The following is a 57,671-nucleotide window of genomic DNA, read 5'->3' on the forward strand; positions in this document are numbered from 1 at the left end:
GATTTCGCGTTTGCGAAGGGCGTTCGTTGCTGCAGCAAACTGCCACAACATCCTCTTCGGTCAAATCGGGTCCGCATGAAGTGCATTCGTGCAGGACTTTGCCGCTTTGGAGGCGGAGCCGGTCCTCCGGAGGGTTTTGGAGGCCGTGCGGGAGGGTGGGTGCCGGGGGGACCCGATGGCCGGCGCTGCCCCGTTTGGGGGCGCTGCGGGATTCCGGCCAGGTTGCAGTCGGGGTCTTGTCAAGCCCGGCCGCCTGTGCTAGACAAGAAGCGGACCGCGGGTGTGGTTCAATGGTAGAACGCGGGCTTCCCAAGCCTGAGACGAGGGTTCGATTCCCTTCACCCGCTCCAATTTTTTTGTCCTGATTTCCGGGTGTGAGGCGCCGGGTTCGCGCCAGAGGGGATACGTCCTGTCCTAGAACCCGGCCAGGTTGGTGCGCGCGGCCTCGGTGACGGCCCAGAGGTTGACCGGTGTCAGGCTCCGGCCGAACCGCAGGAACCGCACGCTCCCGTCGATGAAGGCGAAGTTCGAACCCCCGGAGCGTGTGCCGGCACCTGCGCCGGAATGTCGGCTCTGCTCAACCTCGTCGACGTCGTTGCCGTTGCCCTCGTAGAAATCCATGTAGTAGTGGGGCGAACGGGTTTCCTTTTCGCCGAAGAGGATGGTGTCGGAGGGGTGCCGGACCATGATCTCTTTCATCCCCTGGAGATAGCGCCCTTGCACGTAGGCCTGCCAGTCGTCGGCTGACAGAGCGCTCTGGAAGTAGTCGTTGAAAGCATTGATGAGGTAGCTGCGCGGCGCGCCGTCCGCGGGGTACAGGTTGGTGTTGGCCGGTTGGGTGGCCGGGTTGGGGCCATCGCTGGGACAGACCAACAGGCGCAGTTCCCGGTAGTAGGTGTGGAGGCGGTGCGGCCACCGGCCGTTGACCAGCCGTGGTGGGAAGAACCCCTCGGAATCGTCCACGTACAGTCGGGCCGCGAGTGTCAACTGGCGCAGGTTGTTGTTGCAGGAGATGCGGCGGGCGGTCTCCTTGGCGCGGCCGAGGGCCGGCAACAACATGCTCGCCAGGATCGCGATGATCGCGATGACCACCAGCAACTCGATCAGCGTGAAACCGGCGCGGACCTTCCCGGTCGGACAGCCGGGCTGAATAGTTCGCGCCGACCGGCGTCCATTCGTTTGGATCATGTCAACCAGGAACATCGTTCTCCTCGTCGTGGCGGTGGGGTTGCTGGGTTTCAGTCTCTACCGGATCATGGACTGGTTCCGGCCCGCCGATATTCAAATGGTCCACACCATCCGGCCCAACCCGAGGTACGACCCGGCGCGGCCGGCGCGCTGGGGCCTTGCACGCCTCCCCTACCTGCTGACCTTCTCCCTCGATCGGAGTGTCCGGCTCACGGAGCTGCGGGTCGTGCCCTCTACGTGGCTCGCCACCAACAAATACGCCTCCGGCGTCTGGCACCTGGTGTCCGACTCCAATTCGGTGCCGGTTCGCGCCATCGTGTACGGCCAGCCCATCCGCGGCATGCGACCCAAGGTCCGTGGGGCTTGGGCGGACCCGCTGGAACCCGACACCGACTACACGCTGCTTTTGGAAACGGAAGCGGGTCCCGCCCGGTATGAATTCCACACACCGCCCCACCTGCCGGTGCGCCGGTGAAGGGCAGGGGGCGGAGCGGTCTGCCCTGGATGCGCAGGCCGGATTGCGTCGGCCGCCCCACCGTCCTTCAGCCCAGCTCCTCCACCGGGCCCACTGTGCCGGCCATCTGGCGCAGGGTGGTTTTGAGGATTTTGCCAGTGGCGTTGCGGGGCAGGGTTTCCATGAAGACGATGCGCCGGGGCAGCTTGTAATCCGCCAGCCGCTGGCGCAGGAACTGGAGCATCGGCCGTTCCTCCAGGTGCGCGCCCTCGGCCGGGGCGACAAAGGCCAACGGTTGTTCCCCCCGCCGCGCATCCGGCACGCCAATGACCGCCGCTTCTTTCACACCGGGATACTGGTACAGCACCTCCTCGATTTCGCGGGGATAGACATTGATGCCGTTGACGAGGATCATGTCCTTTTTGCGGTCGGTGATGTAAAAGTAGCCCTCGGCGTCCTGATAACCGATGTCGCCGGTGAGCAGCCATCCGTTGCGGATGGCCTGGGCGGTCTCTTCCGGCCGGTTCCAGTAACCGAGCATGACGTTGCCTCCGCGGACGCAGATCTCGCCCACCGTATGGTGGGGCAGCATGTTGCCCTGGTCATCCTTCACCGAGACCTCCACGTTCGGAATCGGGAGTCCGATCGAGCCCGGTTTGCGGCGATGAATCGGGTTTTTGGTGACCACCGGGCTGGCTTCGCTCAGGCCGTACCCTTCCAGGAGCGGGATGCCGAACTTGGCCTCGAAATCCTTCAGCACCTGCACCGGCAACGGCGCCGCCCCGCTGATGCAGAGCCTGAGCGGCAGCGGTGGCTTCAAGGGTGCCCCGACCATGGCCCGGTAGAACGGCGGGATGGCCGGTAACACGGTGGCCTGGCGCTGGAGGATCTCGGCCAGTGCGCTCCGTGGCGGGTGAAGCGACCGGACCAGGACCATGCTGCCCCCCACCAACAACGGCAGCAACATCCCCACCGTGATCATGTAGCTGTGAAAGAGGGGCAGGAGCACGGCGAACCGGTCGGCCTGCACGGTTTGCAGAACCTGCCGGCAGCTCTCCACGTTGTGAAGCAGGTTCCCGTGCGAGAGCATGGCTCCCTTGGGTCGCCCGGTCGTTCCCGAGGTGTAGATCAGCACGGCCAGATCGTTGGTGGCCCGGTCGAAGCCCGGAGGCTCCCAGCCCGATGGGGCAGGGGCCAGCCAGGTGAATGATTCGACCGGCAACAAGCGTAGTTGCGGATGCGCGGCCTGCAACGCGGGAGCCTGTTGGGCCAGCTCCTCATCGGTGATCAGTACCCGGATGCCGGCGTCGCCCATTATGTAGTTCACCTCGTCCGGTTTCAGGAAGTTGTTGATCGGCACCACGACGGAGCCGCTCATCAGGGTGCCGAAGAAGGCGGGGATGAATTCGGGACGATTCCGGAGCCAGAGCCCCACACGATCCCCGGGTTGAACGCCCATCTGCTGGACCAGGTGCCGGGCCACCACCTGGCTTTGCCGGAGCAGGGCCTGGTAGGGAATCTCCTCCAAGCCCCAGAAAATCGCTGTCTTCTCGGGCCAGGTGTCTGCGGACCGGGCAAACGCAAGTGGCAGGTTCATGCGATCCTGATGTAGGGGGCGGCCGTTCCAACGGCAAGCAGATCCGGCAACGCCCGGGGGCGGGGGGCGGCCGGGAGGGTCAACCGCCCGGCTGGGCCGGGGAGCCTCCCGTGGCACTGCCCGCGCCGGGTGCGTCCAAGTCAATCAGGATGTCGCGGGGCTCGGCCCCCTTGCTGGGACCCACGATGCCGCGACGTTCCAGTTCGTCCATGATCCGGGCGGCGCGGGTGTACCCGAGCCGCAGCCGCCGCTGCAACAGGGAGACACTGGCCTTTTGTTCGCTTCGGATCACCTCGATGCACTGCTGGATGAGTTCCTCGTCCTCGTTGATCCCGTTGTTTTCCTCCAGGGCGGAGCAGGGCCGGGAGAGTTGCTCGTGGATCTCGAGGTCGTAGTTGGGTTTGCCCTGTTTGGCGATGAACTCGACCAGCCGCTGGATTTCGTCGTCGGTGATGAGCGCGCCTTGGGCGCGGATGAGCTTGGCCGATCCGGGCGGCAGATAGAGCATGTCACCCTTGCCCAGGAGTTTTTCCGCGCCCATTGCGTCCAGTATGGTGCGCGAATCCACGCGGGAGGCGCACTGGAAGGCGATGCGGGCGGCGATGTTGGCCTTGATGACCCCGGTGATGACGTCCACGCTGGGCCGTTGCGTGGCCACAATGACGTGAATGCCGGCCGCACGGGCCATCTGGGTGATGCGGGCGATGGCCATCTCCACGTCGGCCGGCGCCACCAACATGAGATCGGCCAGCTCGTCAATGATGACCACGATGTAGCTGAGCTTGTCCGGAATGACGATGTCCTCCTCGCGCGGCACCACGATCTCCTCGTCCACCTCCACGGCGAAGCCGTCTGCGGCCGGTTCGATCCTTTCCTTGCGCGCCTTCAGGGGCAGCTCCGGTTCGCGTTCGGGCAGGGGCTTGTTCCGCGGCCGGCTGTTGAAGGAAGTGATGTTGCGGACTCCCACGCGGGCGAAGATCTGGTAGCGCTTTTCCATCTCGTTGACCACCCAGCGCAGGGCCAGGATGACCTTTTTGGGATCGGTGACCACCGGGACCACCAGATGAGGCAGGCTGTTGTACTGCTGAAGTTCCACCACCTTGGGGTCAATCATCACGAAGCGCAGTTGATCCGGCGTGAACCGGTAGAGCAACGAAGCGATGATCGCGTTGATGCAGACCGACTTGCCCGAGCCCGTGCTGCCGGCGATCAACAGATGGGGCATTTCGGCCAGGTCGGCGATGATGGGATGTCCGTACACGTCCTTGCCCAGAGCCAGGGGGATCCGCGCCCGCGTGTGGCGCCACTCCTCCGACTCCAGAAGATCTCGGATGACCACCTTGGTCTTGACCCGGTTGGGAACCTCGATGCCCACGGAACTTTTGCCCGGGACGGGCGCCAGGACGTGGATGCGCTCGGCCTTCAGAGCGGCGGTGAGGTTGTTGGTCAACGCGGTGATCCGTTCGAGTTTGACCCCGGGCGCCGGATGCAGTTCGTACCGCGTGATCGTGGGGCCCTTGGTGATGTCGCCCAGCTCGACTTCGATGCCGAACTGGGCAAGCGTCTGTTGAATGAGCCGGGCGTTGGCCAGCAGTTCCTCCTTGGACTCGCTCGGCCGCGTTGGCACCTCCGGCGGGTTCAAGAGTTCCACGCCCGGCAACTGATAGTTGCCGATCACCGGAGGCACCGCCACGGCGATGGGTTTGGGCCTCCGGGGCCTGGCGGCCGGGGTGCCGCTGGGAACAGGGGAGGGCCGGGCAACCGCGGCAGCCGGCCGGGGGCTTTCGGACGTCGCCGCCGGTGGGGTCACCGGCTCCTCCTCGGCCGCGGCGGGTGCCGGTCTGTCCCCGGCACCTTCCTCCTCCGGTGCCGCAGGTGAGGTCGGGAGGGCGGCCGGCGCGCCGGAGCGAGCCGTTTCCGGTGCCGCTCTGCCTTCAGCCGGCTCCGCAACCAAACCGGGGTCGCTCGCGGTGGTCGGGGGAGAAGCGCCTTCAGCAGTTGGGTTCCGCGGGAGGCTGAGATCCCGAATGCGCGGTTCGGGCACCGGCCTCCTCCCGGCTTCCTCGGCGAGCGGACCGAGAGGCTGCTGCTTGAGGGCCTTTTTGCGGGCTTCCAACTCCCGGACCTTTTCCTCAAGAACCTGCAGGCCCGGCCGGCGGGCCTCTCTCCAGTCCCGGATCCGTTCCGGCAGCCCGCGCAGCCATGCCAGGAGCTGGAAGTTGGACAGGTAACTCAGGCTCGTGACATAAAGCGCCCCGTAGAGGATGACCGCCCCCACGGTGCCGAGCATCCAAAAGAACCAATCGTAGCTGAAGGCACCCAGAAAACCGCCCACGCTGGGCGCGCCCAGCAGCCGCCCCCAGCTGCGGAGCACCGGCCACTCGTTGGCCATGTGCAACAGGCCGGATCCGGACAAGAACCAGATCAGCAACCAGGGCCAGCGCCGGCGCAAATGTTCCAGCACGCTCCACCAGCACGAGGCAGCCAGGAGGAAAAGTGCCGGCGGCAGAAAAAAGGCCATCAAACCGAACAGAAAAAACGTGGTGTTGGCCAAGTGAGCTCCCACCGGGCCCGCCAGATTGTGCACCGGTTGATTGGGAGGGTTCCGATGCAAGGGAAGGTCGTACCGATCAAACGACCACTGGGCCACCAGCAGAAAGAGTCCCAAGGCCGCCAAACCGATTCCCACCAATTCCCGGGGCACGCGGCTGTGATTGGACTGCGCCATCCTCCGCGCCATGCCGCCACCGTAGCACCACCGTTCAAACGTGGGAAGCACGAAGGGGCAATACGCATGCCGACCTCAGATCAACCGGCAAACCAGACGGCCACACCTCCTTCGACCGGTTCTGGCTCACCCAAGCACCCGTCGTGTGTTGGTGTCGCGATATGACACACAACCAGCCGATGTTCACATTTCAAAGTGTCATAGTGACTCATGCGGAGTGTGCGGACAATGGCCGGTTGGTGAATTGCATGTTGTTGTGATCGATTGTGTTGTGTCCGATATGGGTGGTTGGCACAGTTTTCGCTGTTCGACTGATGGAATACAGCAGAGGTGATGTGGCTTATGAGCACGCAGGTTCGAAGGTACGAACGGCGGAACGCCTCCTTGTGGGATCAGTTGGAAAGTTTGCAGGAGGAGGTGGATCGGTTGCTGGACACGGCCTTTGCCGCTGCGGGAAGCGCGTCCACTCTCTGGGGCGAACACGCCCCGGCGGTGGACTTGGTGGAGGAGCCGGACCGACTGGTGTTGAGGGTGGACCTGCCCGGCATGCGCCGGGAGGACATCCAAGTGACCCTGCACGATGGCTGCTTGACGGTGGCGGGGGAGATGCGACCGGACGACCGGTATGCCCGGGCGCAGGTCCATCGGGCCGAACGGGTGTCGGGTCGGTTCCAACGGACGATTTCCCTGCCGGTGGCGGTGGCGGTTGACCAGATTACCGCGCGTTACCGGGACGGGGTGTTGGAAGTGGTGCTGCCGAAGGCCGAAGAGGCCCGGCCCAAACAGATCCAGGTGCAGGCCGACTGAAAGGAGGTGGAACATGCAAAAGGATCCGGTTGTCCAACAAAATCAGGAGGTGAAGGCCGCGACCCCTGCGGAAGGCCGGGTCACCCGCATGCCTTCGCGGCGTCGCTGGTTGGTGCCGGCGGTGAACATTTATGAGACGCCGCAGGAGTTCGTGATCGAGGCGGAGATGCCCGGCGTGACGCGTGACGGGCTGGAGGTCACGGTGGAAGGCAACCAACTGACGATTGTGGGGCGGCGTACGGCGGAAACCGTCGAGGGCCGGTTCCTGTTGCGCGAACGAGGTTCGGGCATGGAGTACCGGCGGGTGTTCGAGCTGGATCCGGCGTTGGACACCAACCGGGTGACGGCCCGTTTGGAGCAGGGTCTTTTGACATTGGTGCTCCCGAAGGCGCAGGAGCTGCAACCACGCCGGATTCCGGTGACGGATTGAGCCCCGGGCGAGTCGGGCGATGGGCCGTGGGAGGTGAGCCCGGTTGTGGCGGGTGGCAGACCCGCGAGGGGATCATCTGGACCCTGGCCAATCGCGGGTCACCACTTGGAAGCGCATCGGTGTGTTGCTCCGGAGCACGTCCACGAGAACGGTTTCGCCGGGCCGGCGCGTGAGCATTTCGGCTTGGAGGGTGCCGGCGTCCGGCACCGGCTTGCCGTCCAGGGCATAAATGAGGTCACCCGGCCGGAGACCGGACCGGGCGGCCGGTGCGCCGGGGTCGATGCCTGCCACCAGCACACCGGTTTGTCCGGGAGGGGCCGGCCGGATGTAGACTCCCAGGATGGCGCCCTGGCGCCGCGCTGCGGTGACCTCCGCCATCTGGGTGGGAGAAAGTCCCGGGGTGTTCTGCAGCGCCTGGAGCAGGCGCGCGTTGGCTTCCTTCAGCTTCTCGAGTTCTTCCAGTTGCTTGCGGAGCTGGGTGACCTCGTTGCGAAGACGCAGCAGCTCGCGCGTGCCTTCTGAGGAAAGCCCGGTCGAGGCCAGTTCCCGGTTGGAGGCGCGCAACTGTTCGTTTTCGAGCCTGAGCGTTTCCAGCTCCAGGCGGAGTTCGTTCATGGTTTGCAAACGGCTTCGGAGGTCGCGTGCCTGGCGGTGCTGTTGCCAGGCCAGCGCGGCCAGGGCGGCCAGCCCCAGGCTCAACAGCCCGGCCAGCAGCCACGGTGTTCGGGGGGCGGATCTCACGGTTGCGACCTCGTCCATTGCGCGCAAACGCCTGGTTTCCTGTTTCAACATGCGGGCCGGGCGGCTCGCGGGCAAGCCTCCGGGAACCGATCCGACCGCCCGGAGCCGGAGTGGGTCCTGCGGTGAGGTTCGGCGTGTTTGTGGATCCGGCCGGGCGCCGGTTGGGGAAAAGCGCGATTGACCTTGTGACGGATGTTTCGATAGCTGGCGAAACGTAAAAACGTTGCCCGGATGCCCGGCCGTGGCGAGAGCGCTGCCGGATCCTCAGCGCCTCCGGGCGTCGGCGGCCTTGCAGCACGGAGAGCTGTGAGTCTGCGAGTTGATGGAGCTGTTGGGATGGGCGGTCTCGACCGTCTGGCAGCACCCGGCCCTCCTGCAGCAGGCCGGCCCGGTGCAATCGCGCCGGCAGGGCCGCTGGGACAGGCTGATGCGATGGTTCCGCGTGCCGCATTCGGTGGCGGCCCCGGTGCGTGGATCGGCGCCGGCAACTTCTTTGAGCTGGCCGTCGCGGCGGCCATCTCATGGTTCGGCCCCGGATTCCCGGCGGCTCCGGCCTGCGTGGTGGGCGTGCTGGTGGAAGTACCGGTCATGCTCTCGGCTTGCCGCTTTTGCAACGCGAGGCGCTCGTGGTATCAGCGGGTTCTGGAAGAGCCTTCTGTGGGCGCTGCCGCGGAGCCCTCGTGAACCCGTCGGGTCCGGGTCGCCGGGGTCGAAATGCGCGGGGTGCATCCGGAGGGCACGTGGTCCGGAGCGGAGGATCCGGCCTGCTCTACGCGGACCGATGAATGCGCGTCAGGTAAACCAGCGCCAGAAAGTCGTGGAGTGCATGAACGAGGATGGGTGCCACGAGGGAACCCGTCAGTTCGTAGAGTCCGCCCAGATAGAGTCCGAGCACCAGCGCAAGCAGGACATAGGGAAGGTTCACAAAGTGCAGCAGGCCGAACAGGAGGGCTGCCAGCACGCACGCGCCTGACGGATTCCACAGCAGGCGGATCCAACCCTGGAGCGCCCCGCGAAAGAGCAGTTCCTCGCCCAGGCCGGCCAGGATGGAGATGAGGGCCAGTTGCCCGACCGTCCAGGGCGAGAACCATGGTTTTGCATTCTGTTCGAGGAACCGGCGGACGGGTGCGAAAAGGCCGCCCGGGGTGCGCAGCAGGAGCACAAAAAGGGCGAACGGTGGCAGCGCACCGGCAAGGCCGATCCACACATCGCGGGGCCTGTACTGGAGGGAGTCAGTGAGCGGTCCCGGCTGGCTGGCCATCCCCAACAGGCCAAGCAGACCAAGGCCGGTCTCCACCAGACAACCCAGGGTGAAGAACCAGCGACTGCCCGGCCCATTCTGCCACACCGGTGCGGATTGGGTTTGCGTCACGGTGCCATCGTGCGCCAGGGGCAAACTCTTGACCAGCACGGAACACCGTCCTGGCGGAGTCGAACATGGTCGGAGCCTGGGCCTCGGGGCATGCCGGGAACGGTTCGGGGCCGGTCGAGGCGCGGTGCGCGCCGGCCACGAGATGCTTGTTCAGCAGCCCGAGGCGATGAGGCTTGACGGACCGGGGTGCGAGGGTAGTTTGCGGGCTCTGAATTTGCGCATCAGAGACCTGCAACGATGAAGAAGGGGGCCAAGGTAGGTCGGAACCGACGCCGCCGGGGGTGCGAAGGGCTTCCGATGGGTGGGGTGGCCCGTGGTTGGTGCTGGACGGTTCTGGCAGTGGCGGCCGGTGCTGTGACTGCATCCGGGCAGGAGGCCTTGCGTTCGTCCCTGACGGGGCAGATGGCCCTGGAGGCCAAGCGCCGCCAGATCGCGGCCGGTTGGGGGGACGTGCGGTTGGGGGCCTGGCGGTTTGACCTCAACGCTTCGCTGGCCCTCGAGGTCAATGACAACGTGCGCTACGAGGAGGTGGATCCCCGGTCGGATTTCGTGATCCGGCCCGGGTTCAGCATCCGCGCCCTCTACCCGGTGACGGACAAGAACGTGCTGACGCTCAACAGCGGCGTCACGTACAACGCGTTTTTGACCCATTCCGACCTGAACTACTTCCACGTCTCGCCGGATTCGAACCTCTCGTTCGATGTTTTTGTGGGCAACCTGCTGCTGAACTTTCACAACCGGTTCCATTACACCCAGGAGGTGGCCGACCAGCCGGACATCCGGGGCAGTTTCAACTACGGCCGATTGGACAACCAGTTGGGTGTGCTGGCGGTCTGGGACATGAACAAGCTGGTGCTCGCCTTCAACTACGATCACCAGATCTACCAGGCAACCGACGAACGCTACCGTTTCACCGATCGCACCGCCGAGTTGTTCGGGTTCCGGCTCGGTTGGTTGGTCACGCCCCTGACGCCGGTGGGCCTGGAGGCCGGGGTGGGTCTGACGGACTTCAACAACGAAGACCCGGGTCTGGCCCTGCGGTTGAATGACATGCTGCATTACAGCGTCGGCCTGTTTTACGAGATGCCGGCCGGCCGGTTCATCCGGTTGCGTGCAGGCGCGGGCTATGTGGTGTATGATCCCACGACGGACGTGATGCCCGGCGGCCGGGGCGGCGATCCGGTCGACGCCGTGTACGCGGACTTGTCGGTCCAGCACCAGATCACGCGGCACATCCGCTACGTCCTGTCGGCCGGACACCGGATGCAGTCGGGCTGGTACGCCGAGGCACTGCGGTCATGGTACGGGAATCTGACGGTGAGCTGGAACATTTTGCGGGGTTATTCGCTGGCCACCAGTGCGAGCTACGAGCGCGCGCAGGAGGAGGGTGGTTCGTGGTTTTCCGATCCGGAGGTTTACGACCGTTACTCGGCGGGGCTGGCGATCGGGAAACGGCTGGGACCGAACCTGGGGGCGAGTCTGGGCTACAGTCACATCGTGCGGGATTCCAACGTGTTCCGTCGCAGCTACACTCAGAATCGCCTTGTCCTGACCGGGACCTACACATTTTAATGAGGAATCTGATGAAAAAGGTGGGTGGTATCGTTCTGGGACTGGCGCTCGGACTGCACGTGCTGATTGCGGCCGAGGGGGGCGAATCGTCAGCGCCGGCGGCTGTTCCGGCGGGGACTGAGACCGGCACGGCGGCTCCGGCAGGTGCGGTCGGCCCAGGAGCGGAGGCCGCCGCTGCCGCGGCCGATGCCGGCACGGCTCGCGCCGTCCTGCCGACGGTGCCGGTGGTCATTGATGACCGGCATCGTCTGGGCCCGGGCGACAAGTTGAGCTTCCAGATCCTCGAAGATCGGGACCCGCCGAAGCAGCTGATGGTGACCGATTCCGGGGAACTGGACGTTCCCTACGTGGGGCGGGTGCTGGTCGCCGGCAAGACCTGCAAGCAGGTGGCTGAGGAGCTGAAAAAGCTGTTGGAGAAGGACTACTACTACCGGGCCACGGTGGTCCTGGGGCTGGACCAGATCAGCAAGACGGCCGGGCGCGTGTACATTTGGGGGCAGGTGCGCAACCAGGGCGCCATCGAGATCCCCACGGGCGAGAATTTCACCGCCGGCAAGGCGATCCTGCGGGCCGGGGGATTCACCGATTTTGCGAACAAGAAGAAGGTGCGGCTGGTCCGGACCCAACCCGACGGGACCAAGCAGACCTTCGAGCTGAACATGGAGGACATTTTGGAGAAGGGCAAAATCGAGGAGGACGTGACCCTGCAGCCGGACGATTTCATCATCGTGCCGGCGCGGCTGATCAACTGGTGAGAGGCTCATGAACGAGTATCCACAACCGGATCCGGAGAACCGGTCGGTTCGCAGTGCACGGTTTTTCACGGTGCTGCAGCGCTGGCGCACCTTGCTGCGCCGGTACTGGTGGGTGTTGCCGGGGTGTGCCCTGCTGGCGATGGCCATTCATCTGATCATCGTGTGGAATTCTCCGCCGGCCTACGCCAGCAAAGGCAAGATGATTGTCAACGTCCGGATCCAGGTTCAGACGGGTGCCAACTACATCGAGGAGCTGAGCAACTTTCTCGGCACCCAGGTGGCGCTGATGCAGAGCGACACGGTCTTGAACCGTGCCGCCGAACGGGTGCACGCGAGCCGTCCGGATCTGGTGCCGGTTCCCGTCAAGGTGACGGTGGGCGTCACGCCCAAGACCACCGTCTTCAACCTTCGCGCCGTGGGATCGGACCCCGCGTACGTGCAGGCCTACCTCGACGCGGTGATGGACGAGTTCATCAACCTCAAGAAGGAGATGCGCACCCGCAGTTCGGACGTGACGCTGGCGGGGATCACCGAGGAGGTGGCCCGGCTGGAGAAGGAGCTCAAACAGTACGAGGAGGAACTCCTGCAGTTCCAGGCGACGAACAGCATCGTGTTCCTCCAGGAGCAGGGCAACCTGGCGGGCAATTACCTGGCGCAATTGAACCAGCAACTGGCTGTGCTGCAGAGCGAGTTGAACCTGCTGAACATGCTCAACCTGGAGCAGAACCTGGAGCGGCAGCAGTCGGCCGGAGTGATCACCGGGGTGCGCCCGGTGCCGGCGGGCCAGCAGCGGAGTCCGGTGGACGTGCTGCGGGCGGATTCGGAGTACCTGAAGGTCAAGCAGGAGATCCAGGTGTTGAAGGCCGAGGAACAGCAACTGTCGGAGTTTCTGCGGCCGAAACACCCGAAGATGATTGCGTTGCGGGAGGAGATCCAGCGCAAGGAGAAGCTGCTGGACATCGTGCGCGAACAGAGCGTCGAGCAGATCGAGAACCGCAAGAAGTCGCTGCAACTGCAGATCGAGAACCTGCAGAAGGAGATCAAGGAATGGGAGGCACGCGCGCTGGAAGCCAGCAGCAAGATGGCGCAGTACCAGAAGATCCGGGGCAACATCACCCGGGTGCAGAATCTGTACGACCGGCTGCTGCAGACCATGCAGGCCGTGGGGGTGGACAAGGACATCATCCCCGAGTCGGTGACCATCCTCGAACGTGCCTCGGTGGCCGAGCCGGACCGGCTGAGTCTGTCCATCAGCCTCACCCTGGCGGGACTGGTGGGTTTGATGTTGGGGATGGGGCTGCTGTTGATCGTGGAACGGCTCGACGACCGGATGAACACCTTCGTCGAGTTGCAGGATCATTTCGAGGAACCCGTGCTGGGCCAGATCCCGCGGGAGCGGTCGGGTCGGAATGGCGAACTGGCGTTGTTGAAGCCGCAGGATGACCGACACGCATTCGCCGAGGCCTATCGGAACGTGCGTTCCTCGCTGCTGTTCATGCCCTCGAGCAACGGCAACGAGAAACCGCGGCTTTTGCTGGTGACCAGCTCGATCCCGAACGATGGCAAGTCGCTGACCACCGCCAACCTTGCCATCACGCTGGCGCTTGGCGGCGCACGGGTGCTGTTGGTGGACGCGGACCTGCGCAAGGGGGTGGTGCACCGCCGGTTCGGCGTGGACAACTCGGCCGGGTTCTCCGAAGTGCTGCAGCAAAAGGCGGCCTGGAAGGACGTGGTCCGGTCCACCTCGGTGCCGAATCTCTGGGTGATTCCGTGCGGCTCCCCGACGCAGAATTCCAGTGAGTTGTTTTTGCAACCGCTGACGCGGCAGGTGCTGCAGGAGATGGCCGCACAGTACGATTACGTGGTGTTGGACACGCCGCCGGTGATGGCGGCCGACGACGTCACCACGCTGGCTCCCCTGGCGCACGGGGTGATCTTCGTGATCCGGGCGCAGCACACCTCGGCGCGGGTGGCACGGGCGGCTCTGGACCTGTTGTACCAGCGAAACGTGAAGGTGCTGGGCCTGGTCTTCAACGCGGTGAACCCGCGGACGGGCGAGTACTACTACTACTCGCGTTACAAGGATTACTACCACCGCTCGAGCCGAGACAAGGCCTGACATGCACAAGAGCGGGACGTCTTCCCTCCCGCAGGTGCAGATCGTGCCCGCGCAATCCGGGGGCCCGTCCGTGCCGGCCTGGTTCTGTGTTCGCGCCCAGCCGAAGCGCGAGCATGTGGCCGCCGGTCATCTGCGATTGCTTCCGGAGTTGGAGGTGTTCCTGCCCCGGATCCGCTTCCGGCGTCCCACCCGTCGCGGCAACGTCTGGGTGACGGAGGCCTTGTTTCCCGGCTATCTGTTTGCCCGGTTCGATTGGAGTCGGTGCCTGCGGGCGGTCCATCACACGCCCGGGGTGGCCTGTGTGGTGCATTTTGGCCGGCGCTGGCCCACGGTGCCGTCGGAGGTGGTGGAGGAGTTGCGGCGGCGGCTGGGCGAGGAAGAGCTGCGGGTGATCCCCGATCCGTTCCGGCCCGGGGACCGCGCCCGCGTGGCGGGCGGCGTGTTGCAGGGATTGGAGGGGGTGGTGAGCCGGGTCCTGCCGGCGCGGCGCAGGGTGCAAATCCTGTTGGAGTTTCTGGGGCGCCAGGTGAGCGTGGAGATTCCCGAGGACCAGCTGACGCCTTGTGTGGACCTGCGACTGCGTTGGGATGAGGCCGGGTGACGGGAACGCCCGCCGGGGGCGGGGCGGCTCAGCCGCCTGCATCCGAAGGCGGTGCCGGCGCCCCCTGGCTTCCGAGGTGGCGAAGGAGTTCCTCCACGGCCGCTCGGATGCGATCGGTGTCGCCCAGGGATTCGTTGTGGGAACCGCGGAGTTCGCGGAGCCATTTGGGCGGGTGGGCTGTGGCGTAGTTGGCCTCGGCGTGATGAAACCGCACGAGATCGTCCTGCCGGCTGTGGAGGATGAGGACCGGGACGCGCACGCGGCCGAGAGACTCGCGGGTGTCGTAGCGGATGCGCGCGAGCCAGCGCACGGGCAGCCAGGGGAAGAGTTCGCTGCCGATGTCGGGGATGCTGGTGAAGGCGCCCATCAGGATCAGGGCGCCCACCGGTTGATGAGCAGCCAGGTGGGCGGCGACGGCTCCACCGAGTGATTCACCCACGGCCAGCACGTGCCCGGGACGATGGCCCCGGGCCAGCAGCCACCGGTATGCGGCGCGGGCGTCCGCGTAGGTGCCGGCCTCGTGGGGTCGGCCCTCGCTGCGGCCGTAGCCGCGGTAGTCGAACAGGAGCACGGCGATGCCGGTGTCCAACAGGGCCCCGGCCAGAGGGAGGCGGTGACTGATGTTGCCGCCGTTCCCATGACAGACCAGTGCCACGAAGCGGGCCCGTGCGGAGTCGGGTTCGGCCGGGAAATACCAGCCGTGGATGCGCAGGCCGTCCTCCGTGGTCAAGGTCAGGTCCTCGAACGGCCGGCCCAGCCCGGTGGGTGAGGCATCATGGGTGCGGGTCGGCGCGTAGACCTGGTGATGTTCAAACCAGCGGAGCATCAGCCCGAGAATCAGGATGGCCGCCAACAGCCGTGCGGTCCGATGCAGGGCCGACCGGAGCGGACGTTTGCAACCGGCCGGGAGGGGTGGGGGAACCTCGGCCATGGAAGCGTGAACAAGGGGCGACCGTCACGGTGCAGGGGAGCAGTGGACGGGTCCGGTCAGGCGGGTGCAGGGGCTTCGTTCCGACACTGGGCCAGGCGTTCCTCGAACTCGACGATTTCGCGGATCTGGCTGAGGAACCAGGGGTCGATGTGGGTGAGCTGGTGGATTTCCTCGACGGTGAATCCGGCACGGAAGGCGTGCCGAATGAAAAAGATCCGTTCCGCGTTGGGGATGGAGAGCTTGCGAATGAGCAGTTCGCGCGGGAACAGGTCGCGATCGCCGTAGAGCTGGCCGTCCACACGCCAGGGCTTGCCGTCGCCGCCCAGGCCGTACCGTCCGATTTCGAGCGAGCGCAGGCACTTCTGGAGCGCCTCCTTGAAGGTTCGGCCGATGGCCATGGCCTCGCCCACGCTTTTCATCTGGGTGGTGAGCGTGGGGTCGGCATCGGGAAACTTTTCGAAGGCAAAACGCGGGACCTTGACGACCACGTAGTCAATGGTGGGCTCGAACGACGCGGGGGTTTCGCGCGTGATGTCGTTGGGGATTTCGTCGAGGCGATAGCCCACGGCCAGTTTGGCGGCGATTTTGGCGATGGGGAAACCGGTGGCCTTGGAGGCCAGTGCGGAGCTGCGGCTGACCCGGGGGTTCATTTCGATCACCACCATGCGGCCGGTTTTCGGGTTGACGGCGAACTGGATGTTGGAACCGCCGGTCTCGACCCCCACCGCCCGGATGACGGCGAAGCTGGCGTCGCGCATGGCCTGGTACTCCCTGTCTGTGAGAGTCTGGATGGGCGCCACGGTGATGGAATCGCCGGTGTGGATCCCCATGGGATCGAAGTTCTCGATGGAACAGATGACCACGCAGTTGTCGGCGTGATCGCGCATGACCTCCATTTCGAACTCCTTCCAACCCAGGAGTGATTCTTCGATGAGGATTTCGGAGACCGGGGAGAGATCGAGTCCGCGGCGGGCCATCTCTTCGAATTCGTCACGGTTGTAGGCGATGCCGCCGCCGGTGCCGCCGAGGGTGAAGGCGGGGCGGATGACGAGGGGGAACCGGCCGATGGAGGCCGCCACGGCGCGGGCCTCCTCGAGAGTGTGCGCCGTGCCGCTGATGGGCACGTCCAGCCCGATGCTGAGCATGAGGTCTTTGAAGACCTGGCGATCTTCTCCGCGTTCGATGGCCTCGGGTTTGGCCCCGATGAGCTCGACGCCCAGCCGGCGCAGCACGCCGGAGCGATGGAGGGCCATGGCGGTGTTCAGCGCCGTCTGGCCGCCGAGGGTGGGCAGCAGGACCAATTTGTGCGGGACGTCCGGTGGCGCACCTTCCAAGGGCACGCCCATCCGCCGGAGTTCCTCCAGCTCGCGGACCAGGATTTTCTCCACGCAGTCCGGGGTGATGGGCTCGATGTAGGTGCGGTCGGCGAACTCGGGGTCGGTCATGATGGTGGCCGGATTGGAGTTCACCAGGATGACCCGGTAGCCCTCCTCCTTGAGGGCTTTGCAGGCCTGCGTGCCCGAATAGTCGAATTCGCAGGCCTGACCAATGATGATCGGGCCCGCGCCGATGATCAGCACCGAATGGATGTCCTTGCGCTTCGGCATAGGCGAGGGAGAGTTAAACGGATGTGCCGGGCTTTGTCAGTGCCAGAATCGCGGCGGTTGGCATCGCGGGAGGCGGGGTCTGCGGACCGGTGCGGAGCACGGCCGGGCGGGGGCCGGCCGTCACGGGGGGGCGCAGTGGGGGACTTGCACGTCAGCGCGACTGGTTCCACGATGCGCTCGTGCACGGCTGCGGTGCGGTCAGACGCCCGGCTCAGCGGAGCAGGAAGGTCGGGCCTGCCAGCGACGGCGGGAGGCGGGCGGGTCAGGTGTGTGCGCGGGCTCAGGCCATGATGGTTGCCCGGTCACAGGAGATGCGTGGCCACGCGGCACGCCCACGCGACGGGGCGGCGGGGTTCACCCTGGTGGAGCTGCTGGCCGTCATTGCGGTGGTGGCAGTGCTTGCGGGGTTGATGCTTCCGGCGTTGAGCAGGGGCAAACAGAAAGCGCAGGGCCTGCAGTGTCTCAACAATCACCGGCAGTTGGCACTGGCCTGGCGGATGTACGCCGAAGACAACCAGGACCGGCTGCCCTATGCGAGCGAGGATCCCAGCCGGCCGGAGACGCTGGCTGCTGCGTGGGTGACGGGCACGCTGGATTTCAACCCGGACAATCCGACCAACTGGAATCCCGCGCTTTCCATCGAGCGGAGTCCGCTCTGGCCGTATTGCGGCGGGCAACACGGCATCTGGAAGTGTCCGGCGGACCGTTCCTTTGTCGTGGTCAACGGCGAGGCGCGGCCACGGGTCCGGTCCATGTCCATGAACGTGTACCTGGGCGGGTGGGGCGGAACGGACGGCGGCTGGGGCCCGCAAATCTCGAATTACCGGATCTACCTGAAGATGGCGGATCTGGCGAATCCGGGTCCCTCGAAGGTTTTCGTCTTTCTGGACATGCGGGAGGACAGCATCGACATGGGGAACTTTGCCACGCGGATGATCGGATGGCCGGACCGGCCGGAGATGTACGGCTTTTACGATCTGCCCGGTTTTTATCACCATCGTGCGTGTGGTTTTTCCTTTGCCGACGGGCACTCGGAGATCCGGCGCTGGCGGGACGAACGGACCATGCCGCCGTTGGTGACCGGTGGGTTGGTCAACGACAGCTTCGCTTCGCCCCACAATCCGGACGTGGCCTGGTTGCAGGAACATTCGACCCGGCCGCTTTCGAACCCACGCTGATTCTGCGTGTGGGCACCGTGCGGTTTGATTGGCGCCTGCCGTCGGGCGTTACCGGAAAGTACCCGGGGCGACGCGGGCGTTGGCGTTGCGGAGGTGGCGCGAACCGGCGTCAGGGCGCCGCTGGCGGGATCGGATCGGTGGTGAGGCTGGTGGGATTTGTCTCCTTGCTGACGGCTTGCTTGATGCGCCACAGCAGTTCCTGGGCGGTGAAGGGTTTGCGGAGACAACCATTTGGCTCGGCGGGCTCCAGCGCCGGCAACACGTAGCCGGTGGTGGGCACGATGGGCAGGGAGGGGCGGAGTTTGCGCAGATGTTCGATCAGTTCCCGGCCGCCCATGCGCGGCATCACCAGGTCCACCAGGGCCACGTCCACCTGCACGCCGTTTCGGCGGACCTGGTCGAGCGCTTCCTCGCCTCCCGGTACGCTCACGACCTTGTATCCGAACTGTTTCAGCACGGCTTCGACCGTGCGCCGGACCCGCTCGTCATCGTCCACCACCAGGACCGTGCCTTCACCGCGAAGGAGGGGTTCGGTGGTGGCCACGGTCCGGGCCACGACCGGCTGCGCCGGGAAATAGAGCCGGACGGTGGTTCCGCGGCCCGGTTCGCTGACCATGGTGATGCCGCCCCCGTGACTGGTGACGACGCCGTAGACCCAGGCCAGACCGAGCCCGCGGTGTCCCTGCTCGGCCTTGGTGGTGAAGAACGGCTCGAACACGCGGGGCAGGTGGGCGGGCGGGATGCCGCAACCGGTGTCGGTCACCTCCACGCAGACGTGGCAGCCCGGCGCCAGTTCGATGTTCCGGTCCTGCAGGGGCCGGTCGAGTTCGAGGTTGCGGGTGCGGATCCGCACGAGACCCTGGCGGGCGATGGCTTCTGCGGCGTTGTCCAGCACGTGCACCAAGGCGGGAAGCAGTTTGGCCTCGAAAAAGTGGACCGTGTAGAGGCGTCGTTCAGGTTCGAACGACCACTCGATGCGTGCGCCGGTGGGCTTGGCCCGAACGACCTCGATGGCGCGCTGGATCAATTCGTTGAGGTTGCCGCCGGGGGCGGTCTCGGTCTCGGACCCGGCCCGGCTGAAGGTGCCCAGTTCGTGGGCGATCTCCGCCGCGCGGGCGGTCGCCTGTTCGATCTCGAGCAGGGCAGGCCGGGCCGGATCATCCGGGGCCAGCCGGCTCAAAAGCAGGGAGGTCCGGCTCAGGACAGGGGTGAGGGCGTTGTTGAAGTCGAGCGCGATCGTGCGCGCGAACTGCTGGAGGCATTCCAGTCTTTGTTTCAGGGCTGCGTTTTCTGCGTCCTCGTCCGGCGTTATGGGAGAGGGCTGACGCGGGGCGGGGAACAGTTGGAACAGGAAGAACCGTTGCTGATCGCGCACCCAGCTGGTGATGTGTGCCGTGGTTTCCAGGAGCTGTCCGCCGCGGGCGCGGAGCCTGAGGGTCACGGTGGGCGCCGGGGCGCGGGTCCATTGGAGGAGGAACCGATCGGCCGGCATCGGATTGTCGGGCCACCAGAACGCGGTCAGCCGGGTGGAACCCGAGGTGACTCCGGGGCCGAGGCATTGTCCGGCGGCGTCGTTGGCGCGTAAGACGGTGCCGGCCGCGTCCAACCAGAGGACCGGCCAGCCGGCATTTTCGAATGCTGCGAAAAACTCGTTGCGCATCGGACCGATCAAGACCCGTTGCCTTCCTCATCGGCGGGAACGGGAGGAGACTTAAAAGCGAAGAAAGGCCTCCGGCAGCAGGGCGCGGACGGGGAAGGCACGATACCGCCGGGGAGAGCGGCTGTCGGCCAGGAAGACCCAGGCCGTGGAGGCATACTCGGCCAGCAACTGGCGGCAGGCGCCGCAGGGTGTGGGGCCGCCGGGCAGCCGCGCCACCACCGCCACTGCAACGATGGACTCGTTGCATTCGGTAAGCGTTTTGAAGAGGGCGACCCGTTCGGCGCAGCAGGTCAGGCCGAAGCTGGCGCTTTCGACGTTGGCACCGGTGAAGATGCGGCCGGACCGGGTCAGGACAGCGGCACCGACGCGAAACCGTGACCAGGGTGCGCGTGCCCGGTGGCGGGCCTCCAGGGCGGCGCGAAGGAGTGGCTGCACCTTCGCCGGGGGCGGTTCCGGGGCGGTCCGGGATCGGTTCCGCGGGCCGGGTGTGGGGGAGGATCGGGCCTTACTCATGGCGTGCTGCGTACCAGCGGAGAAACTCGGAGAACCAGGCCACGGCCGTGCGCGTGATGCGGTCCGCCTGGTCGAGGATCTCCTGGTGGCTCAGCGGATTGCGGTTCCGTCCGGCTGCGAGGTTGGTGATGCAGGAAACGGCGGCGACGCGCAGGCCGCACTGTCGCGCCACAATCACCTCCGGCACGGTGCTCATGCCCACGGCGTCGGCTCCCAGCCGGGCGAAGGCCCGGATTTCGGCCGGGGTCTCAAAACTGGGGCCACTGACGGCGAGGTACACACCCCGGTGAAGGCGCACACGCCGGGCGCGTGCGGCGTGCACCAGGCCCCGGGCCAGTGTGGGATCGTAGGCCCGGGTGAGGTCCACGAACCGTGTCAGACCGGGCCACTCGGGCCCGCGCAGCGGGTTGTCGCCCATGAGATTGATGTGGTCGCGGAGGAGCATGAAGTCGCCGGGGCGAAAGCTACGCCGGATCCCGCCGGCCGCATTGGTGAGGACCAGGTCGCGCACGCCCCATGCGGCAAGGACGCGGACGGGGAAGGTGATCCTGGCCCATGAATGGCCCTCGTAGAAATGCGCGCGGCCCTGAAGAAGGGCCACGGGCACACCGTGGCAGGTGCCGATGCAGAGTCGGCCCCCGTGCCCCGGCACGGTGGGCCGGGGAAACCCCGGAAGCTGGGCGTAGCTCAACGTGACGGGCTGTGCGAGCAACCCGGTCAGTCCGCCGAATCCGCTGCCCAGCACGATTGCCAGGCGCGGTTGGAGCGGGCTGCGGCGGCGCAACCGGCGGAGGGCGGCCTCCAGGTGGGCCGGCGTGGGTTCGGCCGGGTCGGCTGACTGGTGTGCTGCAAGCTTTCTCATAGGTTGGAGCGGCCGGCTTGCTGCGGGGTCCGATCGTCCGTAGTTTGCCCATCGGAAAGAGACCGAGTATGGACCGGACAATCGAGACCTGGCAGCGGTACGCGCGGCACGTGATCTTGCCGGAGATCGGGCCGGCGGGCCAAAAGAAAATTCGGCAGGCGCGCGTGTTGTGCGTGGGGGCGGGCGGACTGGGCTCGCCGGTGCTGTTGTATCTGGCGGCGGCCGGGGTGGGGCGGCTGGGGATCGTGGATCACGACCGCGTGGATGTCACGAACCTCCAGCGGCAGGTGGTGCACAGCACGCCGGACGCGGGCCGGCCCAAGACGGCCTCGGCTGCGGAGAAGCTGCGTGCGCTCAACCCGGACGTGGAGGTGGTGGAGCATCCGGAGCGGCTGACCCGCGACAACGCCATGACCATTCTGCGCGAGTACGACGTGGTGGTGGATGGATCGGACAACTTCCCGACGCGCTACCTGGTCAACGACGCGTGTGTGTTGCTAGGCAGGCCGAACGTGTACGGGTCCATCTACCGGTTCGAGGGCCAGGCCAGCCTGTTTGCGCCGCACCTGGGTGCGCCCTGCTACCGGTGTTTGTATCCGGAGCCTCCCCCGCCGGGGACGGTTCCTTCCTGTGCGGAAGCGGGTGTTCTGGGGGTGCTGCCCGGGGTGATTGGGTGCATCCAGGCCACGGAGACGCTGAAGCTGATCACGGGCATCGGCACGACGCTGATGGGCCGGCTGCTGTTGTACGACGCGCTGGCCATGCGCTTCCGGGAAATCCGTGTGGTGCGCGACCCGGATTGTCCGGTCTGCGGGCGGAACCCCACCATCCGCGAGCTGGGCACGTACGAGGAGGTTTGTCCGGTGGCGCGTGCCGAATCTGAGCCCGGTGAGGACGAGGTGACGGTCCAGGACCTGCAGGACGCCCTGACCCATCCGGAACGCGGGATCGAGGTGGTGGACGTGCGCGAGCCGCACGAGTACGCCCTGGCCCATCTGCCGGGTGCGCGCCTGCTGCCCTTGAGCGAGCTTCCCCGGCGGTGGCGGGAGTTGGATTCGCAGAAGACCCTCTACCTGCACTGCAAGGCCGGGGCACGTTCGTTGCAGGCGGTTGCGTTTCTGAAGCAGCTCGGGTTCCGGTCGGTCAAAAGTGTGCGCGGCGGGTTGATGGCCTGGGTGCGCGAGATCGATCCGGGATTCCCGTTGTTCTGAGGACAAGCCCGCCCGGGTACACGTCACCGGAGTCTGCGCCTGCAGGTGGCGGTCGCCAGGGGGCAGACGGGGGGTCGGGTCGTCAAGGTTGCGCGAGTGCCTGCTCGGTTTCCCTCCGCCAGGTCTCGGCCAGTTCTTCCAGTGTGTGCCCCGTGCGTTCCTTCCAGAAGGAAGGATCGTAACGGCCGAGGCGCAGGGCGGCGTTGAGGTGACGGACGAGGTCCGGGTCGTGACGCCGGACGACCCAGTCCAAGAAGTTGGCGCTGATGCGATAGCCGGCGTCGTGCTGCAACCGCGGACTGCGCTGACGCCGGAGCCAGACCAGGTCGGCACCGTGGCTCTGCGGCTCGAAGACGAACCACCGCAGGTAGTCAGGGATGCCTTCCACGAGCCAATCCGGCGGCGGCGCGGAGCTGCGAGGTCTGCGGCCGTATTGTTGGATGACATGGACGAGTTCGTGAACAATGGCGCCCACGGCCTCGCCGTCGCGTTCGCGCTCGATCCACCTGGAGTTGGCCACGATTCTGGTGCCACTGGTGGCGGCCACTCCACGCCCGGGTCGGAAAACGAGCCGGACATGGTCCGGTGGTTCGACCCCCTCGACGGCCAGCATCTCGGTCAGTTTGGGGTACCACTCGAGGATGACGGGGACCAACGTTTGGCGGATCCAGGGTTCCAGTTCGGGGGCGCGGCTCAGATCGAGCGTGAAGGCAAAGCGGCCGTCGGGAGTGCGGACGGTGAACGGCTCGGGGCCGGCCGGTTCGGCAGGCGGGGTGGGAACGAACCCGGGATCCACGCTCACCGCATCCACCTCGCTGAAGAAGGTGTTTCCAAACGGGTCATCCTGTTCGGTGGCGCGGATGTCGAACAGCAGATAACGGAACGGGCCGATGGCGCCCTCGACGTTGGTGATCAACACACCGAACCGCCCGCCGGGCGGACCGGTGCGGGGACGGGTGTCCACGGTGGCGATGAGTGTCCACCCTTCGTGCTCGGAGGGGTTGCGGCCGTCTGCCGGCTGGCGGAATCCCGGTTCGTCGCCGCGCGCGCCGTGGAGGGTGTAAACCTGCGGGCCACGCGTGTTGGGGTGGCGCGAGTAGGTGCTGATGTAGCGGAGCGGTGTGGGCCGTCCGAAATCCACAAGAATCCGACCTCCTTCAGTGCCGGCCGCGAAGAAGAAATTGGCCTGCGGTTCGTCGGGCCCGGTCGGGATGCGGCCGTCGTGGAGAACGGTCAGGGGTCCGCTGTTGTCGTCGGCCTCACCCTGGAGGAGACGAAAGGCGGCCCTGGTGGCCGTGTCGGTGGCGGAGGGGGCGGGCACCCTTCGGAATGCGAAGGGTGGGAGGTTTGGGTCCTCGGGCTGATGTTCCACGATGACCTGTGCGGCCCGGCCGGTGAGGAGTGTGGCGGCGACAAGCCCCCAGGCCAGGGCACGCGTGACCCGGGCGCGGGTTCGGTGATCTGCACGAGAGCTGCGGTATGTTTTCATGGTCCGATGCGGATGCGATAAAACTTCTGGGGTGCGGCGAGGGAAACAGGATAGGGCGGGCTCACGGTCAGATCGCGCCACGGACCGGTGACGGCGTCGGCCTCCTGCAAAACACCTTCGGTCCAGTGCAGTTCCCATGCGCCTGCGCGATGGCGGATTTCCAGAACCGGGCGCGGCCGGACGGTGACGCGGAATCGGATCGAATCGCGGAGCGGGGGTTCACCGCTGTCGGTGACGATCACCTCGAACTCCGCCTCTGCCGGTGCGAGGGCGGGAGTCCATGTGAGGTGGCCGGTTTGCGGATGGATGGACGCACCGGCCGGGCTGGCGGGGCCGAGCTGGAACGTGAGGGATTGAGACGGCAGATCGTCGTCCGATGCCGTGACGGTGAGATGCAGGGTCTGGCCGAGGTAGAGGACCTGGTCGGCCACGGGCTGCAGATGCGGCGGGCTGTTGGGGACGCGGTTGGGTGCGCCCGGGGTGGGCTCGGCCAGATCCCGAACGAAGGCCGCGCCGTCTGGATGGCGGCCCTGGCTGACATCGGCCTGTTGCGGGCCGAAGACGAGGGTATCCACGGGTGTGAGATCGGGGGCGTAGAGACCGATGGCCTCGCCGTTGCGGCTCAGGGCAAAGTTGGCGTGCAGGTCCGGTCGGTCGGGGCTGTTTTGTTGCGGCTCGTTGTCGGCCCAAACGAGGAGGAAGCCCCGCGGAGGAATGACAAACCGGCCGGTGTCGGGGATTCTGTACCGGTTGGGTTGTCTGAGGTCGTCAGTGAGGTAATAACCACCGACGTCGGCGGGTTCATCACCGGCATTGTAGAGCTCGAACCAGTCTTCGAAGTCGCCGTCGGCCGGGTCGGCGAAGGCTCGGGTGTTGTCGGCCATCCATTCGTTGATGAAGATCTGGACGGGGAGTGCAGCGGGGTTGTTCGGCGCGGCCGGTGTCACAATGTGGAAGCCACGACGGTAAAAGGGTTGTGCATCCGGCCAGTTGCCCCACGAACGGTTGGCGGGCAGGTTGGTGTAGGTCAGGTAATCCAGAATGCGGATCATGTCGTTTGCGCGTTGGGCGAGGACCACGGTCCCGGCTTGCGGCGTGAGACGGAAGGATGTGTGCCACTCGGTGGCGGTCGATTGTTCGGGTTGTCCGTCGCACCAGACCAGGACGAACCCGCCGGGAGGCAGCTGCGCATCGGGCGGGAAGGCCCAACGGGTGGGATCGTCGAGCCGGTCGCTCAGGTAACAGTTGCCCAATGGGACGGTCTGGATGCCCGGGTTGTAAATCTCGAGCCAGGGCTCGTGCTGGCCGGCCGCATCGGCGGGGCCGGCAAGGTTCTCCGGTTGCAGTTCGTTGATCCAGAGGGTGGGAAAATCCGGGATGCGGGCGGCCACGGCATTGGGCGAGCCGGGCGTGGCCTCCGCCGATGCCGTGGGATTCCGCTCGGCGACCAGTTTGAGGCCGAAGACGATGTCCGAACTGGAGGGCCCGAGCTGGTGAACCTCCACGGCCAGCAGATTCGTGCCGGGCTGGAGGAGTGAAATCGGAACCGGGACCGACTCCGGCGTGGTGGCGTCGCCGCCGGGGGGTTGCGCGGTGGCGTAGGTGTCGTTGAGGATGGGAGCGGTCGCGGGCATGCGGAGGCGGTGGAATTCGCGGCCGTTGAGGTGGAACACCGCGCCGTCGTCCACGTATACCCGCGCGGTGACGGTGTATCCGGCGAGCGAGTCGGTGAGCACCAGGGTGGTGCGGAAATAGTAGGCGTGTCCGGCGGTCAGACCGGCCGGGGGCTGGCGCGGATCCTCGAGGGGCGTGCGGATCAGCGGCGTGAGGGACGGATTGCTCTCGAATGCCAGCAGGCCGGGACCGACCGGCCACGAATCGTCTCCATACTCCGGTGTCGTCCAGGGTTGGCCGTCGAGGTTGGTCCTTTGTTCGTAGCGCCACGGGGCGTCGAAATCGAGCAACACAAGCGTGGCCGGTCCGGGCGGCGGTGCATCCGCCACGGCCCAGTTGGCCACGCGACTGTTGTCGGCGTCCGGGTCAATCAACTGCAGGGACTGACCGGGCTGCGGTGCGGGCCAGGGAGGCGAGGATTCGTAGCGGACGCGGTCCACCACGATCCATTCCTCCGGCCCTGTGCCCGGGCGGAGCAGCGTGAGGGTCTCGCCGTCGTCCTGGAGCCGGCCGTTGAACACGTCGAAAAGGAGGACACCCGGGCCGTGCTCGGTCATGAAGGCCGGGCGCTCGGCTGCAAGGACCAGGTAACCGCGCGGCGGAAGAACCGACCCGCCGGGGAACGTGTAATCCAGTCCGTTGATCCGCCAACCGGACAGATCGAAGGCCCAATCCGGCGAACGATTGAAGATCTCGACAAACGCAGCGCCGGGCAGGCGGGGCCGGTACAGGATCTCGTGAAAGAGCACCCATCCTGCCGGGTCGGGCGGGCTTTGATTGGAGAGGTGCGTGACGGTTTGGGCGGGCAGGGGGAGCGGGGTGCCGGAACGCCCCAGCGCGGTGAGGGTCCACGTGTGGGAACCGCTTTCGAGCGGGACCCGTACGGTCCAGTTGGTGACGGTGGTCCATTGGACCTGCCAGGGCCGGCCGTTGACCGCGAGAGTGACGACTTCGATGGGGGCCGTGCCGTTGAGCACGGCCAGGCCGTTGCTGACGGTCACCGTGGGGGAGGCGGCAAACGGGGCCGCCACCGTGGCCAGTTGAGCCTCCAAGAATGCGCGTCGCACGTTGAACCAGGTCTTCAACGCGGACGGGTCCGTGAGCGGCTGGCCGTCGCACCAGCGGACGCCGTTGTCGCGAAGGGCCTGGTATTTGGCGTCCATGACGGGGAAGGCGCGTGCCGGGTCCAGCGGGCCCAGGACGGCGTCCCGGACGGCGCGCCAGTAGGCGCGTTGGAAGGGCGGATGGGCGTACATGCGGGCCACGGTGGGATCCTCGGAGGTGAACAGTGCGGCCTGATCGGGCGCGAACCGCCCGGACAGCCGGGGCGAGACCAGCATCAGCCAGTCCAGGTCGAACGCGTAGAGCCCCCAACGGCCGCCGCGCGGCAGAAACATGTACATGTTCTTGCCGATCTCATGGCCCCAGGAGTCGAAGTTCACGATGATGTGCTCGAAGGCGAACATGCGCATCCATTCCTCGAGATCGACGAGGCCGGTGGTGGCGCTGGTGTAGGGTTCGGGCGCGGGGGCGTTGAGGGCGTCCACGAGTGCGAAGAGGTTGGTGTAATCGTGGACGCGCGGCGTGGCACGGTACATCCAGGTCCAGCGGTAACGCTCGCGTTTCTTGGCGCCGCCGCTGGTGGTGTAGTTCTCCAGCCGTGGCATGGGATCGGCGATGAGGTTGCCGCTGTCGTTGAATTCGAAGGCGCGATCAATCTTGAAGAACTGGCCTTCCGGTTGCTCCGGACTCCACGCCTCCACGAAGCGCCGGCCGGGTTGGTGAACCGCTTCGAATATGGCCTGCCGGTGCTCGTCGGTGACCCCGTTGACGTGGAGCCGGATGTGGTAACGGTGACTGAAGGGCAGATCGAGTTGGTCGGCGATCCACCAGGCCATCTGTTCCTGGATGGCGGTGGTTTCGCCGCCGTGGCCGCCGGGCCAGTCCAGCACCAGGGCGGTGTCGCCCAGGAACCGGTCGTCCGGCGGCAGCTCGATGGTGTAACCGCAACGGCCGCTGATCGGGCTGGAGAAGCCGGGGGCAATGTACGGGCTGCCGGCGTAAAGGGCGCCGGCATTGTAAATCACACGGTGATTGCCGCAGACGAAGGTGACGTCGAGCGGTGTGTTGTCGAGCTTGTGGCGGCTGGTCCAGGTGTTGAGCGTGGCGCGGGTCATCCACAGCCGGTACACGGGAAGGTTTCCGGCCGGCTGGGTTTCGCCCACGCGCACCAGACACTCGCGTGCGGGTGCATCCGCGGGGAACCGGGCGGTGCGGGAGCCGTCTGCGCGGGTGGCTTCCACCCAGAAGGCAATCATCGTGCTGGTGCCCTGACCCGGCAACACCGCCGTGTACAGGCCGTCTCCGGCAAGGCGGTCGCCATTCAGTCCGTCGTCGCGCATCGGTACGGTCCCGACGGTGGTAGCGGGGTCGAGCCGATAGTACAGCCGGACGGTGGGAGGGCCTTGGAGATCTTCCACCCGGGCGGTGATGCGGATGGGTTCGCCCGGTCCGGGCAGGACGGGCAGGTGCCGGACCGGACCGATTGCGAGGGGCGGTGAGGATTGGAGCCTGCTGTTCGGGCGTGCCGGGGTGCCGGGTTGCGGTGTGGGGGTCATGTCGCCGGCACATTCGAGCCAGTTGCCACGGAGTCGCAGCAGGATCTGCGGATGCCCTTTGAGCCAGCGAACGGCCGCGCGGATGGTGACATTGGTGGTCCCGGGAGCAAGGGCCGATGTCAGCGGGGTTCGGATCCGATTGATCTGATTGTCTCCGCGGTCCACGGCGCGGATGTGATAGGACCGGGCACTTTGGTACCCCTCGCCGGGTTCCCAACCCGAGCCGGCCATGGTCCCTTCAGCCGTCCAGCCGGCCGCGCCGCTTTCGAAGGTGGAGTTGGCGATCAGATTGTTGCCGGCGGGGGTGAGCACCTCGACGTTGTCCAGCAGACACTCACCCGGCCCCATCAGCAGGACCTGCAACTGATCGGCGCTGGTGCTGCCCAGGTCAATGGTGCCGGTGGCCGAGATGATCGTCCATGGCGCCTTGCCGGTCTCGTCACTGTCGGCCCAGTGCGCCGGGTGGCGGCCGTGTGTGTCGGGATGGACCCGTTCGAGCGAACTGCCGCCGCCGTCGGCCCAGACCGGCCAGCGCCCGCCGTCGCGCCAAGTGACCTCGTCCACGAGGACGCGGATCTGGTTGGTGACGACCTCGCCCGCTGTGTTGGTTTGGACCACCCAATCGGGACGGGTGAGGGCGATCCTCTCCCCGCCGTGTGCGAGCCGGCCGTTGAAATCGCCGACCAGGTTGGTCGCGTTGAGCCAGGGATAACGCTCCATCAAACGCCGCGCGTTGCGCGCGACCACCAGGTAACCGCCCGGCGGGATGACCGCCGAGGCGGGGAACGTGAATTCCACGCCATCTTCCAGACGCCATCCTTCGAGCGGGATCGGCTCTCCGGTACGGTTGTGGAGTTCGATGAACTGGTCATCGTCGTCTTCGCTGACCGGATGGTAGTAGAGTTCGTTGAGGATCACCTCGCCGATGCGCGGGGGCGCATTCCGGGTGCCGGGCGTGGGCTGTTCCAGCGGATGGAAAGTGTCGTTTCCGTCCGGCCATCGACCGGTGCTGACGCCGTTGGCCTGGCCCTGGAAACGGACGGCGTCGAGCACCCGCCGATCCGGAGCACGCAGATAGAGGGTCTCCCCGGCGGCATTCAGGGCAAAGCCCAGTTCCAGCTCCGTACGTACGAGGACCTCGCCGGGTGCCAGAACCGTGCCCGCGGGAAAAACATACCGGTCCGTGTCGGGATCATCGCTGAGACTGCAACCGCCGAGGTCCACGGGTTCCGTCCCGGTGTTGATGAGCTCCACAAAATCGAGCTGCGGCAAATCGGTGTGAGCCAGGAACTCGTTGATGCGGATCGAGCGGAGCGGATCATGGAGGAAACCTTCCCAGCGACCCGGCGAGCCACCGGGCCATTCACTGGCGCTCCAAGCGGCGGGGTCGCTTTCGCCCAGTGAGGGTCGGGCCAGTACCAGGCTGGGACCGGCGCCGTCGGCCGCCACGGGCCAGGGCGGGTCGTCCCGGTACTCGACGTCCAGGAAGACCGCGCCCGTGCGATGACGGAGTCGGACCCGGCCGCGGTCGTTGGGCAGGCGGCCCGTCCACGGACCGAGAACGGGGCCGGTTCCATGGGCGCTGGCGAGCGCGGTCGGATCCAGCGCCACAATAAGGAAGCCCCCGGCCGGGATGACCGTGCCCGGCGGGAACGTGTACTGGATGCTGCCGTCCAGCTGGTACCCGCTCAGGTCCACGGGTTCGGCGCGTGTGTTGAACAATTCGACGAACTCCAACGCCGGATTGGTCGGATGATACATGATTTCCGAGAGTACCAGCGGGGTGAGCCGGCTGCACGGCCCCGGCGGTTCGAATGTCCATTCCACGGGTCCTTCCGGGGCGGGCGTGGCTGTGAAATCACGGAACTCCGCACGGGCCCACTGGTTCGAGACTGCGCTGGTGAGGGCCAGCCCGACCTGCACGGTCAGCGGCAGGTCCATGGTGACGGTGCCCAGCGAGGTCCAATGACGGCCGTCCGGTCCCGCGAACCCCTCCAACCGGCTGCCGGATCGGCGCAGGCGCAGCCACGTGGAGGGAGGATTGGCGGGGAAGTATCCGGACCGGATCGCTTCGTTGTCCGGTATGGTGCGGGCGAAGAAGTAGCAACCGTTGAGGGTGGGGGTGGCCATCACACCGGCGGCGCGCGCGCCGGCTGCCGGCGACTCGCGCAACATGATCCCGGCGGCGGTGGCCAGGTGGATAAACTCCAAATCGGGGATCCGCACCCGGACGTCGAAGTCGCCGATCATCCACAGAAAATGGAATGTTCCCTCGTCCCGTGGTCCCGCCCAACCACTGCCCCGGGCGGTGATTTGCAAGCCGTCCGGGCTGAGGACGACCTGGCCCAGCCGACCCGACTCGCCCAGCTCGGCGACCTCGTACCCGCTGACGGCAAACCCGGCCACTGTACCGGGAGGAACCGCATTGGCCGCCGCTGCGCGGTCGGTCACCCCTGTCACGGAAAGTTGGTATACCGCACCAGCCACCAGCGGGGAGGTGGTCAACCGCACGTCCGTGCCCGATTCGGCCAGCTCCACCGCCTCGGGCAGGAGGGTCCCGTTGGTGCCGGAGATGGCGTAGTGCTCGGGACGGAGTGCGGACGAGGGCTCCACCGGTTCGCTGAAGCGGGCGACCACCTGGGTCCGGCCGCTGGCCCACACCGTCAGCAGCACGGGGGGATTGGTGTCCGGCAGGACATGCAACACGGCCACGGCACTGGTGACGGCGTACGTCCGGCCGGAGACCACGTTGACCGCGCGGAGAAAAAACGCGGCGCCATCGTCGGCGGAGGAGGTGCGGTCCAGCACAAGCCATGTGTTGGTCGCTCCCTCCACCGGCAGGCCGTTGCGAAACCACTGGAGCAGCGGAAACGGTTGGCCGGTGACCAAGGCCTCGAACCGTGCAGGGTCGGGTTCCGTGACGGTGAGCGAGGCGGGTGACTGCAGGATCTGCGCCGGTTGATCGGGCCACAACTCCCCGCTGACGGCGTAGATGCCGGTGGAGCCGGCCCCGGCGGCCTTTTGAAACGTGATGGCCACCAGGGGCGCGGGCATGGCCCCCAGCAACGACTCCAGGTCGAGTGTGGTTTGGTAAAACCGCGGGTTGGTGGGGGCGCCCTGGGTCGTGCCGGTGGTGAGGTTGATCCGCTCGACGCCGCTGAGCGCATAGCCCGCGTTGTTGAACCAGTCCGGCGCCTGATAAACGGCCGTTACGTCGCGCCCGTCTGCAAAGTGGAGGGTCAGAAGGGGAGAACCGCCTCCGCTGGCCGAATGCGCCATCACGGCGATCCGACGGTATACCGCGGGTTGTACGAGGGTGAGGGTCCCCTCGGTCAGGCCGGTGGCACTGCTGAGAACAAGTGCGTTGGGACCGTCGTAGGGGGCGAACGCGAACACTGTCTCGTTGTCCAGCACGCTGGTGAAGCGTCCGTCGGCCGGCAGGCCGTGGCTCTTGCCGGGCAGACCGGCCTGGTAGAAGGCCAGGTTTTCGCCCGGGTTGAATTCCACCGCGTAGGCGTGGTAGGGCGGTCCCGCGGCAGTGTTTTCAATGACCAGGTCCAGGTTGAAACCGGTCACGGCAATGGGTTGCATGGACGCGGCGCCGCCGCCCGCGGTGCCCAGCGCGACGGCCGCAACCGCGAGGAGCCCCAAGGGGAACCGACGTTCTTGATGGCGAACTCTCCTCCCGGCGCCCGTGCGGCGGGTGGGACCGACAATCTGAGAGCGAAGGTCCATCGGATCCGGTCTCGTAACACGTTGGCAGGGAACCCCTGCTCGGTTCGCTTGGGTGGAGGACCACCTGGCGCCATCAAGATTCCACGGACCGTGACCGACGCCAAGAACGGATTCGCACCTCCTTGCCCGGGCCGGTTCGCGAAAAAGTTGGGCCACGGGGAGGAGCAGGTGGGACCCTTGGCGACAACCCTGGACGAAGTCCGCGTTCGGGCTAAAGTAAATGTGGCGCCCGGCCGATAAGCTGAGTCGGACGGGCAGGGAGAGGATGCGCGTCAGACCTCCGACTCCCGCGCAGGCAGGTAGCCGGGGAAAGTTTGAATGCGCACCCGCTCCTTCGGTCCAAAGCAGTGAGTATGGAAACAATGGCGGTTGCCCGAAGGAGCACCGGGGTTCGGAGGGAAAGGTGGTGTTCCAAGAGGCCAACCGTTTCTTCGTTCGTAAGCCAACCTCGAAGGAGTCCTCATGAAAAAGAGCGCTGAACCCATGGCTGAAGTCGTGCGTGATACCAAACCCCCGTTTCGCAAGCTTCAGCATCAGCCGAAAAAAGCTCAGCGACATCGGTATGAACGACGAAAAATCAAGGCCTATCTGAATCTGGCGGACTGGCTTTCAGAAGAAACAGCCTGAGCCGGGTCCGGTTCGAGGACGGTGTGAAAGGGGCCACGTCGGAAGCGGCGTGGCCCCGCTGTTTTCGGAGCGGCCCTTCGGGTTGCCCTTGCATCCCAACAAATACCGGGTCGCGGGGAAGCCTTTCTTGGCGGCGGCCGGGCCGGAAGGTGGAATCGCCTCCATTGAAACTGGCCCCCGAAAGACAGGACCGGGCCCTGGTTGGAGCAGGGGAGGCTCCGAAAACGGGCTTGAGCCGGTCATGGCTGCGGCGCAATCTGGTGCCCAGAGCACACAAAAGCCTGTTGGCCCGGTAGCAGAGCGCATCTGCGCAAGGTCGGCGCACGCAGAGGACGATAACCCAAACCCGCGAACTCTTCCGATGTCGGCCCCCCAAACATCCTTCCCACGCCAGCCCCGGGGCACGGCCCGTGCATGGTGCTGGGCAGGCGGTTGCCTCCTGGCGCTGGGGCTGGTGCTGGCATTGGCATCCGAGCTTCGCCGGGACCACGTGATGCACGCGTTGTTGGCGGTCGAACGTCTGGGGACCCGTGCCGAGGGGCTGCTCTCCCGGCTGGAGCAGGAAGGGCGGCGCATCCTGGAGGGAATGACGTCGGGAGGAATGGCAGCCCACGATTTGTTGGAATCGGTTCAGGCTTGGAGTGCGGAATGGTCGGCCCGGGCTGGCCGGTTGGGTGACCCGCCCGGGCTGGCGGAGGGCCTGCGCGAAGTACAGCAGCTTTGTGAGGAGTGGGTGGCGGCCCAGACACGCGCGCTTGCACAAGGTGCCCGCAGAGAGGGCGGGGGATCGTCGAGTGACGGCGCCTATCCGACTTTTCACGCCGAGGCCGTGGCCCGGGCCCGGCAATGGCAGGTGGCATGGTCGGCCCGTTGGCCGGGTGTCCGCGAACGATGGGAGTCGGCGCTTCTCACCGCGCGCGTCGGCACGTGGACAGGGCTGCTCTTGTGCGGGGCGGCAGGTGTCGCCTGGTGGCAGGCCGGACGGTTACGGGTCCGGGAGCTCGGCCGGGCTTGGGAAGAACGGTTGCGATGCTGGGACGGGAGCGAGCCTTCGCAAGCGTGGTGGGCCGAACGGGACGGGCCGTGGCCATCAGCGGCGGAAGCCTGGGCTCGCTGGGCCCGCGCCTGGCAGGAGAGTGTCCGGGCCCGGACTGAGGCGGCGGCCAGGTTGCAGGAGGTGCAGGAGGCATGGACGCGGTGGCTGGCGCAGGCGGAGGATCGCCTTCGCGAGATCCGGCACACGGTGGCGGATGTGTTGGCCACTTTGCGTGCGCTGCTTCAGCAGACCGCATCGGAGGGCCGGGGTCCAGAGGCCGCCGGGCCCGACACCCTTGAGCTTCAGCCCAGGTCGCGGGGCGATCGGGAGGGGGCGGGTCCGGTCACCGCGCAACCGTGGCAGGGGCCGGTGGAATCGATTCGTCTGTCTCTGGCCTGCATGCCTCATGCACTGGACACGGTCCAGCGTGCGCTCGGCACGGTGGCCAGGATGGCCGATCAGGCGCAGTTGTTGGCCGTCAACGCGGCGATCGAAGCGGAGAAAGCCGGCGAGTACGGACTCGGTTTTGCGGTGGTGGCCGGGGAGGTGCGGCGCATGGCCGATCAAACGGCCGTTGCAGCGGGGGAAATCGAGCGGGCCGTGGAACAATTGCGTCAGCAGGCCGAGGCGGGTTTGGAAAGCCTGGAGAAAATGGAGCTTCAGGTGCGCGGGGCCGGACGCGCGGGCCGGGTGGAGGACCCCGCGGATGCGGTCGGACAGTCCGGCGGGTCAGCAGCGGTGGAGGCCGTTGTCCTGCGAACCGAGCTGGGCCGGTGCTGCGAGTGGTTGGAACGCCTCCTGACCTTGTGCCAGGAGGGCCTCGCCTGGGGTGAAGAAGGCCGGGGGTTGGCCGGGCGACTGGCCGGGTGCCGGGAACGGTTGGACGTGCGCCAGCCGGACGTGTGCGCGGGCGACTCCTCGCGTACCGGAGCCGCGGCACGGCCGCAACCGCAGGCGGATGCTTGCGACCCGCCTGGCGGGGGCTGAGCGGCACGAAAGTCGGGAGCGGATTCGGAGGACCGGCCTCATGCAGTTGATCGAGTTTGAATCCGGCAAGCGCCGCCTGGCTGTGGAAGCGCGGGCGCTTGCGGCCGTGTTGCCGGCGCACCAAGTGCAGCCCGCCGGGTCGGATTTACTGCCCTGGGTGGGCTGGATTCGGTGGGGCAACCGTTGCTGGCCGGTGTGGGATCTGGCGGCCGGTTTGTGGGGACGTCGGAGCGTGTGGCCTGGTCGGGCCCGCGTGTTGTTGCCGGCGCCGGAGATGGTGGGAACGGACGCATCCGGACAGGCCGTGCTGGTGGAACGGGTGATGGGCATCGGCCGGTATCGCAGGGAGGATTTTGTGCCCGGTCAACTGCCCGTGCGATCGGGCCTGCTCACCTGTCCGGCGCGCCTGGACGGGCGCGGGTTGCTGCACTGGCTGCCTGCGGAGTTGCTTTGGAGTCCGCCTCGGCGCATGCCGCTGCCGCAGGACCCGGCCGATGCGGTGGAGGCCAGAAGCCTGGCCGCACCGGCCGGGGCGCCGGTGGCCCCCCCGCCTGTGGCGCCGGCGCCGCCCGGTTCCTCGAACGCGGCAGCCGCCCGGCAGGCTCACCCTGTCGGCGCGCCCGCGGGCGACGGGTATTGCTGGCGTCGGACGGGTTCGTGGGGCGATGGTTTGTGTCCCGAACTGGCGCGTTGCCGCCACTGCTCCGACTGCGAGGTGTTTCGCGCGGACGCCGGGCTGATTCTGGAATGGCTCCGGCCGGAGGACCGGGACACGGGGTTGCCGGAGCCGGCGGTCCACCGGCCGCCGTCCTCCGGCTGCCGCACGGCGTGGTTGCTGGAGATCGAGGATGAGATCGTGGCGGTTCGCGCCTCCCGGATGCTGGAAGTCTGCGGCCCGCTGCCGTTCCATCGGCTTGCCCGGGCCGGCTGTGGGGTTGTCCACGGTTTGGTGCAATGGCGAGGAATGGTGCTACCTTGTGTCTCATTGCGCAGGCTGTTGCAAAAGAGTGAACTCCCGTGGATCCCCGGCGCTCCGGCAGGTCCCTGGGTGGTGATTGCCGAGTGGGGCGGGCGGTTGGCCGCCTGGCTGGTTGACGGCCTGCCCCGGCAGGTCCGACTCACCCCTGCCGATGGAGGACCGGCCGGCGACTCGCCCGGTGCGGTGGCGGATCCTCGCACGGACGACGGTTTCTGGTACGCCGATGGCCGGTGGGTTCGGTGGCTGGACGCCCAGTCGCTGCCCTGGTCGGAGACACGCTTATGAACCCGCAAACCGGCGATCGCGGGCTTCCCAACCCGGAGATGGATTCCTCGCTGCTGGCCCTTTTCGGGCGCGAGGCGGAGGCGCAGATCGCCCGTGTGCTCGAGATCCTCCTGGCGCTGGAACAGGCCCCTCAAGACCTCGAACGGCTGCTCGATTTGATGCGGGAATTGCACTCCCTCAAGGGCGCGGCCCGCGTGGTGGGATTGACACCGGTCGTCCAGCTGGCCCACGGCATGGAGGACTGCCTCGCTCGAATCCGGGAGAGTCGCCTGCGGATTACGCCGGAGGTGGTGGACCTTTTGATGCGGGCTGCCGACCGCATTCATTCCCTGGCCCGCCGGGCGGCAACCGGACTTTCGGACGCGGGCAACTCTCCGGCAACGGACGACCGCATGATCCTGCGGCAGCTCCGCGCACTTGCGGAAGGGAACCCGGACCATGACCCCGGTTCGAAGACGCCGCAGGCAGCGGATCCGGAACCCGATCCGCTCTCCAACGGCTCCACGGCGGGCTTTTCCCCTTCACCGAGCGGCCCAGGGCCCGGCGGTCCAGCCGGGCGTTCGGAAAGGCTTGATCGCGACCGGGCCGACCAGTTGATGCGCCTGGCCGCCCAGGCGCTCGCGGATACGCGTTGGTTGAACCTGTTCCTGGAGCGAATGGCGGACCTGCAGGCGCGTCACCAACAGGCGGGTGCCCTGATGGAGAGCCTGGGCCGGCGACCACCCGCAGAGTCGGCAGCGGCTGAAACCGGCGCCTGGTGGGATCGGTTGCGGGAACAATGGCGGACGTGCACGGGCGAGTTGCACGGCATCGCCGAGTCCCTACGGACCTATGAGCAGAAAACGGCGCGGTGGTCCCACCGGCTTTACCTGACGGTTTTGGAATCGCGCATCCGCCCCTTCGAAGAAGCTGTCCGACGACTGCCACGGCTGGTCCGCGACCTGGCACGCAGTTCGGGCAAGGAAGTGCGCCTGGAAGTGGCAGGGGAGGAAACGCGGGTTGATCGCTCGGTGTTGGAGCGGCTGGAGCATGTGCTGATGCACCTGGTCCGCAACGCCGTGGACCACGGTTGCGAAACGCCCGTGGAACGGATCCACGCAGGCAAGCCCGCCCGGGCCGTCGTACGCGTGGAAGCCTGCCTGCGTCCCCACGAACTGCTCGTGCGCGTGGCGGACGATGGTCGCGGGGTGGACCTGGTGGCGTTGCGGAAGCGGCTGATCGAATGGGGCCAACTGAGCCCGCAAGATCTGGAAACCCTCTCTCCCGACCGTTTGTTGGAGTTCCTGTTCCAGCCCGGCCTGACTCTCCGGTCGAGCGTCACCTCCGATTCCGGCCGGGGGATCGGGCTGGACGTGGTCCGGCAGGCAGTGCGGGAAATGCGGGGGCAGGTTTTCGTGGAGACCGTGCCCGGCCGGGGTACGACGTTTGTCCTGCACCTGCCGCTGACACTCTCGGTCGTGAGGGCCATCGTGGTCGAGGTCTCGGGCCAGGCTTATGCATTTCCCATGGCGCAGGTCCGGCGGGTGCTGCGGCTGGAAAGGGTCGAGTGGAGCGGCCCCGGTGGCCAGCCCATGCTGCGCTTCGCGGGGCAACCCGTGCCGTTGCGCGCCTTACAGGAAGGGCTCGGGCTCGATCGAGGTTGGTCGGGCCCGCCGCCGTGGTGGGTGGTGGTGACCGGCGAAGGCTCGCACGTATGCGCGTGGCAGGTGGACCATTGCCTGGGGGAACAGGAACTGACGCTGCAACCGGTGGAGACCGATCTTTGGGGCTTGAAACACGCCAGCGGTGTGGCCGTGCTGGAAGACGGCCGGCCGGTGCTGGTCCTCTCGGCCCCGGACCTGGCCGAGACGTCCCGGTCAGAGACTCACGCAAACTCGTCGCCCGGGGATGCCGTCGCAAGCCCCGCACCGGTCCGGCAGCCCGCGCAGGAGAAACGGCGCGTGCTGGTCGCAGACGGTTCGGCCCAGGAACGCGATCGAATCCGAAAGGCCCTGGCGGACCGGGGGTACGAGTCGGACGAGGCGCAGGACGGTTGGGAGGCGTGGCGGGCCATCGGACGCCAGGATTATGCGCTGGTGCTGGCGGCGGTGGGCATGGCCGGATTGGACGGCCTTGAACTGACGCGCCGGCTGCGCCGGCACCGCCAGTGGTTTCGGTTGCCCGTCTTGTTGTTGAACCGCGGGCCGGGCTGCGGGATCTCGGCCGTGGGTTACGAAGCCGGTGCCAACGGCTGTCTGGAGGGGGAGGCCCTGGACCCCGGCAGGGTGGCCTGCGAGGTCGAACGCGTGCTGGACCGGTCCTGACCTGCCGGCGTGATGCCTTCTTCGGGGATGCGTTCCGTCCGTTGGCGGGGAAGGCACTTTCCTGCTATAGATTTTCCTCTGGCATCCGATTCGAAGTTTGGTAGATTCACCCGCCCTTGCGGGAGAAAGGTGCCCGGCAAGGATGACAGAGGAGCAGACAATCAACGGTTGCCAGTCTCGAAACCGTGACTGCAAAAAAGAAAAACACCAACAGGGCGGCCGCGCCGGCCTCCAAGGTTCGGGGCCCGGCCACGGCAGATGCCATTCTCGGAGGCGCACCGGCACGCGGGGGCAAGACGCCCCCCGTGAAGATCAAGCCGGAATGGGTCAAGTACTACAACCGCCTGCTGGAACTGCGCGAACAGTTGCTCAAACAACGGGACGGTCTGGCCAAGGAGTCGGCCCAGCAGCTGCCCAGCTACAGCCTGCACATGGCGGACACGGGGACGGACAACTTCGATCGGGACTTCGCGCTGAGCCTGTTGAGTTCCGATCAGGACGCCCTGTATGAAATTGATGCCGCATTGAAGCGCATCGAGAAAAACACCTACGGCATCTGCGAGCTGACGGGCAAACCCATTCCCAAGGCACGGCTGGACGCCATTCCCTGGGCACGCTACACTGTGGAGGCTCAGGCGCAACTGGAGCGCAGCGGAATGGCCAAACAACGGCGCCTGGCGTCCCTGGGCGCGCTGGACTTCGTCGCGCCCGCCGAACCGGACAACAACGAGGAAGAAGGAGACGAACGTTTGCGGGACAAGGAGTGATCCATGCCGCGGGAAATCGTCATTTTGGAATGCACCGAGGCGGCCAAGGAAGGCAAACCGCCCTCGCGTTATACCACCACGCGCAACAAGAAGACCCAGACCGAGCGGCTGGAACTGCGCAAGTACAACAAGTTCCTCCGCAGGCACACCCTTCATCGCGAGATCAAGTAACTGTCTATGCCGCGTAAGACGCATTTGGAATCGGATCGCAGAGGCGAGACCCCGGCCATGGCGGCGCCCCTGGAGCACCGTCAGGCCCGGCCCAAAGCCAAGGTGGATTTTCCCATCGAGGCGCTCGACTACAAGAACGTCAACCTGCTCAAGCAGTTTGTGACCGAACAAGGACGGATCCTCCCGCGCAAGTACACCGGGCTGCCGGCTCATTATCAGCGGCGCCTGGCCCGGGCCATCAAACGGGCCCGTCAGATGTTGCTGATGCGCTGAAGCGGGCTGCTCGTCGAGCGCGCCCGACGAACGGAAGGGTTCTGAGCCCGATCTCCGGACACGCAGCGCGCGCCCTGCTGAAACCCCTTGGCGCGCACCCCCGGTGCGGGGTGGCTCGCATTTTTTCGGCATTCGGGAAACCACCAACAACCTGCCAGGGTGGTCAGGATCCGAGTGGGCTTCCGTCTCGGTTCCATCCCTGCCTTCTGATGGAACCCGTGCCTGCGCAGCGCCGGCCACCAGCGTCAGAAGGCACGCCACTGTTTCCCGCTGCTGGTGGCTTCCGGCGCGGCGGTTCCACAGCCCCTCCGCTCCCGTTAATGACCTTTTTCCAGCCGGTGGCGCCGCTTCGGACGGTCCGTTACAGATAAAAGTTCCACTCGACGACCGTGCCCGGGCCGTGGTCAGCTGGCGACCCGAACGGGGTCGAGGTCGAAGATGAGCGACAGCAAGACCGTCCAACCCTACGAGCACCGGGTGCAGGTCCGGCCCGAGGACATTGACCCGCTGGGGCACGTCAACAACGTGGTGTACCTCCGTTGGGCCCAGGACGCTGCCGTTGCGCACTGGCTTGCCGAGGCGCCACCCGAAGCCCGCCAGCGACTGGTCTGGGTCGTGTTGCGCCACGAGGTGGATTACAAACACCCGGCGCGCCTGGGCGATCAGGTGCGCGTACGGACATGGGTCGGAGCAGCCTCCCGATTCCGCTTCGAGCGGCTGACAGAAATGTATCGGGCAACCGACGGGCGGCTGCTGGCCCGGGTGCGGACCCTCTGGTGCCCTCTGGACCGCGCCACCGGCCGTGTGACCGATGTGGATCCGGAAGTGCGGGCAAGGTTCTCGACCGGATCCGGCCCGGTTCCTCCCGTTCGTGCGGAGTTGTAGTCCAGTTTCCAGGTCCTGAACCGGGCGCCAAAGCGCGGGGCGTGTCTGCGGCCGTCAGGGTTTCTGCGCAACGGCACGTTCCGTCAAGGAGCGGGCCAACGCGCGCACGCTTTTCAGGTCGAGTTTCCCACTGGCCAGCACCGGGAAACTTTCGACCCGGTGAAAATGATCGGGCCGCGGTTTCCAGAGGTTGGGCAGGAGCGTCGTCGTGCGGAGCTTTTCCAGACAGGACCGCAGGTCCTCGGGGTCCAGCCGATGCAACACCACCAGCTGTTCTCCGCGTGACTCATCCGGCACCGCAGTGACCACGAAGGTCCGTTCGGTGACACCGGCCAGCTCATGCAGCACCTCTTCCACACGGACGTGCGGCACCATTTCGCCGCCGATCTTGCTGAAACGGGCCAGCCGGTCGGTGATGTGAATGAAACCGTCTTCGTCCACCCGGGCCAGATCGCCCGTGATGTACCATCCGTCACGAAGTGCGGCGCGGGTCAGATCCGGCCGCTGCCAGTAGCCCTGCATCACGTTGGGACCGCGGATGCACAGGACGCCCGTGGCGCCCGGTGGCAGCGGCTCCAGCGTATCCGGATCCCGCACCTGCACGGCCTCGCCCGGAAGCGCCCTGCCCACGCTGCCGGGCTTCTGTCCGCGCTGCTGAAGGCCGCCGGCGACGAAATCCGGAATGTTGACCGAGACCACCGGCCCCGTTTCCGTGCAGCCGTAACCCTCCAGGGGACGGATCCCGAAGCGTTGGGCGAATGCATCCGCCAGCCGCATGGGAAGTTTTTCCGCACCGGTGATGACCAGTCGGAGCGATTCGACATCCGCCGGCTCGAACGCCCTCAAGTAAAGCTGCAAAAAGGTGGGCGTGCTGAGCAGGATGCTCACGCGCCAGCGCCGCAGCAGCGGAGCCAGCGCACGCGCATCCAGCGGATTCGGATGGAAAACCACCCCAAGACCCAGCACACCCGGCAGGGTCACCCCGACGGTGAACCCGAACGAATGGAAGAACGGCAGCACGCCCAGCAGCCGGTCGTGCGGCTGAAACTCCAGGATCCGCGCCGCCTGCTCGATGTTGCTCAGCACGTTTCCATGAGTCAGAACCACGCCCTTGGGTTCGCCGGTGGACCCGGAGGAAAACAGGATCGTCACGGGCCGGTCGGCCGGAGGGACTGCATCCGACCCGGCGGTCCGATCCTTCAACGAACGCTCCAGCCACCGGGCGGGCAGCAACCACGCGCGCATCAGGGCCCGCAATTTCTCGATCGGGCGCGGTCGGGCCAGGAGTTCTTCCAATACCAGGACCGGCACCGGCGGTTGCAGGCGCAGCTTCTCGAGGAAACGTCGCGAGCTGATCAGAAAGCGCACCCCGGCCAGACGGGCGCAAGCCCCGAGCGTGCCGGAATCCAGGGTGTAGTTGAGATGGACGGGCACCTTGCCGGTGAGGAGGATGGCCCAGTGCACCAACGCCGCTGGCACACAGGGCGGTAACAGTACTCCGATCCGTTCTTCGCCCGATCCGTGCGGTCGGAGCCGCTCCGCCACGAAGAGCGCCCCCATCAACGCCCGGCCGAACCGGACAGCGCCCACGTTCTCGTCCGCCATGGCCAGACGGAACGGATGGCGCCGGGCCGTGGCGATGAAACGGGCAGCCACCGTCGGATGACTCCGGGACCCGCGCGACCACAGGTCGGCCAGCAGTTGTTCCACCGCCTGCCGGACCTCCGGTGCGGACGCGGTGTCGGGCAGGGGCCTCCCGAACACGAGGGTCACCGGTTGCACCCACCGACGCGGCCGCTTGAGGGCAAATCGTCGCCGCGGAAAACTGAAGCAGCCGTCCCACACACCTTCCATGGCCACCGGCACGATCACCGCTCCGGTCCCGCGTGCCACGCGTTCCAACCCGCGCCGGAACTTCAAAAGCTGACCGGTCCGGGTCATCTGGCCCTCCGGAAAAATGCACACCAACTCCCCCGACCGGAGCGCCTCACGCGCCGCCTCCAGAGATCGCGCCAGGGCATGAGGCCCGTCATCCGAGGCCACCGGAATCACCCGCAGTGCACGGGTCCACAGCCGAAGCCAGCGGCTTTCCGCCCACCGGCGGTCCATCAGGAAGCGGATCGGCCGATCCACCGCCGCCAGGAGCAGCAGCCAGTCCACCAGCGATTGATGATGGCACGCCAGCAACGCGCCGCCCTCCCGCGGCACATGCTCCCTGCCGAGCACCTCGAGCGGATGCAACGTCCGCACCAGCACCCATCGCGCCCAATGAATCATGACCTCCGGCCGGGCGCGGACCCATGCCGCGACGGCTGCGAGCGTAAGCAGCGCCCCGGTCAGAAAGATCCCGCGCGGGCCCAGACCCACGCCCCGACTCAACAAGTAGTACAGCGGCCCTCCTGCAGCCACGATGCCGACCCAGGACAGAATGGCCGACGCCGCCAGCACTCCGCCGCGTCTGCCCGGGGCGGGCCGGGCCTGCAGCAACGCATTCAACGGCACATGATACAACCCGCCACAAAACCCGAGTGCCCCCGTGGCCGCCAGCGCTCCTCCAAAACCGAGCGAGCCCAAACCGAGGCACCCTCCCGCCGCCACCATTCCCAGCGCACCCATCGGCACCAGGCCGGGCTCGATCCTGCCCGCCGAGAGGTAACCGGCGCTCAGACTGCCGAGAGCGATTCCCACGGCCAGAGCGGCCTGCAGCAGGCTGGTGTGAAACTCGCCACCACCCAGCACATCCCGGCAATAGAAGATGAGAGCCGGTTGCCACAGGGCCCCCAGGAACCAAAGAAAATTCACCATCAACACCGCACCCGTCAGGACCGGATCCGTACGCACCACTCGCCACTCTTCCCAAAAGTCACCCAGTGGATTCAACCGGAACCTCCGCTGTGGCTCGGCAGGCGGTACACGGGGGATGCCCAGACTGGCCACGAAACCCAGCAGGGCCAGCCCCACCAGGATGAGCCCGGACAACGCTTGCTGGCGGCCACGCCATTCCATGAGCCCTCCCGCTGCAATCGTCCCCAGTATGATCGCCAGAAACGTCCCCAGACCCAGCAACCCGTTGCCCCAGGAAAGCCGGCGCTCGGGCAGAAGCTCCGGCATCAGACCATACTTGGTGGGGCCGAACAGCGCGCTCTGCGCGCTCATCAGGAACACTGCGACCAACATGGCCGGGATGGAAAGGCGCGCCAGCGCCACGGTGGCCAACAACATGATCGCCACCTCGGCCAGTTTCACACCCATGCAAACCGTTCGCTTGCTGAAACGGTCGGCCAGCCAGCCGCCCGTCATCGAGAAAAGGAGAAACGGCACTGCAAACAACGCGTTGATCAACGGCACCAGCGCGTGTTCCTGCTCCCGTGAAAGGCCCAGCCCCAGGGCAAGATACAAGACCAAGAACTTGTGCAGGTTGTCACTGAACGCTCCCTGGAACTGCGTCACCCAGAGGGACCAGAAACCCCGCAAGTGTCCCTCGGATCCCGTTGTACGAGCGCGGTTGTCGGCCGGCATGGTCATGCTGGAGAAGGATTGCGGCTTGGAGCCTGGTTGAAACATGCCCCCGGGGCGCGCCCGTTCTCGAAACAGATCGCCGACCGCGTTCCACGTGGCGGAAGCCGGGTGCCGGTGCCCGCGGCAGACCGGCAGAGCCCGGGGGGCCGGCATCCGTCAGGTCGCCCGCCGGTTCGAAATCGTCCGGTCCCCTTTGCCTGCAGAACCGCCTGCGGTTTCACATCCCATCGCGGAGGAGCCGGGTTCATAAGACAGGTGCTTCGCAAAGTTTAGTGGTTCCATCGCCCCCGCGCCACCCGGTTTGCCACACCGGACGGCCGGGTCGAGCGGGCCGCGGCCTGCGAGGCACCCCCCCGGCACAGGGCGGGGGAGGCGGATCGCGTGTCGGGGTCCTCAGCCGGACTTCACCCGGATGAGAACCTTGCCGAGCGCGCGGCGTTCTCGCAGGCGCGCCAGTCCGTCCAGGGCACGTTCCAGTGGATGAACCGAATCCAGCACCGGCCGGAGCCGCCCGGTGGCGGCCCACTCCAGCGTCCGCAGCAGAGAGGCGCGGTTGCGACCGTAGCTGCCGATGAGCCGGTGCTGTTTGACGAAGAACGGCCACAGGGCCAGTGTGGGCTGTCGCCCGGCCGTGGCGCCGCACGTCACCACCGTGCCATTGCGCGCCAGGCACGAAAACACCTGCTCCAGGACCGCCCCGCCGATGTGTTCCACCACCAGGTCCACGCCCCGCCTGCCCGTGTGGGCGCGAACCTTTCGCGGCCAGTCCGGATCCGAAACATCCACCGCCAGCTCCGCTCCGAGCCGAAGACCCAGCTCGCGTTTCTCGGGCGTGGATCCGGTGGTGATCACCCGCGCGCCCAATCCGCGCGCAATCTGAATCGCAGCCGAGCCGACCCCGCTGCCGGCCGCCATCACCAGCACCCATTGCCCGGGTTGCACCTGCGCGCGGTGGGTGAGCATGTGCATGGCCGTGCTCGCCGCCAGTGTCAGCGCGGCAGCCTCCTCGGAACCGACCCCCTCGGGTAGAGGGACCACGGCCCGGGCCGGCACACAGACCCGCTCGGCCAGGCCGCCGTCACAATCCACGCCGAGCAAACGCCCGTTGAGACAGGTGGATTCTTCACCCGCTCGACAGAACTCGCAGGTGCCGCAAAACAGGTTGGACTGCACCGCCACCCGGACGCCGGGGACAACATCCCGCACCTCGCGGCCCGTGCGCAGGACAACGCCGGACACCTCGGCCCCGGGCACACGGGGAAGGGCGACCGGCACGGGCAGGGCGCCTTCCTCCACCCATAAGTCCAGGTGGTTCAGTCCGCAGAAGTGAACCTCCACCACGACCTCGTCCGGGCCCGGTTCGGGATCGGGTAGTTCGGTCCAGCGCCATCGGCCGGGCCGGCCGTGTGCACAGAGTTGGCAGGCTCGCATGACAGGGCCGAGCTTGCTGGGGAGGTCCGAGGCGGGTCAAGAATCGCCGGGTCTGCCCGGGCGGGTCGGCTCAACCGTGCACCGCGTCTGTTGAATCGCGGCTCATCTTTTTCAGAAAATGTCTTGACGAACTGCCTGTGTGTGGTAGGAGGGATGTGTCTGTTCGATGGCCGAACAGAAGTTGGTGTCAGGTTCGACAGATTGTCAGCGAGCAGAGAATTGGTTGCAGTTTGACATTCCGCAGGTCTGCCGGTGCAGTCCTCCCACCTCCGTCCGGTCCGTCGCGCAGACGTCGTTCGCAAGCCATGAATCCCACCAGACTGTTCGTTGGTAACCTCTCCTACCGTACGTTGGAGAACGATCTGCACGATTACTTCTCACAGGTCGGCGTGGTCACGTCGGTGAACATCATGTTCGACCGGGTGACCGGGAAATCGCGCGGATTCGCTTTCGTTGAATACGCCACGCCGGAGGAGGCGGCCCGTGCTGTTGAACAACTGCACAACCGCGAGTTCCAGGGCCGCACCTTGACGGTCAACATCGCCCGGCCGCGCGAGGAGCGGGCACCGCGGTCGGGCGGCCCACGCTCCGAGCGTGGTGAGCGCGGCGGCCGCGGCTGGCGTTGATCGCCGTTTTTTCGGCACCGGGCCGGAGCATCGTCTCCGGCCTTTTTCATTGCAGCCCGGGTTCCCGCCTGCGGGCCCGCCTTCTGGAGGTCGTGCCCGAGTGCCTGCGCCGCGCGGCTCGGGCTTGCCAGCCCGATCCTTCGGTGGCAGTCATGCGCTCATGAAACCACGGCAGGCCCCGCTTCCGATGCGAATCGACCGCCGCCCCTCTTTGATCTGCTGGTTGCTCGCCGCCTGTCTCGGAGTCGGACCGCGGGGTGGGGCACAGGAAAGCGCGGCGACCGGTTCCCTCCCGAAACCCTGGGGTCCCGTGCCGTCGGAACGCCAGCTCCGGTGGCACGAAATGGAGTTTTACGGTTTTCTGCATTTCACGGTGAACACGTTCACCGACAAGGAGTGGGGCTACGGTGACGAAGACCCCGCCGTGTTCCACCCCACCGATTTCGATGCCGACCAGATCGTCCGCGTCGCCCGCGAAGCCGGCATGCGCGGGTTGATCCTCACCGCCAAACATCATGACGGGTTCTGCCTCTGGCCTTCGGCACACACGGAGCACTCGGTGAAACGATCCCCCTGGCGCAACGGCCGCGGGGATGTCGTCCGTGAAATCAGCGAGGCCTGCCATCGTCACGGACTGAAGTTCGGCGTGTACCTCTCCCCGTGGGACCGCAATCATCCCGAGTATGGCCGGCCCGGCTACCTCGAATACTATCGGAACCAGCTGCGCGAGCTGCTGACGCAGTACGGCGAACTGTTTGCCGTCTGGTTCGACGGCGCCAACGGCGGCGACGGCTATTACGGCGGAGCCCGCGAGACCCGGCGCATCGACAACCGCACTTACTACGACTGGCCGCGGACCTGGGCCATCGTCCGCGAGCTTCAGCCCATGGCCTGCATCTTCAGTGATGCCGGGCCGGACTTCCGCTGGATCGGTAACGAACGCGGCATCGCCGGGGACCCGTGTTGGGCCACGCTGGACCTGAGCAAGCCGGCACGTTACCCGGGCGGTTCCAGTGAGGGCTTGGAACACGGGGAACGGCCGGGCACCGCGTGGGTGCCGGCCGAGTGCGACGTGAGCATTCGCCCCGGCTGGTTCTACCATCCCGCCGAGGACGACCGCGTCAAATCACCCGAACAACTTTTGCACATCTACTACTCCAGCGTGGGACGCGGTTGCTGTCTGAATCTCAACATCCCGCCGGACCGCCGGGGCCGGATCCATGAAAACGACATCCGATCGCTGCGCGCTTTCCGCCGCATCCTGGACGCCACCTTCGCTACGAACCTTGCCCGGCAGGCCACCGTATCCGCCTCCGCCGTGCGCGCACCCGCCGAATCATACGGTCCGCATCTCCTGTTGGACGGCCGCCGCGACACCTTCTGGTGTACGCCGGATGAGGTGACCATTCCCTGGGTCGAGTTCCAATTTGCCTCCCCGGTTCGATTCAACGTGGTGGAGCTGCGCGAATACCTGCCGCTCGGCCAGCGGATCGAAGCGGTCGCTGTGGACTGTTGGACCGACGGACAGTGGACCGAGATCGCCCGCGCGACCAGCATCGGCAACCGCCGGCTGATCCGCCTCCCACAGGCCGTTGAGGCCGGGAGAGTCCGGCTGCGAATCACCCGGGCCGCAGCCTGCCCCGCCCTGAGTGAATTCGGTCTCTACCTCGAACCGGGTCGTTGACGGCAAACGAGCGCAGGTCTGCCACCGGCGGACGGCGCGCCGCGACTCCGATCGACCTGACCCCTTCGACCGGAACACGGCACAGCCTCTGCTTTCCGGTCTTTTTTCCCACCCGAAGTTCGCAGGGCCTTGCACGCAGGAGCCCGGCTCGATGCGGACTGTGGGTCGGGGCGGTCTGAGGGCGCCTTTTCAAGTTGGCGAGGTTCCTGCTCTGCGCGCTGGCGAGCCGTCGGCCGGCGGTCCGTCACGGGGCGACTGCCAGGGATGCCCACCCGGAAAGACCGGCCGACTGCGCACGAGCACACGCAACCATGGGTGTCTGGAGCGATCGGCTGCGCCAGTGGGCGCGTTACGGGGATCTGTGGCTGGTCGTGGCCCTGTTTGGGACGATCCTGCTACTGATCCTGCCTGTGGCGCCCGCGGTGCTGGACCTGCTGTTGTCCATCAGCATCGGCCTGTCGCTGTTGACCTTGCTGGTCATTCTTTACCTCCGGCAGCCGGCAGATTTTACCGGGTTTCCCACGCTGCTGCTCTTCATCACTCTGTATCGGCTGGCCCTGAACGTTGCGTCCACGCGGCTGATCCTCTTGGAAGGCTACGCCGGGCACATCATCGACGCGTTTGGCAACTTTGTCGTGCGCGGCAACTACGTGGTGGGGCTGGTGGTCTTCTTCATCCTTGTGCTCATCAATTTCGTGGTCATCACCAAGGGTGCCGGTCGCATCGCCGAGGTGGCGGCCCGGTTCACGCTGGACGCTCTGCCCGGCAAACAGATGTCCATTGACGCCGAGCTGAACGCTGGCCTGATCAACGAAGCCGAGGCCCGAAAACGCCGGCGCCAGGTGGAGGAAGAGGCGGATTTCTATGGTGCCATGGATGGCGCCAGCAAGTTCGTCCGCGGCGACGCCATCGCCGCCGTGTTGATTACCCTCATCAACATCCTCGGCGGTTTCGCCATCGGCATCCTCCAAAAAGGCATGACCATGACCGAGGCCCTGCAGCGCTACACGATCCTTTCCATCGGCGACGGTCTGGTCTCCCAGGTGCCGGCATTGATCACCTCCACGGCCGCCGGTGTCCTGATCACCCGTGCCACGGCCCGCAACAGCCTCGGACACGAACTGGGCCGCCAACTGCTGTTCTATCCGCGCGCCCTGACCATCCTGGCCGTCATGCTGGGGTTCATGGCGCTGGTCCCCGGTCTGCCGATGATGCCTTTCCTCGTCCTGGCCGCCATCACGGGGCTTCTGGCGCGGGTGGTGCGCCGGCATGGACCGCCCCAACCTGCGACGGAGGAGACCACCGAACCATCCGGCGAGGGCGCCTCGAAACGGGCCGCCGCCACCGCCGCCGAGGCCCGCGCCCAGGACAACTTGGATGAGTTGCTGACGCTCGATCCGCTCCAGATCGAACTGGGGTACGGACTGGTGCCGATGGCCGACCCGCGGAAGGGAGGCGATTTGTTGGAGCGAATCACCGGAGTGCGGCGGACGTTCGCCGCGGAGATGGGCATCGTCATCCCGCCGATCCGCCTGCGCGATAACCTGCAGCTCTCCAACAACGAGTACCGATTCCTCCTGCATGGCAACCCCATCGCGCAGGGTCAGTTGATGCCCGGCTACTGGCTGGCCATGAACGCCGGCAACAGCAAGGTCTCGCTCAAGGGGATCCCCACCGTCGAGCCGGTCTTCCAACTGCCGGCCACTTGGATCCCGGAATCCGAACGCAAGGCAGCGGAGTCGGCGGGCTACACCGTGGTGGACGCCGCCTCCGTGCTGGTCACGCACCTTTCCGAGACCCTGCGACGGCATTGTCACGAATTGCTCGGGCGCCAGGAAGTCCAGCAACTGCTGGATCACCTCAAGCGCACCCACCCGGCCCTGGTCAACGAGCTGGTGCCCGCCCAACTCACCCTGGGGCAGGTCCAGCGCGTTCTGCAGAACCTCCTGGCCGAGGGCATCTCCATCCGCAATCTGGCAGGCATCCTCGAGAAGGTCAGCGACTACGCCGCGGTCACCAAAAACCCGGATGAACTGTCCGAATACGCCCGCCGTGCCCTGGGACCGCAACTGATCCGGCCCTTCCAGGGCGAGGGCGGCGCCCTTCGCGCCATCATGCTCGACCCTCGGCTGGAACAACAACTGGCCCAGGGAGTGCGACAAACGCCGACCGAGGTGGCGTTGGTCGTCGAACCTGGTCTGGCCCGGCACGTCATGGAGCGACTTTCCAAGTGCGTCCAGCAGATGCTGGCTGCCGGACATCCCCCGGTGGTGCTTTGCGCGCCACAACTGCGCCTGGCATTCCGCCGCTTTTTCGAACACACCTTCGGCGACCTGGCCGTGCTCTCCTACGCCGAGGTGCCGCCCCGCGTCCAGGTCCAGACGGCGGCCGTCATCCCCGCACCCGAATGAAGTGGTGGCCCTTCCACGGACGATCCACGCGGACGACCGGTCCCTCCGGCCGGTTGGGGGAACTGCCCACGGATGCCACTGCCCGTCCGAGTCGCCCTCTCGCCGGGCAGAAAGGCAAAGCCCGAACCGAAGAGACCTGGCTCCGGGTCGCGCTTCGCTCGGCATTGCCCGGGCCGCCGGCGATCCGCTGGGGCGGCCGGACTGCTTCACCTGACCGGGAATTTGCAGGACCGGACTCCCGCTCCAGCCTACCACCCACATGAAACTCGTCACGATCACAGCCCCCACCGCGCCGGAAGCGCTGGCCCGCGTCCACGACGAGCTCGGCCCGGACGCCGTCGTCGTGAACGTCCGTCGTCTGCCCGTTCAAGGGCTGGCACGGCTGTGGCAGCGGCAGGGACCGATCGAGGTGGTCGCCTTCGCCCCCGACGTGCGGGAGCGCCATCGGCAGGCCTTGGAACAGGCCGCCGACATCTACGTGCCCTACACCGATGAGACCGACTCCTCCGTTTCGCCTGCCGAAGACGGAGCCCGGGCGCGGCGCCGCTGGCGAAGTATTGCCTGGCTGGAATCCATGGGCCTGTGGCCCGAACACGCCGACCGGCTCGAGACAGCCGTCACCAGGTTGTACGGGCCTGAACCTCCCGCCCTACCGGCTGACGAATGGCGCACGGTGCGCACGGTCCTGGCCGGTTTCTGGCGCTCAAGCCCCGCTGAAGGCGCCGGCCCCGGCGGCATGCACGTTTTCATCGGGCCACCGGGCTCCGGCAAGACCACCGTGCTTTGCAAATGGCTGACCCAGAGCCTGTTGGCCGAAGACCGGGCCGTCCGGGTGTGGAGACTGGACGGCTCCACGGCCAACACCGCCGAGTTCCTCTCCCTGCATTGTGAAATGCTCCATGTGCCGGTGGAACGAGATCCCTCCGAAACCCGGGAGGAGGGCCTTCTGACCTTTGTGGACCTGCCGGGCGTGGACCCGCATGATTCGGCTGCGCTGACCGCCCTGCGCCGGCAACTCCGGGAACTGCCCGCAGCCCGCGTTCACCTCGTCCTCAACGCAGCCTACGAAACCGGCCTGTTGTTCGAGCAATGGGCCGCCTTCAGCTCCTGTGGACCGGCCGACCTCATCTTCACCCACCTCGACGAAGAACGGCGCAGGGTCAAACTGTGGAACTTTGTGCTGGGAACGGACTGCACCATCGCTTTTCTGAGCGCCGGGCAAAAAATACCGGGCGAATTCCAACCCGCCGCCTCGGAACTCCTCTTCCCACGACCCGGAACCGCTTGGATGTAAAGGGATCTTCCAGATTTTTCGCATCTTCAAGAGCAGCAACAGGACAAATGGCAAAGCTCCTGCTCCGCGGAAGGCAAGTGCCATGAAAGCGCTGACGATCCTGGGTGCCATGATCGGCCTGTTGATCGGCCTCGGCATGGGTCTGGCGGCCCGTGGCGGCTGGCCGGAGGCATTCTGGCGTGGCCTGGCTGCGGCGGTGGCGGGCGGCCTGTTGTTACGCTGGTGGGGCGGGCTCTGGATGCAAAGCTGGCACCAGGTGCTCCGGGCCCGGGAGGAACCCGAACAGAAACCCGACGCAGAAACCAGGACGGTATGAATCGTGCCACCTGCGATCCGTTTGCCGCGGCCGAGCCGGCCCCCATGCCGCGGCCCAGTCCGCAGGAGCTGTGGAAACGATACCACGGCCACGCAGATCCTCACGCCGAGGATGCACTCGTCCAACAATACCTTCCCTTGGTCATGAACGTCCTCGGCCGGTTGGCCATGACGCTGCCGGAGCACGTGGACATCGAGGACCTGAAGAGCGCCGGCCTGGTCGGATTGCTCCAGGCCGTGCGCAATTACGATCCGACCTGCGGAACCTCGTTCGAAACCTACGCCCGCACCCGGATCCGCGGTGCCATGTTGGACGAATTGCGTCGGATGGACTGGGTTCCGCGCACCGTCCACGAAAAGGCCCGGCGCGTCCAGGAGGCCATGGCGCGACTCGAACAGGAACTCGGCGGCTCGCCCACCGAGGCCCAGGTGGCCGCCGCCCTCGGTCTCACGGCCGAACAGTACGCCAAACTGCTCGACGAAGTGCGGCCCGCCGCCTTCGTTTGCCTCGACGCCGCCGGAGGGGAGGACGAATGCGGCGCGCTTTACGACGTCGTCGCCGACCCGCGCTCCGAAAGTCCGGATGAACTGGCTGCCCGCCGGGAGCTGAAACAGATCATCCTCCAGCGCCTCCGGGAAATGCCCGAAATCCAGCGCAAGGTCCTGGCCATGTATTACGTCGAGGACATGCGCCTGCGCGAGATCGCCGAGGCTTTCGGCCTGACCGAATCCCGGATTTGCCAGATCCATGCCCAGGCCATCCTCTCGCTCCGTGCCTACCTGCAGCGTTACGAGGCCGGCCTGGTGCAACAGTTCAAAATACCGAACCGACCATGACCATCATCATCGGCGCGATCGTGGTGATCATCTGCGTCCTTGGCGGTTTTGCCATGGCCGGCGGTTACCTGGGTGCCCTCTGGCACATCAACGAGATCATCATCATCGGGGGTGGCGCCCTCGGAGGGTTGATCGTCATGGCACCCAAAAAGGTTCTCTTCGACATCATCAGGGGACTGAAGATCTGCCTGAAGGGAGCACCCTACGACCGGACCGCCTATGAGGAACTTCTCAAGGTCTTGTATGAGCTGTTCCTTCTGGGCCGCCGCAACGGGATGATCGCCCTGGAAGAACACGTCCTGGAACCTCAAAACAGCTCCATCCTCAAGAAATACCCCAAGTTCTTCGCCAACAAACACGCCGTGGAGTTCTTGTGCAACAGCCTCCGCCCCATCATTGACGGCAAGATCAAGCCCGACCAACTGCGGCTCCTGCTCGATGCGGAGCTGACGCGGCTCGAACAGGAGCATCACGCGCCCGTCACCGTCCTCAGCAAAACCGGCGACGCCCTGCCGGGCTTCGGCATCGTCGCGGCCGTGCTGGGCATCGTCATCACCATGGCCTCGATCTCCGGCCCCGTGGAGGAAATCGGGCATCACGTGGCGGCCGCGTTGGTCGGCACCTTCCTCGGCATTCTCCTGTCCTACGGGTTCGTCAACCCGCTGGCGATGAACATGGAGTTCAACGGGGAGGCGGAACTGGATTACCTGCGCTGCATCGCCGCCTGCGTGACCGGCTTCGCCGGCGGCATGGCGCCGATTACGGCGGTGGAACTGGGCCGGCGCGGCATCAGCACCGATCTGCGGCCCAGCGCCGAGGAACTGGAAACCATGCTCAAGTCCATCAAGGTCGGCGGCAAATAACCCGTCAGCGACTCATGGCCGGCAAGAAGGGACATCACGGTGGCGCATGGAAGGTGGCCTACGCGGATTTCACCACCGCCATGATGGCCCTGTTCCTCTGCCTCTGGCTCACCGCCCAGGACACCAAGATCAAGGAGGCCGTCGAACGCGCCTTCCGCAACCCCTTCTCCGCCGTCACCAAGGAATCGGTGGGCATCATCCCCAACAAAGAGGCCACCGCCACCTACAAGGCCGAGGGCGAGTTCCAGTCCGTTACGGCCGTCGAGATCGAAACCATGCGCCGCATCAGCGAAGAACTGGCACGCATCCTCCAGCAGGAAGATGCCCTCGAGAACACCGTCCGACTCGAGCTGACCCGGGAGGGACTCCGCATCAACGTCTTTGATCGCACCCAGAAACCCGTGTTCGAGCCCGGCACCGACCGCTTCACCCCGTACGGCGAGTGGGTGTTCAGCACCCTCGCCTGGGAAATCGCGCGCTACACCTCCTTCAAAATCGAGCTGGAAGGACACACCACACGCGCAGACCCCCGGGCGCGTGAAACGCTCCGCCAGTGGGAACTGTCCACCGAACGCGCCAACGCCGCCCGGCGCCAGCTCGTCCACCACGGCGTCTCGCCCGCCCAGGTTTGCAAGGTCTCCGGATACGCCGACACCATGCCCATGGCCGATCTGCCTCCCGATAGCGACGCCAACCGGCGGGTCACCATCCTGCTCAAGCTTAAAGATCCCTCGGGCAACCTCTCGGCTGACGACCAAACCGCCCCCTCCCATGTCGCGCGTGTTCCCTGAACGTTTTGTCCCCCTTTTTTCCGGAGAGCCGAACCGCCCGAACGGCCGGTCGGTCCGTGTCCGGTTGGGCCCGCCCGACTGCCAGGTCCGCCCACTGCGGGAGTGGCTCGGATGCACGGACCACTCCGCCTCCCCTGACCCTGGGCGAACATCCACCTCGCTCGCCGAGGTCCCGGCTGCACAAGGCCCAACCGTGCGCGGGTCCGCCGCCCCAGCCGGGGCGGCTGACTCGCCGACGCCCGCTCCCAAGGCGGCATCCGCAAGACCAACCATCACGGTTACCCGTGACGGTGACCGCGTCGTGGCCATTCAAATCCAATGCCGCTGCGGAGAGGTCTTGAACCTGGTCTGTGATTACGATGACCCGGGGTCGGTGCCGTCCGTGCCACCGCAGGCAGGCTTTAATCGGGAACCAAAGCCCGCCGGCCCTGCCTGACCGGTTGTCACTGCCTGGTATTCCAGCACCTCCCGCGGGAAACGAGGACGGGGATTCCACCGGCCCAAACCACCCCGAACAGCCTGACGACACCCCAAAGGCCGCATCCCTCGCCGAAGAGAGACCTTCGGGACTCCGCGCCAAGCGTCCTCATCATGTTGCCCAGCAAAAGCTGATTGAGAGCCGTTGGTTCCTCCGATCCGGCCCCACCCGGCCGGACTCCCGTGGCTTTGACCAAGGGCGGGGTGGGGTGGGGCGCGATGCCCGCCCGCCGGTCGACCACCTGAAGAGCTCAGCTCAACCGGGTCTCGGGGGTCTCGGCATGCACCGCGCGCGCCGGCTCCGCGGAGTTCGGATGCTTGCCGGGCCGCTCAGGGGCAACGCCCGGACCGGAGTCGCGCTTCCAAAAACTTTCCCAAGCCAGCATCAGACTGCAGCCCACCATGGCGCCCAGCACACTGGCGGAGAAATCCCAGAAACTGCAGGTCCGGCCGAACCACGGTTGGGTGATTTCATCCGCGGCGGAAATCACCGCCGCTGCCAAGAGCACACCGGCCACGGCACACCCGCGCCGCGGGCACCAGCCCCGCGTCGCCCCAAGGGCCAGACATGCCCAGATGCCATACGCCATCACGTGCCGAAATTTGTCGTCACCGATGCGCACGATCCAAGCGGGCACCTTCGGATTCGGTATGTGGGTCAAATACAGCATCAACACCGTGAAAAGGATGGTGCCCACCAAACAGAGCCGCGCCCCACGATCCCTCTCTCCGGACGCATTCAGTGGCGGATTCATGTACCTTTCCCGCCCCCTGACCTGCCGGTTCCCACCCTGACACCCAACGTCATGGCGCTCAACATGAGGACCCGCCTCCGGGCTGTCAATCATCCGACCTGTAACCATCCGACACAGCCGGCACGGCCCAACGTTCGGAAACGGGCCCGTTCGAGAACGGGTTCGTCTCCCCCGGGGAGCGACGCAACCGGAGCCGGCGTTTCAGTTCCTCCTCGACAAGCAGTCGCTCGGCCTCCTCCGCATGGGTCACCCCCCAGACAGCCAGGACCAGCACACGTTGGCCCTGCCGGCCGCGCCCCATCCAAACGCTGCTCAAACGGCTCCACGGCCCCGCCGTTTCCCGCGCAAAGCTCTGCTCGGCGACCCCTTCCTCCCAACGCGTGTACCACACATGCACCGGGCCGGCATCGCCACGGAATCGGTAAAAACGGTAGGGGATTCGCACTCCATCCTTCACCAACCAGCGCACTTCCGAAATCCATTCCAGTGGAAAAGCCGCCGCGGGCATGCAGACGACCGGGCTGTGGCTCTTGGCCAGATAACCGGCCGCACGACCCGGGCGCCACCTGAACCACGACATCTGGCAGACCTTTCCATCGGCCCGCCGCCACCGCACCTGACGCCCCTCGTCATACTGCAACAGCTCACCCGCGGCCCGGCTCACCTCGAGCTCGATTTGCTCCTTTTCGTTCTCGGGCCAGACCAACTCCCAGTCCGGACCGCCTCCGCGGCCCGACTCCACCCGCGCGTACCAGCCGGCCACGGCCGCGTCCACCGCCACCACCCAGACCAGACCGGCCCAGGCAGCCATCCGCCAACGCGGAAGCATCGTCTCGAGCGTCTCCCGATGGGTCCGATCTTCGCCCGGTCCCTCGGAAGATCCCCGCGCCCGCGTCATACGCCATTCAGGTTGCACCCCTCCGCTGCCTTTTCCGCAGGCCAGACGGGCGGATACCAGCCACACCCCCGCGCAGCAAAGTGCCAGGACCGTCAAACCGGCCGGATCGTGCCAGGCTTCGATGGCCGATCCACCCTCACGCGCGGCCACCCAGGTCAGCAAGAGCGTGCGGGCCAGGTTCCCGGCCAGTGCCAGAGCGAAACCGGCTGCCACCACCGCCAGCCGCCCCCGCCAACCCAGCAGATGCATCTCCCCGAAGAACAGCGCCAGCATGAGCGTACCCTGTAGCGAGCGAATCCCGCTGCAGGCTTCGTCCACGCCCACCTGACCCGTCGCCAGTTCGATCACGTTCCCGTGCGGCACGGCCGGTATGCCCCACCAGCCCAACAGCTCCACCGCGGCCCACGTGTTCGCGCGGGTCAGCGCCTGGATCACGGGTTCGCTCCACACATACGGCCACGGCACCGCCACAAGGATGAATGCCACCGGGAAGACAAACAGCCGCCACGGCGGCGTCCGATCGGAGCCACCCACCAACCTCGCCATCGCCAGCGCGCCGGCCCCGTACCACAGCGTGAGCCCCACGCACACCAATGCCAGCGTCCAGTGCACCAACGACCACCACGGATTGGCCTCCTGCACCAGCCGCACGCCCGCATACGCAAGCGCCAACACAGCCGCCACAGCCGGGGAAAGGAAGGCCCGGGCCCAACCGCCCGGCCCGGTTGCCTCCGCAGACTTTGCCTCTTCAGGAGGTTGCGCTCCGTTCATCGCCTTGCGTTCCGACTCCCCGCCATCGGCCCGGCACGCGCACGCCTCGCGCCACCGATCCCACCGTAGCCACACCATGTACGCACACAGCACGGGAACCGCCCACCCATACGCATACCGCGGGTCCAGCGACCAAACCAGCCGCAGACCATCCACCAGCCGAAACCACATCCACCCCAGGGCCACCGCGGCCGGCAAGATCCACGACCAGGTTCGGCAGTCCCTACGAGGACCACTCCGGCTTGTCCACCCGATGTTCATGCACAACAGACCCGGCAGGATGTTCCCGGGCACCGCACGCTTCCAAGTCCTTTCACCCGCCCTTCGACCGGAACAGGGCTGGATGCACAGACGCATCTCGACTCGAACCGCCCATGCTGAACAACAGGCCAAAACCTCGTGCATCCGCCACCCGAACCTCATGGACGCCCACCGGCGGGGCGCAGTCCCTTGCCACAACACCAATCCCCGAGTCCGGCCGGCAAAATGATCGGCTTCATGAGCATTCCTTGACGAATCATGTCTTTGCGTGCATTTCAACGGGAAAAACCCGGTTACCTAGATGCGACAGCCATGAACGCGAACACGTGTGCGTGCGGTCCGACCTCGTTTCGCGGATTCGTCCGCTGGTCTGCGTTCTTGATGAGTTTCTTGGCAATCGCTGGCCCCCCGCTGCGCGCCCAGGACGTGGGGTGTTTCACCGCGCCAACCGGCCTGGCAGCTTGGTGGCCCATGGACGACTCCACCAACCAGGTCACCGTCCTCGACTGGGCCGGATCCCACCACGGCACCGCTCGGGACGCGGGATCCAATCCCGTGCCCATCGGTTCACCGGGTGTCCTTC

At 66.4% G+C, this 57,671-nt stretch carries 41 protein-coding genes, 1 tRNA gene and 2 pseudogenes (1 of these 44 running past the window's edge); 28 read left to right on the forward strand and 16 right to left on the reverse strand.

Annotated elements, in window-relative coordinates:
* The first annotated feature begins 276 nt into the window (after positions 1–276).
* A tRNA-Gly gene (locus ACPDIX_RS14155) sits at positions 277–350 on the forward strand.
* Positions 351–414: 64 nt separating this feature from the next.
* On the opposite strand, the gene ACPDIX_RS14160 is transcribed toward ACPDIX_RS14155, so the two are convergent.
* On the reverse strand, positions 415–1,188 hold the full coding sequence (locus ACPDIX_RS14160; protein ID WP_423432455.1) for a DUF1559 domain-containing protein: 774 nt from the start codon (positions 1,186–1,188) through the stop codon (positions 415–417).
* Here ACPDIX_RS14160 and ACPDIX_RS14165 point away from each other — a divergent pair.
* Entirely contained in the window at positions 1,187–1,663 is a 477-nt protein-coding gene (locus ACPDIX_RS14165) for a hypothetical protein (RefSeq protein ID WP_423432456.1), read from the forward strand. The genes ACPDIX_RS14160 and ACPDIX_RS14165 overlap by 2 nt on opposite strands.
* 67 nt (positions 1,664–1,730) lie before the next feature.
* Here the strand turns inward: ACPDIX_RS14165 and ACPDIX_RS14170 are convergent, their stop codons facing one another.
* Together ACPDIX_RS14170 and ACPDIX_RS14175 are read right to left on the reverse strand one after the other, a co-directional pair.
* Entirely contained in the window at positions 1,731–3,239 is a 1,509-nt protein-coding gene (locus tag ACPDIX_RS14170) for a long-chain-fatty-acid--CoA ligase (RefSeq protein WP_423432457.1), read from the reverse strand.
* A gap of 79 nt (positions 3,240–3,318) precedes the next feature.
* Positions 3,319–5,979: a DNA translocase FtsK gene (locus ACPDIX_RS14175; RefSeq protein WP_423432458.1), complete on the reverse strand. Its 2,661-nt coding sequence runs from the start codon at positions 5,977–5,979 to the stop codon at positions 3,319–3,321.
* Positions 5,980–6,309: 330 nt separating this feature from the next.
* Between ACPDIX_RS14175 and ACPDIX_RS14180 the strand changes: the two genes are divergently transcribed.
* Both ACPDIX_RS14180 and ACPDIX_RS14185 read left to right on the forward strand, forming a co-directional pair.
* Complete coding sequence (locus ACPDIX_RS14180) at positions 6,310–6,774, forward strand: Hsp20/alpha crystallin family protein (RefSeq protein WP_423432459.1); 465 nt, start codon at positions 6,310–6,312, stop codon at positions 6,772–6,774.
* A gap of 13 nt (positions 6,775–6,787) precedes the next feature.
* Positions 6,788–7,204, forward strand: coding sequence for an Hsp20/alpha crystallin family protein (locus ACPDIX_RS14185; RefSeq protein WP_423432460.1), 417 nt, complete (start codon positions 6,788–6,790; stop codon positions 7,202–7,204).
* A 72-nt stretch (positions 7,205–7,276) separates the two neighbouring features.
* Here ACPDIX_RS14185 and ACPDIX_RS14190 read toward each other — a convergent pair whose 3' ends face one another.
* Positions 7,277–7,945 carry a PDZ domain-containing protein gene (locus tag ACPDIX_RS14190; RefSeq protein ID WP_423432461.1) on the reverse strand — a complete coding sequence of 223 codons (669 nt, stop codon included), beginning with the start codon at positions 7,943–7,945 and terminating at the stop codon, positions 7,277–7,279.
* Positions 7,946–8,369: 424 nt separating this feature from the next.
* Between ACPDIX_RS14190 and ACPDIX_RS14195 the strand changes: the two are divergent.
* Positions 8,370–8,629, forward strand: a pseudogene (locus tag ACPDIX_RS14195) (arsenical-resistance protein); the annotation flags it as partial.
* A gap of 85 nt (positions 8,630–8,714) precedes the next feature.
* Here ACPDIX_RS14195 and ACPDIX_RS14200 read toward each other — a convergent pair.
* A complete protein-coding gene (locus tag ACPDIX_RS14200) occupies positions 8,715–9,317 on the reverse strand; it encodes a lysostaphin resistance A-like protein (RefSeq protein WP_423432462.1) in 603 nt (200 codons plus the stop codon).
* A 378-nt stretch (positions 9,318–9,695) separates the two neighbouring features.
* On the opposite strand from ACPDIX_RS14200, the gene ACPDIX_RS14205 reads away from it, so the two are divergent.
* The 4 genes from ACPDIX_RS14205 to nusG are packed head-to-tail and all read left to right on the forward strand — an operon-like array spanning position 9,696 to position 14,364.
* A complete protein-coding gene (locus tag ACPDIX_RS14205; RefSeq protein ID WP_423432463.1) occupies positions 9,696–10,889 on the forward strand; it encodes a hypothetical protein in 1,194 nt (397 codons plus the stop codon).
* Between the two features lie 11 nt (positions 10,890–10,900).
* Complete coding sequence (locus tag ACPDIX_RS14210; RefSeq protein WP_423432464.1) at positions 10,901–11,644, forward strand: polysaccharide biosynthesis/export family protein; 744 nt, start codon at positions 10,901–10,903, stop codon at positions 11,642–11,644.
* A 7-nt stretch (positions 11,645–11,651) separates the two neighbouring features.
* The gene (locus tag ACPDIX_RS14215) at positions 11,652–13,763 is read left to right on the forward strand and encodes a GumC family protein (RefSeq protein ID WP_423432465.1); all 2,112 of its coding nucleotides are present in this window, start codon (positions 11,652–11,654) and stop codon (positions 13,761–13,763) included.
* 1 nt (position 13,764) lies between these two features.
* Positions 13,765–14,364 (forward strand): transcription termination/antitermination protein NusG, encoded by a 600-nt coding sequence (gene nusG, locus ACPDIX_RS14220; RefSeq protein WP_423432466.1) that lies wholly within the window; start codon positions 13,765–13,767, stop codon positions 14,362–14,364.
* A gap of 28 nt (positions 14,365–14,392) precedes the next feature.
* Here nusG and ACPDIX_RS14225 read toward each other — a convergent pair whose 3' ends face one another.
* Positions 14,393–15,295, reverse strand: coding sequence for an alpha/beta hydrolase (locus tag ACPDIX_RS14225; protein WP_423432467.1), 903 nt, complete (start codon positions 15,293–15,295; stop codon positions 14,393–14,395).
* Positions 15,296–15,351: 56 nt separating this feature from the next.
* Positions 15,352–16,902 carry a carbamoyl-phosphate synthase large subunit gene (gene carB, locus ACPDIX_RS14230; RefSeq protein WP_423432468.1) on the reverse strand — a complete coding sequence of 517 codons (1,551 nt, stop codon included), beginning with the start codon at positions 16,900–16,902 and terminating at the stop codon, positions 15,352–15,354.
* A 290-nt stretch (positions 16,903–17,192) separates the two neighbouring features.
* Between carB and ACPDIX_RS14235 the strand changes: the two genes are divergently transcribed.
* Entirely contained in the window at positions 17,193–18,080 is an 888-nt protein-coding gene (locus ACPDIX_RS14235) for a type II secretion system protein (RefSeq protein ID WP_423432469.1), read from the forward strand.
* 109 nt (positions 18,081–18,189) lie between these two features.
* On the opposite strand, the gene ACPDIX_RS14240 is transcribed toward ACPDIX_RS14235, so the two are convergent.
* From ACPDIX_RS14240 to ACPDIX_RS14250, 3 genes are read right to left on the reverse strand one after another with little or no spacing between them, the layout of a single operon-like run.
* Positions 18,190–19,740 (reverse strand): ATP-binding protein, encoded by a 1,551-nt coding sequence (locus tag ACPDIX_RS14240; protein ID WP_423432470.1) that lies wholly within the window; start codon positions 19,738–19,740, stop codon positions 18,190–18,192.
* 51 nt (positions 19,741–19,791) lie between these two features.
* Complete coding sequence (cdd, locus tag ACPDIX_RS14245) at positions 19,792–20,253, reverse strand: cytidine deaminase (protein ID WP_423432471.1); 462 nt, start codon at positions 20,251–20,253, stop codon at positions 19,792–19,794.
* Entirely contained in the window at positions 20,246–21,115 is an 870-nt protein-coding gene (locus ACPDIX_RS14250; protein ID WP_423432472.1) for a purine-nucleoside phosphorylase, read from the reverse strand. The genes cdd and ACPDIX_RS14250 overlap by 8 nt, the downstream gene beginning before the upstream one ends.
* A 68-nt stretch (positions 21,116–21,183) precedes the next feature.
* Here ACPDIX_RS14250 and moeB point away from each other — a divergent pair, with 68 nt between their 5' ends.
* Entirely contained in the window at positions 21,184–22,326 is a 1,143-nt protein-coding gene (gene moeB, locus ACPDIX_RS14255) for a molybdopterin-synthase adenylyltransferase MoeB (RefSeq protein WP_423432473.1), read from the forward strand.
* An 82-nt stretch (positions 22,327–22,408) separates the two neighbouring features.
* On the opposite strand, the gene ACPDIX_RS14260 is transcribed toward moeB, so the two are convergent.
* Positions 22,409–23,815 (reverse strand): basic secretory protein-like protein, encoded by a 1,407-nt coding sequence (locus ACPDIX_RS14260; protein ID WP_423432474.1) that lies wholly within the window; start codon positions 23,813–23,815, stop codon positions 22,409–22,411.
* Complete coding sequence (locus tag ACPDIX_RS14265) at positions 23,812–31,698, reverse strand: lamin tail domain-containing protein (protein WP_423432475.1); 7,887 nt, start codon at positions 31,696–31,698, stop codon at positions 23,812–23,814. Before ACPDIX_RS14265 ends, ACPDIX_RS14260 begins: the two co-directional genes overlap by 4 nt.
* Positions 31,699–32,304: 606 nt before the next feature.
* Between ACPDIX_RS14265 and ACPDIX_RS14270 the strand changes: the two genes are divergently transcribed.
* The 8 genes from ACPDIX_RS14270 (at position 32,305) to ACPDIX_RS14305 (ending at position 40,155) form a co-directional block, all read left to right on the forward strand.
* Complete coding sequence (locus ACPDIX_RS14270) at positions 32,305–32,469, forward strand: hypothetical protein (protein WP_423432476.1); 165 nt, start codon at positions 32,305–32,307, stop codon at positions 32,467–32,469.
* 1,486 nt (positions 32,470–33,955) lie between these two features.
* Entirely contained in the window at positions 33,956–34,492 is a 537-nt protein-coding gene (locus tag ACPDIX_RS14275; RefSeq protein ID WP_423432495.1) for a methyl-accepting chemotaxis protein, read from the forward strand.
* Between the two features lie 40 nt (positions 34,493–34,532).
* Positions 34,533–35,756: a chemotaxis protein CheW gene (locus ACPDIX_RS14280; protein ID WP_423432477.1), complete on the forward strand. Its 1,224-nt coding sequence runs from the start codon at positions 34,533–34,535 to the stop codon at positions 35,754–35,756.
* Positions 35,753–38,059, forward strand: coding sequence for an ATP-binding protein (locus ACPDIX_RS14285; protein WP_423432478.1), 2,307 nt, complete (start codon positions 35,753–35,755; stop codon positions 38,057–38,059). Before ACPDIX_RS14280 ends, ACPDIX_RS14285 begins: the two co-directional genes overlap by 4 nt.
* A 305-nt stretch (positions 38,060–38,364) precedes the next feature.
* Positions 38,365–38,826 carry a TraR/DksA family transcriptional regulator gene (locus ACPDIX_RS14290; protein ID WP_423432479.1) on the forward strand — a complete coding sequence of 154 codons (462 nt, stop codon included), beginning with the start codon at positions 38,365–38,367 and terminating at the stop codon, positions 38,824–38,826.
* 3 nt (positions 38,827–38,829) lie between these two features.
* Positions 38,830–38,997 (forward strand): 50S ribosomal protein L33, encoded by a 168-nt coding sequence (gene rpmG, locus ACPDIX_RS14295; protein WP_423432480.1) that lies wholly within the window; start codon positions 38,830–38,832, stop codon positions 38,995–38,997.
* Between the two features lie 6 nt (positions 38,998–39,003).
* On the forward strand, positions 39,004–39,270 hold the full coding sequence (gene rpsR, locus ACPDIX_RS14300; RefSeq protein WP_423432481.1) for a 30S ribosomal protein S18: 267 nt from the start codon (positions 39,004–39,006) through the stop codon (positions 39,268–39,270).
* A gap of 438 nt (positions 39,271–39,708) precedes the next feature.
* The gene (locus ACPDIX_RS14305; RefSeq protein WP_423432482.1) at positions 39,709–40,155 is read left to right on the forward strand and encodes an acyl-CoA thioesterase; all 447 of its coding nucleotides are present in this window, start codon (positions 39,709–39,711) and stop codon (positions 40,153–40,155) included.
* A gap of 54 nt (positions 40,156–40,209) precedes the next feature.
* Here ACPDIX_RS14305 and ACPDIX_RS14310 read toward each other — a convergent pair whose 3' ends face one another.
* Both ACPDIX_RS14310 and ACPDIX_RS14315 read right to left on the reverse strand, forming a co-directional pair.
* The gene (locus ACPDIX_RS14310; protein WP_423432483.1) at positions 40,210–43,680 is read right to left on the reverse strand and encodes an MFS transporter; all 3,471 of its coding nucleotides are present in this window, start codon (positions 43,678–43,680) and stop codon (positions 40,210–40,212) included.
* A 387-nt stretch (positions 43,681–44,067) separates the two neighbouring features.
* Entirely contained in the window at positions 44,068–45,105 is a 1,038-nt protein-coding gene (locus tag ACPDIX_RS14315) for a zinc-binding dehydrogenase (protein WP_423432484.1), read from the reverse strand.
* A 305-nt stretch (positions 45,106–45,410) separates the two neighbouring features.
* Between ACPDIX_RS14315 and ACPDIX_RS14320 the strand changes: the two genes are divergently transcribed.
* From ACPDIX_RS14320 to ACPDIX_RS14355, 8 genes are all read left to right on the forward strand, one after another.
* Complete coding sequence (locus tag ACPDIX_RS14320; protein ID WP_423432485.1) at positions 45,411–45,731, forward strand: RNA recognition motif domain-containing protein; 321 nt, start codon at positions 45,411–45,413, stop codon at positions 45,729–45,731.
* Between the two features lie 310 nt (positions 45,732–46,041).
* Positions 46,042–47,415 carry an alpha-L-fucosidase gene (locus ACPDIX_RS14325; RefSeq protein ID WP_423432486.1) on the forward strand — a complete coding sequence of 458 codons (1,374 nt, stop codon included), beginning with the start codon at positions 46,042–46,044 and terminating at the stop codon, positions 47,413–47,415.
* Between the two features lie 311 nt (positions 47,416–47,726).
* Positions 47,727–49,826, forward strand: a complete 2,100-nt coding sequence (flhA, locus tag ACPDIX_RS14330) for a flagellar biosynthesis protein FlhA (protein ID WP_423432487.1) — start codon at positions 47,727–47,729, stop codon at positions 49,824–49,826.
* 259 nt (positions 49,827–50,085) lie between these two features.
* Entirely contained in the window at positions 50,086–51,120 is a 1,035-nt protein-coding gene (locus ACPDIX_RS14335) for a hypothetical protein (RefSeq protein WP_423432488.1), read from the forward strand.
* An 82-nt stretch (positions 51,121–51,202) separates the two neighbouring features.
* The gene (locus tag ACPDIX_RS14340; protein WP_423432489.1) at positions 51,203–51,436 is read left to right on the forward strand and encodes a hypothetical protein; all 234 of its coding nucleotides are present in this window, start codon (positions 51,203–51,205) and stop codon (positions 51,434–51,436) included.
* The gene (locus ACPDIX_RS14345) at positions 51,433–52,272 is read left to right on the forward strand and encodes a sigma-70 family RNA polymerase sigma factor (RefSeq protein WP_423432490.1); all 840 of its coding nucleotides are present in this window, start codon (positions 51,433–51,435) and stop codon (positions 52,270–52,272) included. The genes ACPDIX_RS14340 and ACPDIX_RS14345 overlap by 4 nt, the downstream gene beginning before the upstream one ends.
* Positions 52,269–53,135: a flagellar motor stator protein MotA gene (motA, locus tag ACPDIX_RS14350; RefSeq protein ID WP_423432491.1), complete on the forward strand. Its 867-nt coding sequence runs from the start codon at positions 52,269–52,271 to the stop codon at positions 53,133–53,135. The genes ACPDIX_RS14345 and motA overlap by 4 nt, the downstream gene beginning before the upstream one ends.
* Positions 53,136–53,149: 14 nt before the next feature.
* The gene (locus ACPDIX_RS14355; protein ID WP_423432492.1) at positions 53,150–53,926 is read left to right on the forward strand and encodes a flagellar motor protein MotB; all 777 of its coding nucleotides are present in this window, start codon (positions 53,150–53,152) and stop codon (positions 53,924–53,926) included.
* Positions 53,927–54,654: 728 nt separating this feature from the next.
* On the opposite strand, the gene ACPDIX_RS14360 is transcribed toward ACPDIX_RS14355, so the two are convergent.
* Together ACPDIX_RS14360 and ACPDIX_RS14365 are read right to left on the reverse strand one after the other, a co-directional pair.
* The gene (locus ACPDIX_RS14360) at positions 54,655–55,158 is read right to left on the reverse strand and encodes a VanZ family protein (RefSeq protein WP_423432493.1); all 504 of its coding nucleotides are present in this window, start codon (positions 55,156–55,158) and stop codon (positions 54,655–54,657) included.
* Positions 55,159–55,243: 85 nt separating this feature from the next.
* On the reverse strand, positions 55,244–57,025 hold the full coding sequence (locus ACPDIX_RS14365; RefSeq protein ID WP_423432494.1) for an exosortase/archaeosortase family protein: 1,782 nt from the start codon (positions 57,023–57,025) through the stop codon (positions 55,244–55,246).
* A gap of 375 nt (positions 57,026–57,400) precedes the next feature.
* Between ACPDIX_RS14365 and ACPDIX_RS14370 the strand changes: the two are divergent.
* Positions 57,401–57,671: pseudogene (locus ACPDIX_RS14370) on the forward strand (hypothetical protein) (its annotated part continues 1,271 nt past the right edge of the window); the annotation flags it as partial.

It is taken from the genome of Limisphaera sp. 4302-co (assembly GCF_049537155.1).
In the GTDB taxonomy this organism is placed as follows: Bacteria; Verrucomicrobiota; Verrucomicrobiia; order Limisphaerales; family Limisphaeraceae; genus Limisphaera.

Coding starts and splice junctions, on each gene's coding strand:
- ACPDIX_RS14165 (WP_423432456.1), top strand. CDS start 1,187: ATGTCAACCAGGAACATCGTTCTCCTCGTCGTGGCGGTGGGGTTGCTG.
- ACPDIX_RS14160 (WP_423432455.1), bottom strand. CDS start 1,188: ATGATCCAAACGAATGGACGCCGGTCGGCGCGAACTATTCAGCCCGGC.
- ACPDIX_RS14170 (WP_423432457.1), bottom strand. CDS start 3,239: ATGAACCTGCCACTTGCGTTTGCCCGGTCCGCAGACACCTGGCCCGAG.
- ACPDIX_RS14175 (WP_423432458.1), bottom strand. CDS start 5,979: ATGGCGCGGAGGATGGCGCAGTCCAATCACAGCCGCGTGCCCCGGGAA.
- ACPDIX_RS14180 (WP_423432459.1), top strand. CDS start 6,310: ATGAGCACGCAGGTTCGAAGGTACGAACGGCGGAACGCCTCCTTGTGG.
- ACPDIX_RS14185 (WP_423432460.1), top strand. CDS start 6,788: ATGCAAAAGGATCCGGTTGTCCAACAAAATCAGGAGGTGAAGGCCGCG.
- ACPDIX_RS14210 (WP_423432464.1), top strand. CDS start 10,901: ATGAAAAAGGTGGGTGGTATCGTTCTGGGACTGGCGCTCGGACTGCAC.
- ACPDIX_RS14215 (WP_423432465.1), top strand. CDS start 11,652: ATGAACGAGTATCCACAACCGGATCCGGAGAACCGGTCGGTTCGCAGT.
- nusG (WP_423432466.1), top strand. CDS start 13,765: ATGCACAAGAGCGGGACGTCTTCCCTCCCGCAGGTGCAGATCGTGCCC.
- ACPDIX_RS14225 (WP_423432467.1), bottom strand. CDS start 15,295: ATGGCCGAGGTTCCCCCACCCCTCCCGGCCGGTTGCAAACGTCCGCTC.
- carB (WP_423432468.1), bottom strand. CDS start 16,902: ATGCCGAAGCGCAAGGACATCCATTCGGTGCTGATCATCGGCGCGGGC.
- ACPDIX_RS14235 (WP_423432469.1), top strand. CDS start 17,193: ATGGTTGCCCGGTCACAGGAGATGCGTGGCCACGCGGCACGCCCACGC.
- ACPDIX_RS14240 (WP_423432470.1), bottom strand. CDS start 19,740: ATGCGCAACGAGTTTTTCGCAGCATTCGAAAATGCCGGCTGGCCGGTC.
- cdd (WP_423432471.1), bottom strand. CDS start 20,253: ATGAGTAAGGCCCGATCCTCCCCCACACCCGGCCCGCGGAACCGATCC.
- ACPDIX_RS14250 (WP_423432472.1), bottom strand. CDS start 21,115: ATGAGAAAGCTTGCAGCACACCAGTCAGCCGACCCGGCCGAACCCACG.
- moeB (WP_423432473.1), top strand. CDS start 21,184: ATGGACCGGACAATCGAGACCTGGCAGCGGTACGCGCGGCACGTGATC.
- ACPDIX_RS14260 (WP_423432474.1), bottom strand. CDS start 23,815: ATGAAAACATACCGCAGCTCTCGTGCAGATCACCGAACCCGCGCCCGG.
- ACPDIX_RS14265 (WP_423432475.1), bottom strand. CDS start 31,698: ATGCAACCCATTGCCGTGACCGGTTTCAACCTGGACCTGGTCATTGAA.
- ACPDIX_RS14270 (WP_423432476.1), top strand. CDS start 32,305: ATGAAAAAGAGCGCTGAACCCATGGCTGAAGTCGTGCGTGATACCAAA.
- ACPDIX_RS14275 (WP_423432495.1), top strand. CDS start 33,956: ATGGCCGATCAGGCGCAGTTGTTGGCCGTCAACGCGGCGATCGAAGCG.
- ACPDIX_RS14280 (WP_423432477.1), top strand. CDS start 34,533: ATGCAGTTGATCGAGTTTGAATCCGGCAAGCGCCGCCTGGCTGTGGAA.
- ACPDIX_RS14285 (WP_423432478.1), top strand. CDS start 35,753: ATGAACCCGCAAACCGGCGATCGCGGGCTTCCCAACCCGGAGATGGAT.
- rpmG (WP_423432480.1), top strand. CDS start 38,830: ATGCCGCGGGAAATCGTCATTTTGGAATGCACCGAGGCGGCCAAGGAA.
- rpsR (WP_423432481.1), top strand. CDS start 39,004: ATGCCGCGTAAGACGCATTTGGAATCGGATCGCAGAGGCGAGACCCCG.
- ACPDIX_RS14305 (WP_423432482.1), top strand. CDS start 39,709: ATGAGCGACAGCAAGACCGTCCAACCCTACGAGCACCGGGTGCAGGTC.
- ACPDIX_RS14310 (WP_423432483.1), bottom strand. CDS start 43,680: ATGACCATGCCGGCCGACAACCGCGCTCGTACAACGGGATCCGAGGGA.
- ACPDIX_RS14315 (WP_423432484.1), bottom strand. CDS start 45,105: ATGCGAGCCTGCCAACTCTGTGCACACGGCCGGCCCGGCCGATGGCGC.
- ACPDIX_RS14320 (WP_423432485.1), top strand. CDS start 45,411: ATGAATCCCACCAGACTGTTCGTTGGTAACCTCTCCTACCGTACGTTG.
- flhA (WP_423432487.1), top strand. CDS start 47,727: ATGGGTGTCTGGAGCGATCGGCTGCGCCAGTGGGCGCGTTACGGGGAT.
- ACPDIX_RS14335 (WP_423432488.1), top strand. CDS start 50,086: ATGAAACTCGTCACGATCACAGCCCCCACCGCGCCGGAAGCGCTGGCC.
- ACPDIX_RS14340 (WP_423432489.1), top strand. CDS start 51,203: ATGAAAGCGCTGACGATCCTGGGTGCCATGATCGGCCTGTTGATCGGC.
- ACPDIX_RS14345 (WP_423432490.1), top strand. CDS start 51,433: ATGAATCGTGCCACCTGCGATCCGTTTGCCGCGGCCGAGCCGGCCCCC.
- motA (WP_423432491.1), top strand. CDS start 52,269: ATGACCATCATCATCGGCGCGATCGTGGTGATCATCTGCGTCCTTGGC.
- ACPDIX_RS14355 (WP_423432492.1), top strand. CDS start 53,150: ATGGCCGGCAAGAAGGGACATCACGGTGGCGCATGGAAGGTGGCCTAC.
- ACPDIX_RS14360 (WP_423432493.1), bottom strand. CDS start 55,158: ATGAATCCGCCACTGAATGCGTCCGGAGAGAGGGATCGTGGGGCGCGG.